The 57,671-nt window shown below is 54.1% G+C and carries 54 protein-coding genes and 1 riboswitch (1 of these 55 running past the window's edge); of the genes, 21 read left to right on the top strand and 33 right to left on the bottom strand.

Annotation, left to right across the window (positions count from 1 at the left end):
* Positions 1 to 337 precede the first annotated feature (337 nt).
* Both murI and btuB read right to left on the bottom strand, forming a co-directional pair.
* The gene (gene murI / locus CWM66_RS24410) at positions 338 to 1,189 is read right to left on the bottom strand and encodes a glutamate racemase (RefSeq protein WP_071921772.1); all 852 of its coding nucleotides are present in this window, start codon (positions 1,187 to 1,189) and stop codon (positions 338 to 340) included.
* A complete protein-coding gene (btuB, locus tag CWM66_RS24415; protein WP_007369202.1) occupies positions 1,134 to 2,984 on the bottom strand; it encodes a TonB-dependent vitamin B12 receptor BtuB in 1,851 nt (616 codons plus the stop codon). The genes murI and btuB overlap by 56 nt, the downstream gene beginning before the upstream one ends.
* Positions 2,985 to 3,048: 64 nt before the next feature.
* Positions 3,049 to 3,218, bottom strand: a riboswitch (cobalamin riboswitch).
* Positions 3,219 to 3,335: 117 nt separating this feature from the next.
* On the opposite strand from btuB, the gene trmA reads away from it, so the two are divergent.
* Positions 3,336 to 4,436 (top strand): tRNA (uridine(54)-C5)-methyltransferase TrmA, encoded by a 1,101-nt coding sequence (gene trmA / locus CWM66_RS24420; RefSeq protein ID WP_035889192.1) that lies wholly within the window; start codon positions 3,336 to 3,338, stop codon positions 4,434 to 4,436.
* Positions 4,437 to 4,473: 37 nt separating this feature from the next.
* Here the strand turns inward: trmA and CWM66_RS24425 are convergent, their stop codons facing one another.
* Complete coding sequence (locus CWM66_RS24425; RefSeq protein ID WP_007369204.1) at positions 4,474 to 4,839, bottom strand: YijD family membrane protein; 366 nt, start codon at positions 4,837 to 4,839, stop codon at positions 4,474 to 4,476.
* Complete coding sequence (gene fabR / locus CWM66_RS24430) at positions 4,839 to 5,492, bottom strand: HTH-type transcriptional repressor FabR (RefSeq protein WP_035889190.1); 654 nt, start codon at positions 5,490 to 5,492, stop codon at positions 4,839 to 4,841. Before fabR ends, CWM66_RS24425 begins: the two co-directional genes overlap by 1 nt.
* A gap of 195 nt (positions 5,493 to 5,687) precedes the next feature.
* On the opposite strand from fabR, the gene sthA reads away from it, so the two are divergent.
* Positions 5,688 to 7,088 (top strand): Si-specific NAD(P)(+) transhydrogenase, encoded by a 1,401-nt coding sequence (gene sthA, locus CWM66_RS24435; RefSeq protein ID WP_035889188.1) that lies wholly within the window; start codon positions 5,688 to 5,690, stop codon positions 7,086 to 7,088.
* Here the strand turns inward: sthA and oxyR are convergent.
* The 4 genes from oxyR to argC form a co-directional block, all read right to left on the bottom strand.
* Positions 7,071 to 7,988, bottom strand: coding sequence for a DNA-binding transcriptional regulator OxyR (gene oxyR, locus CWM66_RS24440; RefSeq protein WP_007369207.1), 918 nt, complete (start codon positions 7,986 to 7,988; stop codon positions 7,071 to 7,073). The two genes, sthA and oxyR, sit on opposite strands and share 18 nt — an antisense overlap.
* A 260-nt stretch (positions 7,989 to 8,248) precedes the next feature.
* On the bottom strand, positions 8,249 to 9,622 hold the full coding sequence (gene argH, locus CWM66_RS24445) for an argininosuccinate lyase (RefSeq protein WP_007369208.1): 1,374 nt from the start codon (positions 9,620 to 9,622) through the stop codon (positions 8,249 to 8,251).
* A gap of 117 nt (positions 9,623 to 9,739) precedes the next feature.
* Positions 9,740 to 10,516, bottom strand: coding sequence for an acetylglutamate kinase (argB, locus tag CWM66_RS24450; RefSeq protein ID WP_090398622.1), 777 nt, complete (start codon positions 10,514 to 10,516; stop codon positions 9,740 to 9,742).
* 10 nt (positions 10,517 to 10,526) lie between these two features.
* The gene (argC, locus tag CWM66_RS24455; RefSeq protein WP_107147434.1) at positions 10,527 to 11,531 is read right to left on the bottom strand and encodes an N-acetyl-gamma-glutamyl-phosphate reductase; all 1,005 of its coding nucleotides are present in this window, start codon (positions 11,529 to 11,531) and stop codon (positions 10,527 to 10,529) included.
* Positions 11,532 to 11,699: 168 nt separating this feature from the next.
* Here argC and argE point away from each other — a divergent pair, with 168 nt between their 5' ends.
* The 5 genes from argE to CWM66_RS24480 all read left to right on the top strand — a co-directional run bounded on the left by argE (position 11,700) and on the right by CWM66_RS24480 (position 18,708).
* Positions 11,700 to 12,851 carry an acetylornithine deacetylase gene (argE, locus tag CWM66_RS24460; protein WP_007369211.1) on the top strand — a complete coding sequence of 384 codons (1,152 nt, stop codon included), beginning with the start codon at positions 11,700 to 11,702 and terminating at the stop codon, positions 12,849 to 12,851.
* Between the two features lie 264 nt (positions 12,852 to 13,115).
* Positions 13,116 to 15,767 (top strand): phosphoenolpyruvate carboxylase, encoded by a 2,652-nt coding sequence (gene ppc / locus CWM66_RS24465; RefSeq protein WP_007369212.1) that lies wholly within the window; start codon positions 13,116 to 13,118, stop codon positions 15,765 to 15,767.
* Between the two features lie 94 nt (positions 15,768 to 15,861).
* The gene (locus tag CWM66_RS24470; RefSeq protein ID WP_007369213.1) at positions 15,862 to 16,713 is read left to right on the top strand and encodes a helix-turn-helix domain-containing protein; all 852 of its coding nucleotides are present in this window, start codon (positions 15,862 to 15,864) and stop codon (positions 16,711 to 16,713) included.
* Between the two features lie 217 nt (positions 16,714 to 16,930).
* On the top strand, positions 16,931 to 17,593 hold the full coding sequence (gene fsa / locus CWM66_RS24475) for a fructose-6-phosphate aldolase (RefSeq protein ID WP_071921769.1): 663 nt from the start codon (positions 16,931 to 16,933) through the stop codon (positions 17,591 to 17,593).
* 11 nt (positions 17,594 to 17,604) lie between these two features.
* Positions 17,605 to 18,708, top strand: a complete 1,104-nt coding sequence (locus tag CWM66_RS24480) for a glycerol dehydrogenase (RefSeq protein WP_007369215.1) — start codon at positions 17,605 to 17,607, stop codon at positions 18,706 to 18,708.
* 85 nt (positions 18,709 to 18,793) lie between these two features.
* On the opposite strand, the gene metF is transcribed toward CWM66_RS24480, so the two are convergent.
* The 3 genes from metF to metB all read right to left on the bottom strand — a co-directional run bounded on the left by metF (position 18,794) and on the right by metB (position 23,485).
* Complete coding sequence (metF, locus tag CWM66_RS24485; protein ID WP_071921768.1) at positions 18,794 to 19,684, bottom strand: methylenetetrahydrofolate reductase; 891 nt, start codon at positions 19,682 to 19,684, stop codon at positions 18,794 to 18,796.
* 205 nt (positions 19,685 to 19,889) lie between these two features.
* Positions 19,890 to 22,322, bottom strand: coding sequence for a bifunctional aspartate kinase/homoserine dehydrogenase II (locus tag CWM66_RS24490; protein ID WP_107147435.1), 2,433 nt, complete (start codon positions 22,320 to 22,322; stop codon positions 19,890 to 19,892).
* Between the two features lie 2 nt (positions 22,323 to 22,324).
* Positions 22,325 to 23,485, bottom strand: coding sequence for a cystathionine gamma-synthase (gene metB / locus CWM66_RS24495; RefSeq protein WP_007369219.1), 1,161 nt, complete (start codon positions 23,483 to 23,485; stop codon positions 22,325 to 22,327).
* Positions 23,486 to 23,748: 263 nt separating this feature from the next.
* Between metB and metJ the strand changes: the two genes are divergently transcribed.
* Complete coding sequence (gene metJ / locus CWM66_RS24500) at positions 23,749 to 24,066, top strand: met regulon transcriptional regulator MetJ (RefSeq protein ID WP_007369220.1); 318 nt, start codon at positions 23,749 to 23,751, stop codon at positions 24,064 to 24,066.
* Positions 24,067 to 24,124: 58 nt separating this feature from the next.
* Here the strand turns inward: metJ and CWM66_RS28820 are convergent, their stop codons facing one another.
* A complete protein-coding gene (locus tag CWM66_RS28820) occupies positions 24,125 to 24,334 on the bottom strand; it encodes a hypothetical protein (RefSeq protein WP_143091392.1) in 210 nt (69 codons plus the stop codon).
* A gap of 35 nt (positions 24,335 to 24,369) precedes the next feature.
* Positions 24,370 to 24,582, bottom strand: a complete 213-nt coding sequence (gene rpmE, locus CWM66_RS24505) for a 50S ribosomal protein L31 (RefSeq protein WP_007369223.1) — start codon at positions 24,580 to 24,582, stop codon at positions 24,370 to 24,372.
* A gap of 207 nt (positions 24,583 to 24,789) precedes the next feature.
* Between rpmE and priA the strand changes: the two genes are divergently transcribed.
* The 7 genes from priA to rraA all read left to right on the top strand — a co-directional run bounded on the left by priA (position 24,790) and on the right by rraA (position 32,765).
* Positions 24,790 to 26,982 (top strand): primosomal protein N', encoded by a 2,193-nt coding sequence (priA, locus tag CWM66_RS24510; protein WP_071921767.1) that lies wholly within the window; start codon positions 24,790 to 24,792, stop codon positions 26,980 to 26,982.
* A 124-nt stretch (positions 26,983 to 27,106) separates the two neighbouring features.
* Positions 27,107 to 28,132: a DNA-binding transcriptional regulator CytR gene (cytR, locus tag CWM66_RS24515; protein ID WP_071921766.1), complete on the top strand. Its 1,026-nt coding sequence runs from the start codon at positions 27,107 to 27,109 to the stop codon at positions 28,130 to 28,132.
* A 93-nt stretch (positions 28,133 to 28,225) separates the two neighbouring features.
* Positions 28,226 to 29,227 (top strand): cell division protein FtsN, encoded by a 1,002-nt coding sequence (gene ftsN, locus CWM66_RS24520; RefSeq protein ID WP_035889181.1) that lies wholly within the window; start codon positions 28,226 to 28,228, stop codon positions 29,225 to 29,227.
* A 92-nt stretch (positions 29,228 to 29,319) separates the two neighbouring features.
* Positions 29,320 to 29,850: an ATP-dependent protease subunit HslV gene (gene hslV, locus CWM66_RS24525; RefSeq protein WP_007369227.1), complete on the top strand. Its 531-nt coding sequence runs from the start codon at positions 29,320 to 29,322 to the stop codon at positions 29,848 to 29,850.
* Between the two features lie 9 nt (positions 29,851 to 29,859).
* A complete protein-coding gene (gene hslU / locus CWM66_RS24530; protein WP_007369228.1) occupies positions 29,860 to 31,191 on the top strand; it encodes an HslU--HslV peptidase ATPase subunit in 1,332 nt (443 codons plus the stop codon).
* Between the two features lie 66 nt (positions 31,192 to 31,257).
* Entirely contained in the window at positions 31,258 to 32,187 is a 930-nt protein-coding gene (gene menA, locus CWM66_RS24535; protein ID WP_107147437.1) for a 1,4-dihydroxy-2-naphthoate polyprenyltransferase, read from the top strand.
* Positions 32,188 to 32,279: 92 nt separating this feature from the next.
* On the top strand, positions 32,280 to 32,765 hold the full coding sequence (gene rraA, locus CWM66_RS24540) for a ribonuclease E activity regulator RraA (RefSeq protein ID WP_007369230.1): 486 nt from the start codon (positions 32,280 to 32,282) through the stop codon (positions 32,763 to 32,765).
* A gap of 172 nt (positions 32,766 to 32,937) precedes the next feature.
* Here rraA and zapB read toward each other — a convergent pair whose 3' ends face one another.
* A complete protein-coding gene (gene zapB / locus CWM66_RS24545) occupies positions 32,938 to 33,183 on the bottom strand; it encodes a septal ring assembly protein ZapB (RefSeq protein ID WP_007369231.1) in 246 nt (81 codons plus the stop codon).
* Positions 33,184 to 33,609: 426 nt separating this feature from the next.
* Here zapB and CWM66_RS24550 point away from each other — a divergent pair, with 426 nt between their 5' ends.
* The 4 genes from CWM66_RS24550 (at position 33,610) to fpr (ending at position 37,943) form a co-directional block, all read left to right on the top strand.
* Entirely contained in the window at positions 33,610 to 34,458 is an 849-nt protein-coding gene (locus tag CWM66_RS24550; RefSeq protein ID WP_079517136.1) for an MIP/aquaporin family protein, read from the top strand.
* 21 nt (positions 34,459 to 34,479) lie between these two features.
* Complete coding sequence (gene glpK / locus CWM66_RS24555; protein WP_007369233.1) at positions 34,480 to 35,988, top strand: glycerol kinase GlpK; 1,509 nt, start codon at positions 34,480 to 34,482, stop codon at positions 35,986 to 35,988.
* Positions 35,989 to 36,089: 101 nt separating this feature from the next.
* Positions 36,090 to 37,100 (top strand): class II fructose-bisphosphatase, encoded by a 1,011-nt coding sequence (glpX, locus tag CWM66_RS24560; RefSeq protein WP_007369234.1) that lies wholly within the window; start codon positions 36,090 to 36,092, stop codon positions 37,098 to 37,100.
* Positions 37,101 to 37,196: 96 nt separating this feature from the next.
* Positions 37,197 to 37,943: a ferredoxin--NADP(+) reductase gene (fpr, locus tag CWM66_RS24565; RefSeq protein ID WP_007369235.1), complete on the top strand. Its 747-nt coding sequence runs from the start codon at positions 37,197 to 37,199 to the stop codon at positions 37,941 to 37,943.
* Here the strand turns inward: fpr and CWM66_RS24570 are convergent, their stop codons facing one another.
* Positions 37,944 to 38,363 carry a DUF805 domain-containing protein gene (locus CWM66_RS24570; RefSeq protein ID WP_007369236.1) on the bottom strand — a complete coding sequence of 140 codons (420 nt, stop codon included), beginning with the start codon at positions 38,361 to 38,363 and terminating at the stop codon, positions 37,944 to 37,946. It abuts the gene before it with no gap.
* Between the two features lie 112 nt (positions 38,364 to 38,475).
* On the opposite strand from CWM66_RS24570, the gene CWM66_RS24575 reads away from it, so the two are divergent.
* Positions 38,476 to 39,075 (top strand): YiiQ family protein, encoded by a 600-nt coding sequence (locus CWM66_RS24575; protein WP_007369237.1) that lies wholly within the window; start codon positions 38,476 to 38,478, stop codon positions 39,073 to 39,075.
* A 107-nt stretch (positions 39,076 to 39,182) separates the two neighbouring features.
* On the top strand, positions 39,183 to 39,950 hold the full coding sequence (gene tpiA, locus CWM66_RS24580; protein WP_007369238.1) for a triose-phosphate isomerase: 768 nt from the start codon (positions 39,183 to 39,185) through the stop codon (positions 39,948 to 39,950).
* A 140-nt stretch (positions 39,951 to 40,090) separates the two neighbouring features.
* On the opposite strand, the gene CWM66_RS24585 is transcribed toward tpiA, so the two are convergent.
* The 18 genes from CWM66_RS24585 to CWM66_RS24665 all read right to left on the bottom strand — a co-directional run.
* Positions 40,091 to 41,395 carry an SLC13 family permease gene (locus CWM66_RS24585; RefSeq protein ID WP_007369239.1) on the bottom strand — a complete coding sequence of 435 codons (1,305 nt, stop codon included), beginning with the start codon at positions 41,393 to 41,395 and terminating at the stop codon, positions 40,091 to 40,093.
* A gap of 73 nt (positions 41,396 to 41,468) precedes the next feature.
* On the bottom strand, positions 41,469 to 42,227 hold the full coding sequence (locus tag CWM66_RS24590) for a CDP-diacylglycerol diphosphatase (RefSeq protein ID WP_107147439.1): 759 nt from the start codon (positions 42,225 to 42,227) through the stop codon (positions 41,469 to 41,471).
* 124 nt (positions 42,228 to 42,351) lie between these two features.
* A complete protein-coding gene (locus tag CWM66_RS24595) occupies positions 42,352 to 43,341 on the bottom strand; it encodes a sulfate ABC transporter substrate-binding protein (protein WP_007369241.1) in 990 nt (329 codons plus the stop codon).
* Between the two features lie 148 nt (positions 43,342 to 43,489).
* Positions 43,490 to 44,452, bottom strand: a complete 963-nt coding sequence (pfkA, locus tag CWM66_RS24600) for a 6-phosphofructokinase (RefSeq protein WP_007369242.1) — start codon at positions 44,450 to 44,452, stop codon at positions 43,490 to 43,492.
* 199 nt (positions 44,453 to 44,651) lie between these two features.
* Positions 44,652 to 45,536, bottom strand: a complete 885-nt coding sequence (fieF, locus tag CWM66_RS24605) for a CDF family cation-efflux transporter FieF (protein ID WP_007369243.1) — start codon at positions 45,534 to 45,536, stop codon at positions 44,652 to 44,654.
* A gap of 164 nt (positions 45,537 to 45,700) precedes the next feature.
* Positions 45,701 to 47,500, bottom strand: a complete 1,800-nt coding sequence (locus tag CWM66_RS24610) for an LTA synthase family protein (protein WP_107147441.1) — start codon at positions 47,498 to 47,500, stop codon at positions 45,701 to 45,703.
* Positions 47,501 to 47,859: 359 nt separating this feature from the next.
* Positions 47,860 to 48,078, bottom strand: a complete 219-nt coding sequence (locus tag CWM66_RS24615) for a DNA-binding transcriptional regulator (RefSeq protein ID WP_072000406.1) — start codon at positions 48,076 to 48,078, stop codon at positions 47,860 to 47,862.
* A 79-nt stretch (positions 48,079 to 48,157) separates the two neighbouring features.
* Positions 48,158 to 49,309 (bottom strand): phage late control D family protein, encoded by a 1,152-nt coding sequence (locus CWM66_RS24620; RefSeq protein WP_107147442.1) that lies wholly within the window; start codon positions 49,307 to 49,309, stop codon positions 48,158 to 48,160.
* On the bottom strand, positions 49,309 to 49,785 hold the full coding sequence (locus CWM66_RS24625; RefSeq protein WP_107147444.1) for a phage tail protein: 477 nt from the start codon (positions 49,783 to 49,785) through the stop codon (positions 49,309 to 49,311). The genes CWM66_RS24620 and CWM66_RS24625 overlap by 1 nt, the downstream gene beginning before the upstream one ends.
* 15 nt (positions 49,786 to 49,800) lie before the next feature.
* On the bottom strand, positions 49,801 to 52,242 hold the full coding sequence (locus CWM66_RS24630) for a phage tail tape measure protein (RefSeq protein ID WP_107147445.1): 2,442 nt from the start codon (positions 52,240 to 52,242) through the stop codon (positions 49,801 to 49,803).
* Positions 52,235 to 52,354: a GpE family phage tail protein gene (locus CWM66_RS24635; RefSeq protein WP_071531957.1), complete on the bottom strand. Its 120-nt coding sequence runs from the start codon at positions 52,352 to 52,354 to the stop codon at positions 52,235 to 52,237. The genes CWM66_RS24630 and CWM66_RS24635 overlap by 8 nt, the downstream gene beginning before the upstream one ends.
* A 32-nt stretch (positions 52,355 to 52,386) precedes the next feature.
* The gene (locus CWM66_RS24640) at positions 52,387 to 52,662 is read right to left on the bottom strand and encodes a phage tail assembly protein (RefSeq protein WP_007370054.1); all 276 of its coding nucleotides are present in this window, start codon (positions 52,660 to 52,662) and stop codon (positions 52,387 to 52,389) included.
* 60 nt (positions 52,663 to 52,722) lie between these two features.
* Positions 52,723 to 53,241 carry a phage major tail tube protein gene (locus CWM66_RS24645; RefSeq protein ID WP_007370053.1) on the bottom strand — a complete coding sequence of 173 codons (519 nt, stop codon included), beginning with the start codon at positions 53,239 to 53,241 and terminating at the stop codon, positions 52,723 to 52,725.
* Positions 53,242 to 53,253: 12 nt separating this feature from the next.
* The gene (locus tag CWM66_RS24650) at positions 53,254 to 54,444 is read right to left on the bottom strand and encodes a phage tail sheath protein (RefSeq protein WP_107147447.1); all 1,191 of its coding nucleotides are present in this window, start codon (positions 54,442 to 54,444) and stop codon (positions 53,254 to 53,256) included.
* 439 nt (positions 54,445 to 54,883) lie between these two features.
* Entirely contained in the window at positions 54,884 to 55,882 is a 999-nt protein-coding gene (locus CWM66_RS24655) for a hypothetical protein (protein ID WP_107147449.1), read from the bottom strand.
* Positions 55,883 to 56,242: 360 nt separating this feature from the next.
* Positions 56,243 to 56,347 carry a tail fiber assembly protein gene (locus CWM66_RS29590; protein WP_158262967.1) on the bottom strand — a complete coding sequence of 35 codons (105 nt, stop codon included), beginning with the start codon at positions 56,345 to 56,347 and terminating at the stop codon, positions 56,243 to 56,245.
* Positions 56,348 to 56,373: 26 nt separating this feature from the next.
* On the bottom strand, positions 56,374 to 56,811 hold the full coding sequence (locus CWM66_RS24660; RefSeq protein WP_107147451.1) for a tail fiber assembly protein: 438 nt from the start codon (positions 56,809 to 56,811) through the stop codon (positions 56,374 to 56,376).
* A gap of 2 nt (positions 56,812 to 56,813) precedes the next feature.
* On the bottom strand, positions 56,814 to 57,671 hold the 3' portion of the coding sequence (locus CWM66_RS24665; RefSeq protein WP_007369259.1) for a phage tail protein. It continues 528 nt past the right edge of the window; the window shows 858 of its 1,386 coding nt (coding positions 529–1,386); its start codon lies beyond the right edge, outside the window — the gene reads right to left on this strand; its stop codon occupies positions 56,814 to 56,816.

Raw genomic sequence — 57,671 nt, forward strand, 5'->3', positions numbered from 1 at the left:
AATTAAACTTCGTAATGAATTACGTGTTCACCCGTGAGACTTGGTATTCATTTTTTGTCCGAAGACATCAAGAATCCAGTCACCTGAGTGCCCACACAGATTGTCTGATAAATTGTTAAAGAGCAGTGCCGCTGTGTTTTCGCTGCGGCGCGGGGTGTGCATATTACGCTTTCCCGCTGTGAAGTCAACTGATTATTTTCAGATTTCTTCACCTGACAGGCCAGTGTGTATGCCGTTGTGCCGTGTCAGTGGAGGCGCATTATAGGGAGATAATTCCGGCTGACAACCCCTAATTTAAAAAAAGTTTTCAACCGTCTCTTTTTTGTTCAAAGACGCCCTAAAGTGCCAGTTTTTCGAGCGTTTTAAAGCCATAGCGCTGCAAAACGGGCAATAACTGCGCAGTTTCAGGCGTTAGCGCCATACAGTACGCAATATTATCGCCAGCGGATTTTGCATCCGGCGCTTCATGCTCCAGCAACCAGGCGGTACGGCGCGCAATAGCTGCACCGGAATCCACCAGCCGGGTGCCCTCTGGCAGCACCTGCAACAGTTCATCCTGCAGCAGCGGAAAGTGCGTACAACCCAGGACTACGGTATCCGGAGGCTCTTTCATGCGTAACCAGGGACGCAAGATCTGACGTAGCTCTTCAAGCGGCACTTCCTTACCGTGCAGTTTCGCCTCAGCCAGAACGACCAGCTCCGCCGACCCCAGCATCTCAATACGACACTCATTCGCAAAACGCGAAATCAGTTCATGCGTATAAGGACGTTTCACTGTACCGCGCGTTGCCAGTAGACCCACAATCCCGTTTGCCGTTAAGCGTGCAGCCGGTTTGATGGCGGGGACAACGCCAACAACAGGAAAGGTGAATTTGTCACGTAACGCGGGAAGAGAGACGGTGCTTGCGGTATTACAGGCGATAACAGCCAGTGAGAGGGGGTATTGCGCCTGAACAGCGGTAACAATCTCGACAACACGTTCAACGATAAACTCTTCGCTTTTCTCACCGTAGGGGAAAGCGACATTGTCGAAAGCGTAGATGTAATGGAGATCCGGCAGGAGATGCCGAATCTCATCATAGACGGATAACCCACCGACGCCGGAGTCAAACACCAGGACGGTGGGACGCGCGTCAGAAGGTGTAGCTGCCAGACAAGGTGTATTCCCGTCCTGCAGTTTGGTAGCCATAAGCTGTCTCGTACTCTTTATCGAACAAGTTAGCTATTTTACCACGAACTGTAAGGTGAGATGTCACTGGATATGAGGCAGATAGATCAACCGTACTATAACTCGGCAAAACACGTTGCTCAGGGTTATAAGTTGACGTGCGATTGTCATAGCGTTTACCGAAGTATTCCCACGCCAGATCCATATCTACATTGAAAATGGACCAGTCGAGCTGGTACTTGGCCTGGCGTTTTGAGCGGCGCGGCAGCACTTCGTTCGTTTCGTCATCACGCGGATCGATGTACTGCAAGGTTACACGATGCGAGAAGATGCCGGTATCGACGCTTCCTGTCCACTCAACGCCTTTAATGGTTGCAGCGTTAATGTTGTAGTAAGCCGTATCGCTATAGGTGATCAGATTATCGATCTCATAACGGTACGCGGACAAACGCCAGTCAACCGGGCCGGTTAATCCTTCCACACCCGCTTCCCACTGTTTTGACTCTTCCGGTTTCAGATCTGGATTGGAAGCAATGCCAAAGCGCTTCGCGCCGTACTGCTGGCCAAGTGAAGGTGCCAGGAAACTCGTGCCGTAGGAGAGCGTCAGGCGGTAGTTTTCCACAAACTCCCAGCCAGCAGCCGTTTGCCAGGTACCGTGCCAGCCGAACGCATCATCTTTATCTTCGCGCCCGGAAGCCTCCAGCGTAACATCGCCAAACTGCTGCATCCCGTTCAGGTAGAGGCCGGTATTATCGCGATCGTAGCTGTCGCTTGTGCTTTGATTAGATGAAACCAGACGTTCCTGCTTCCAGTCGACACCTGCGCCCAGCGAGCCTTTACCCACCGCAATATTGTTACCCCACTGAATGTAACGCTGCTCCATATCATCCAGCGTAGTGCCATCGTTATAACGGCCATAGATGCTGCTGTAGTTGTAGTCTTTGCTTTTTTGATAGCTGGCCAGCAGCTGCGATGAGTAGATCCCCTGGTTGAAATTCAGCCCGGTATCCCAGCCCTGAACATACAACTGGCGCTCATCGGCGCTGTAATCTGGCGAATACGGCTCGCTGCCCAGATCGTAATCCACATTATTACTGAAGTTGTAGCCACGGAAGAAACCATCAAAATGGTCATCGAACTTATGCTGTAAGCTGCCCCAGAACGTTTTATTGCGGTAGCCATCGCGATCTTCATCATGATCCCATGTCGAATCCGGCTGCACGTTGAATCCGCGCGTACTGGTATAAGAACCTGCCGCGGTCACCATCGTATCGCCAAAACGCTGGCGCCAAGTGCCGTCATAGGTTTGATAACCTTTCGAGCCCATGCTGGCGTTGACCTGGGATTTCTCGCTATCCGTCATCGTAATGACGTTGACCACGCCGCCAATCGCGCCGGAGCCATAAACTGCAGAGCGCGGCCCGCGAATATACTCAACGCGCTGCACCAACGAGAGCGGGATTTGATTGAGTTCGGGATCGTTCGAAATCCCTGAACGCGCCACCGGTACGCCATCAATCAGCAGTAGCAGATGTTTTGCTTCCGTACCGCGAACATAAACGGACGCCGTTTGCCCCAGCCCACCGTTTTGCGCGATATCCACGCCCGGTAAACGGCGTAGCACATCAATGAGTGAACGGGATTGCCAGCGATCGATATCCTCGCGCGTGACCACCTCGGTCGGCGCCAGCACGGTTTTAGCCGATTGTTGAAAACGATTTGCTGTCACCACCAAATTGTCTGAGCTGCTATCCTGCGCCCAGCCGGAAAATGCCGTGACGGAGAGCGCCGTCAGCAGCGAAGCTTTTTTAATCATTGTGAGAGCATCCACAAAATAAAAAGGATGCCGCAGGTTCCATCAATAGCACGCGATGATGTTACCAGATGCGACGTATTCCGGCAGGTCTTCGGGCTTGGAGGTACAACAAGACAGGACTTCCCACCACTGGCAGTGTCTGCTGTCTCACCTTAATCCTTACCGCTGCGCGTCAGCCCCAGATTTACACTGGGTTCCCTTTTAACTCACAGGACCGGAACACGGATGCTACATTCGGTTACATATGGATGTCCAGACTGCTAAGTGAGTATTTCAAAAACATCCAGCACTGGACATCCGGTGAGCAATCCCTACAATCGCCGCGTTATTCTTAATCTCTCAGGAAGCATCATGACCCCCGAACACCTGCCGACAGAACAATACGAAGCTCAACTGGCCGAAAAAGTCGTGCGTCTGCAATCGCTGATGACGCCATTTTCCGCGCCGCTTCCGGAGGTGTTCCGCTCGCCGGTCAGCCATTACCGCATGCGCGCCGAGTTCCGGATTTGGCATGATGGGGACGATCTCTACCACATCATCTTCGATCAGCAGACAAAATCGCGTATCCGCGTCGACAGCTTCCCGGCGGCCAGCGAACTGATTAACGTGTTAATGAAGGTGATGATTGATGCCGTGCGCGGCAACCACACGCTGCGCCATAAGCTGTTTCAGATTGACTACCTGAGCACCATGAGCAATCAGGCGATTGTGACGCTGCTGTATCACAAAAAGCTGGATAACGAGTGGCATGAAGCCGCCACCCAGTTGCGTGATGCGCTGCGGGCGCAAAACCTGAATGTGCAACTGATTGGCCGCGCCACAAAAACCAAAATCGAGCTCGATCAGGATTATGTCGATGAACGCCTGCCGGTCGGTGGCAGAGAAATGATCTACCGCCAGGTGGAAAACAGTTTTACCCAGCCTAACGCGGCAATGAATATTCAGATGCTGGAATGGGCGCAGGATGTCACCCGCGACGCCAGCGGCGATTTGCTTGAACTGTATTGCGGTAACGGCAACTTCTCACTGGCGCTGGCGCGCAATTTCAACCGCGTGCTGGCCACAGAAATCGCCAAGCCTTCTGTCGCCGCCGCGCAATACAACATCGCCGCCAACCATATTGATAATGTACAAATCATTCGTATGTCTGCAGAGGAGTTCACTCAGGCGATGAACGGCGTACGCGCCTTTAACCGTTTGCAGGGGATCGATCTGAAAAGCTACCAGTGCGAAACGATCTTCGTCGATCCGCCCCGCAGCGGGCTGGATGCGGAAACCGAAAAAATGGTGCAGGCCTATCCGCGCATTCTGTACATCTCCTGCAACCCGGAAACGTTGTGCAAAAACCTCGGAACATTAAGCCAGACGCATGACGTTTCGCGTCTGGCATTGTTTGATCAGTTCCCTTACACGCACCACATGGAGTGCGGCGTTCTGTTGACCAGAAAGTAAAATCTCTCATCCCTCTCCCATAAAGGAGAGGGAAAAATCACTCCGATGCTTCGTGTTTGCGGCTACGACTGCGCAGGCGGAAACCAATCCAGAAGACCAGCACCACCGACAGCACGGCCGGCAGGAAGTTGGAGCCGATCACCGGGTATTCAGCGCGAACGACCGTACTGTACAGCAGCACACCGAGAATAAAGCAGGCGGCGGCAAGGCCCGGAAGGCCAACTGGCATGGTGCGATTCTGGTAACGCTGATGCAGGCAATAGACCGTCAGCACCAGCGAGATAACCGGAAACAGAGAAAAGGGAACCACGGAACTGAACACAGCGGAAAATGCGCCGTTAATCGATAAGCCAGCAACCAGCGCCAGCAGCAACGTACCTTTATCTTGACCTGACTGTTTCATTACTCATCCTTTGCTTCACTCGTCGGTTGATGCGCCAGTTTTTCCTGCTCGCGGCGATACCAGTAATAGGCGCCTTTTGAAATCATCCGCAATTGCAGTACCAGTCGCTCTTCTAACTGCCGGCGTTGTTCAGCGCTCACATCCAGCGCCTCTGCGCCAGCGTTGAAAACGATCGTCACCATCGCCTCGGCTTGCGCCTCGGTAAAGGCGCGCGGCATATGGTTTTCGAGTTCGAGATAGTCAGCAAGTTCCGCGATAAAGTGCTGAATTTCGCGCGCGACCGCCGCGCGGAAAGCGGCTGACGTCCCGGAACGCTCACGCAGCAGTAGCTGAAATGCGTTGGGATTGTTGCCAATAAATTCCATAAAGGTGGAAACCGAGGTGCGGATTACGCTGCCGCCTTTGGCAATACGCTGGCGCGCCTGGCGCATCAACTGGCGCAGCATCAACCCGCTTTCGTCCACCATGGTCAGACCGAGCTCATCAACATCACGAAAATGCCGGTAAAAAGACGTCGGTGCGATACCCGCCTCGCGGGCAACTTCCCGCAGGCTCAGGCTGGCAAAACTTCGCTCGGCGCTCAGTTGGCTAAATGCCGCTTCCACCAGCGAACGCCGGGTTCTCTCTTTTTGTTGCGCTCTTACACCCATCACTATGTTTGAATCCTTCCTGGGGCTTTCTGGCAATATACCAGAGAAAAATCCGATCTGATCGTACTGGATTGTGACCGATTATTTACACGGCGTTTCTTCTTTTTTGCATGAAAAAAGCACAACGATAATTGGGATATCGTGGCTTTAATGTTAGTATTCTGTTGTTTTTATGTATAAGAACAGGTAAGCCTTACCATGCCACATTCCTACGATTATGATGCAATTGTAATAGGCTCCGGCCCAGGCGGCGAAGGCGCAGCTATGGGTCTGGTTAAACAAGGAGCACGGGTCGCGGTTGTTGAGCGTTACCATAACGTCGGCGGCGGCTGTACGCACTGGGGAACCATCCCCTCGAAAGCGTTGCGCCATGCCGTTAGCCGCATTATCGAATTCAACCAAAACCCTCTCTACAGCGACCATAGCCGCCTCCTCCGCTCCTCTTTTGCTGATATTCTGAACCACGCAGAGAGCGTGATTAATCAGCAAACCCGCATGCGTCAGGGCTTTTATGAGCGTAACCGTTGCGAAATTCTTGAAGGCAACGCCCACTTTATTGATGACCACACGCTGGCGCTGGAGTGCCACGACGGCACGGTAGAAACGATCACCGCAGAGAAGTTTGTTATCGCCTGCGGCTCGCGCCCCTACCATCCGGCCGATGTGGATTTTACCCATCCGCGTGTCTACGACAGCGATTCAATCCTCGATATGCACCATGAACCCCGCCATGTCATTATCTATGGCGCCGGGGTGATCGGCTGCGAATATGCATCGATCTTCCGGGGAATGAACGTCAAAGTCGACCTGATTAACACTCGCGATCGTCTGCTGGCGTTTCTCGATCAGGAGATGTCGGATTCGCTCTCGTACCACTTCTGGAACAGCGGTGTCGTTATCCGTCACAACGAAGAGTATGAGCGTATCGAACCGCTGGAAGACGGCGTTATCATGCACCTCAAATCGGGCAAGAAACTGAAAGCCGATTGTCTGCTCTATGCTAACGGCCGTACCGGTAATACCGACAGCCTGCAGCTGAGTAACATTGGTCTGGAAGCCGATGGTCGCGGGCAGCTGAAGGTCAACAGCATGTACCAGACCGCGCTGCCGCACGTTTATGCGGTGGGCGATGTGATTGGCTACCCAAGCCTGGCGTCAGCGGCTTACGATCAAGGGCGTATCGCCGCGCAGGCGATGATTAAAGGCGAAGCGACAGCGCACCTGATTGAAGATATCCCGACCGGCATCTACACCATTCCGGAAATCAGTTCTGTCGGCAAAACCGAGCAACAGCTGACCGCAATGAAAGTGCCGTACGAAGTGGGTCGCGCGCAGTTTAAACACCTGGCGCGGGCGCAAATTGTCGGCATGAATGTCGGAACCCTGAAGATCTTGTTCCACCGCGAAACGAAAGAAATTTTGGGGATCCACTGCTTTGGCGAGCGCGCGGCCGAAATTATTCATATCGGCCAGGCGATTATGGAGCAGAAAGGTGGCGGTAACACGATCGAGTACTTCGTTAACACCACCTTCAACTACCCGACAATGGCGGAAGCCTATCGGGTTGCCGCGCTAAACGGTTTAAACCGCCTGTTTTAACGTGTTATCGAAATGGCCATCCATTGCACCGCGGATGGCCTCTGCCAGCTGCTCATAGCGGCTGCGCAGCGGTGACCCCGGGCGATAAACCAGGCCGACAGTACGTTTCGGTTCCGGCTTAATGCACGGCAGGTAAACCACGCCATCACGTTTACGCTCACGCGGCACAGCCAGCGCGGGCAGCAATGTGATGCCACTCCCTGCCGCCACCATATTGCGCAGCGTTTCCAGGCTGGTAGCGCGGAAGTGCGTATCTTCGTCTGCCCCGGCTTCAAAGCAGAAACCCATCGCCTGATCGCGCAGGCAGTGGCCATCTTCCAGCATCAGTAGCTTTTCACCCGCCAAATCGGCCATCGGCACGCAGTCGCGATTCGCCCACGGATGATCTTCATAAATCGCCAGCAGCATCGGTTCGTCAAACAGCGGCACTTCAATAAAGGCTTCGCTCTCTTTCACCAGCGCCAGAATCGCGCAGTCGAGCTTGCCGCTGTCCAGTTGCGCCAGCAACTGATGCGTCTGCGCTTCATGCAGATACATTTCCAGTTTCGGGAACGTTTGATGCAACAGTGGAATAATATGCGGCAACAGATAAGGCCCAACGGTTGGGATCAAGCCGATATGCAGCGGGCCGGACATGGTTTCCCCCTGCTGGCTTGCCATTTCCTTCAGCACTTTGACCTCGCGCAACACCGTGCGCGCCTGATCCACCAGCAACAAACCCGCCTGGGTGAACAGCACTTTGCGGCTGGTACGTTCCAGCAGCATCACGCCCAGTTCATCTTCCAGCTTACGAATCTGCCCGCTCAGCGTTGGCTGGCTGACGTGGCAGGAGTCGGCTGCCCGGCGAAAATGGCGGTGTTCGGCTAACGCCACCAGGTATTCAAGATCACGAATATTCATTATTCATCCTCCGTCGCCACGATAGTTCATGGCGATAGATAGCATAGCAACGAACGATTATCCCTATCAAGCATTCTGTTGAATAATACGCAACAGAAGCGAAGCGGAGTCTCACTTACCCTGTGATGAGACGATTAACCCTTTGTTTCTCTCTGAACAACTAAAGCCAACGTGAACGTTTAGCGGACCTGAGTGTCCGCTTTTTTTTGCGTAAAAAAGCCCGGCGAAGAGCCAGGCCCGGTATTGCGTTTTCTTGCCGGTTACACCAGACGCGCTTTCGCATCGGCGATAGCCTGCGCCACCTGAACCGGCGATACGCCGCCTTTCGCCGCACGTTTATCCAGGCAGGATTGCAGCGACAGCACAGGATAAACATCGTCGCCAATCACCGTACTGAATTTTTGCAGATCGGCAAGCGTCAGCGCTTCCAGCGGCTTCGCCTGGCGAATCGCTTCCACCACGGCTTCACCAACAATATGGTGCGCTTCACGGAACGGCACGCCTTTAGCGACAAGGTAATCGGCCAGTTCGGTGGCGTTTGCATAACCCTGCTGCGCCGCTTCCTGGCAGCGCGGACGTTTCACCTGAATACCGTCCAGCACCAGCGCCGCCATATGCAGGCAGTCGAGCCAAGTATCAAGCGCATCGAACAGCCCTTCTTTATCTTCCTGCATATCTTTGTTGTAGGCCAGCGGCAGCCCTTTCAGCGTCATCATCATGCCGGTCAGCGCGCCCTGCACGCGGCCGCATTTACCACGGATCAGCTCCAGCGCATCCGGGTTTTTCTTTTGCGGCATCAGTGAAGAACCGGATGTCACCCGATCAGACAGCTCAACAAAACCCGCTTCGCCAGAGTTGAAGAAGATCAGATCTTCGGCAAAACGCGATAAATGCACCATGCCGATAGAAGCATCAGAGAGCAGTTCCAGCACGTGATCGCGATCGGAGACGCTATCCAGGCTGTTGCGGGTTGCCGAGGCAAAACCCAGCCAGCCAGCCAGTTGCTCGCGATCGATTTCATAAGCTGTACCCGCCAGTGCGCCGCAACCAAGCGGGCTGACATCGAGGCGTTTCAGCGAATCCTGCAGACGGCTCTCATCACGCGCCAGCATCTCAACGTAGGCCAACGCCCAGTGGGCAAATGTCACCGGCTGCGCACGTTGCAGGTGCGTATAACCTGGCATTACAGCATCCTGATTATTCTCTGCAGTTACCACCAACACGCTCTGCAACTGACGGTTCGCCAGTAGCAATTCGCTGATGGTGTCTTTACACCACAATTTCAGATCGGTGGCGACCTGGTCATTACGGCTACGCCCGGTATGCAGTTTTTTACCCAGTTGGCCGACTTTATCGATCAGCTTGCCTTCTACCCAACTGTGAATATCTTCCGCATCGCTTTGCAGGATCTGCTGCGGATCGGCCTGCACTTCCTGCAACAGATTGTTCAGCGCCTCTTCCAGTTGCTGTTGCTCTGCCTGCGTCAGTACGCCAACCGTCACCAGCGCTTTAGACCAGGCCACAGAGCCAACGATATCCTGCTCTGCCAGGCGATAGTCAAAGCGCAAAGAGTCGTTGAACTGTTTGAACCGTTGATCCGCTGCCTGAGTAAAACGCCCGCCCCAAAGTGCCATAATATGCTTCCTTAATTTCTTGAATTTCATTACCGGATAGCGCTGCGCTTATCCGGCCTGGAGGTTCAGTTCACGCAGGCCCGATAAGGCGTAGCCGCCATCGGGCACATACATTGGTTACGCCAGAATACGCGTGCCGATCGGCGTACCGTTAAACAGTGCCGGTAACTGCTCAGCATGACGCCAGGAGGCGATATCAACCGGGCGACCCAGCGTGCGCGCCGCATCCAGCGCAGCATTCACTTTAACGATCATGCCATCGGTAATAATGCCCTGAGCGATCAATTGCTCGGCTTTGGCTGCTGTCATTTCCGCAATACGCTGACCTTTACCGTCGAGAATACCGCTCACGTCAGAGAGCAGGATCAGATCCGCGCCGAGCGTTGCCGCCAGCGCAGTCGCCGCCTGATCCGCGTTGACATTCATCAGCGCGCCTTCGTCGGTCACGCCAATAGAGCTAATCACCGGCAGAAAACCACCTTCCAGCAGTGCGTTAATCAGTTTCGGCGAGCCGGGCTGCGCCAGACCAACATGGCCCAGTTCCTCATCCAACTGGGTTACCTTGACGCTGTCGCCATCGCCGAGGAACAGGCCAACGGAAGCGATATGGTGTTTCTTCGCCCACGCCAGCAACGTTTTGTTGGCGGTACCCGCCAGCGCGCCGGTGATGATGTCGATTTGATCGGCAGGCGTCACGCGCAGGCCGTTTTTCTTCTTCACCGGCAGGTTAAGTTGTTTCATTAACTCATCCACTACGCAACCGCCGCCGTGGACAATGACTAACGGGCGCTGATGAGATTCGCGATATTGCACCAGCGCCGTAAACAGACGCTCCAGCGCTTCTTCACTGTCCAGCAGTACACCACCGAGCTTAATAATTAATGGATTCATCATCACGCCTGTCTTAAATAAGTGACTGGGTTTCAGCATAGCCGAAACGAATATTTGCACACTGCATCGCCTGTGCCGCCGCGCCTTTCAGCAGGTTATCTTCCGTGGCGACCACAATCAGATGCTCGCCCTGAACGGCGAAACCAATATCGCAGAACGGCAGACCGACCACGTTTTTCAGCGCCGGAACGCCTTTGTCATACAGACGTACCAGCGGCTTGTTACCGTAAACCTGTTTGAACAGATCGGCGATCTGTGCCTGCGTAACGCCAGGCTTCAGGCGGCAGGTGATAGTTTCCAGAATGCCGCGCGGGAAGCTCGCCAGATGCGGCGTGAAAATCACGTCCGTGCCAAGATGTGTGGCAATTTCCGGCTGATGGCGGTGGTTAAAAATGCCGTAAGGTTGCAGGCTCACTTCGCAGAAGCTATTGGAGAGCGCCGCTTTACGCCCGGCGCCGCTCACGCCGCTGGTCGCGTTGATCACCGGCCACTGGTTCAGATCGAGCAGACCGGCATCGATCAACGGTTTCAGCGAGAGCTGCGCTGCCGTCGGGTAGCAACCCGGCACGGCAATTAATTTCGCTTCTTTCAGTTTATCGTGGTTCCACTCCGCCAGCCCGTAAACCGCCTGCGCGAGTAAATCGGCGTGCTGATGGGTGAAGCCATAGAATTTTTCGTAGAACGCGGGATCGTTAACGCGGAACGCGCCAGAGAGATCGAACACCACACAGCCTGCAGCCAGGCAAACCGGTGCCAGGTCGTGGCTCACTTCATGTGCCGTCGCCAGGAAAACGACGTCCACGCCATCAAGAAACTCAGTGATGTCGGACATCGGCTGCAACGGGAGATCGACAATGCCTTTCAACTGCGGATGTAAATCGGAGATACACTTTCCTGCATCATTACTTTGCGCAGAAACCGTCAAAGCGGTTATGTTCATATGAGGATGGCGATTTACATAGGTCACTAGCTCTGCGCCGGCGTAACCGCTGGCGCCCACAATTAATGTGTTCAACATTGGGGCGGTTTACCTTCTTACGTCATGTGTGCCAGGGAAAGACTCAGCATCCCTCCCACGTTGCTGAGCAAGTCGCCTTTTGGGTTCCCTTACGCTCAGCATTAATGTATTTTTATTCACATTTAGTGCATGAATATTGATACTATCACGAACTCAGGTATGTCAACAATGAAAATGAATTTGCCGCCATTTATCGAGATTTACCGCGCCCTGATTGCCACTCCATCAATCAGCGCAACGGAAGAAGCGCTGGATCAGAGCAATGCGTCTTTAATCAATCTGCTGGCAGGATGGTTTGGCGATCTCGGTTTCACTGTTGAAGTGCAGCCGGTGCCAGGCACGCGCAATAAATTCAATATGCTCGCCAGTGCCGGAACGGGCGCGGGCGGCCTGCTGCTGACCGGCCACACCGATACCGTGCCGTTTGATGACGGGCGCTGGACGCGCGATCCCTTCACGCTGACCGAACATGACAACAAACTCTACGGCCTCGGCACCGCCGACATGAAAGGCTTTTTTGCCTTCATTCTTGATGCGCTGCGTGACGTCGATGTGACAAAGCTGAGCAAACCGCTCTACATTCTCGCCACCGCCGATGAAGAGACCAGCATGGCGGGCGCGCGTTATTTTTCCGAAAATACGCAGCTGCGTCCGGATTGCGCCATCATCGGCGAGCCAACCTCCCTGCAACCGGTGCGCGCGCATAAAGGCCATATCTCCAACGCGATTCGTATCCTCGGACAGTCCGGCCACTCCAGCGATCCGGCGCGCGGCGTCAACGCTATCGAACTGATGCACGATGCCATTGGCCATATTCTGCAACTGCGTGACAACCTGAAAGAGCGTTATCACTATGCGGCGTTCACCGTACCGTACCCGACGCTGAACCTGGGGCATATTCATGGTGGTGATGCGGCGAACCGTATTTGCGCCTGTTGCGAACTGCATATGGATATTCGCCCGCTTCCGGGCATGACGCTGAACGATCTGAATGGGTTGCTGAATGAGGCGCTGGAGCCGGTCAGTTCCCGCTGGCCGGGCCGTCTGACCATTTCTGAACTGCATCCGCCCATTCCGGGCTACGAGTGCCCGCCGGATCACCAACTGGTGAGCGTGGTGGAAAAACTGCTCGGCGTTGAAACCGAAGTGGTGAATTACTGTACCGAAGCGCCCTTTATTCAGACGCTGTGTCCAACGCTGGTGCTCGGTCCGGGCTCAATTAATCAGGCTCATCAGCCGGATGAATATCTGGAAACTCGCTTTATTAAGCCAACGCGCGAACTTATTACCCAGGTTGTCCATCATTTCTGCTGGCACTGATCGTCCTTTCCCCCGCCAATAACCCCTCTACGGAAGGGGTTTTTAGGCGCGCGAAAGGGTGACAAATGTCACAATCTCATAAGCATTTCTTATTTGGCAGAAAGCGAATTAAATTTCGTAAATTGACGCCATTTATTCGTTTGCTGAAGCGATTTCGCAGCAATTGACGTAGTGGGTTTTACGTGGCTTTATAAAAGGCGGTGTCTTATATCTGCGCGACGGCAGATATAACAAAATAAAATGAGATGGGGTGTCTGGGGTAACATGAACGAACAATATTCCGCTTTGCGTAGTAATGTCAGTATGCTCGGCAAACTGCTGGGAGATACCATCAAGGATGCTCTCGGCGAGAATATTCTCGACCGGGTAGAAACAATCCGTAAGCTGTCCAAATCTTCTCGCGCCGGTAATGAAGCCAGCCGTCAGGAACTGCTCACCACCTTGCAGAATCTGTCTAATGACGAACTGCTGCCAGTGGCGCGCGCTTTCAGCCAGTTCCTGAATCTTGCGAACACCGCTGAGCAGTACCACAGCATTTCTGCCAAAGGCGAAGCGGCCAGCAACCCGGAAGTGATTGCCCGCACTATCAAAAAGCTGAAAGACCAACCCAATCTCAACGAAGCCACCATCATTAAAGCTGTTGAATCGCTGTCGCTGGAACTGGTGCTGACCGCCCACCCAACCGAGATCACCCGCCGTACGCTGATCCACAAAATGGTGGAAGTGAACAACTGCCTGAAACAACTGGATAACAGCGATATCGCCGACTACGAACGCCACCAGTTAATGCGCCGTCTGCGCCAGTTGATTGCTCAGTCCTGGCATACCGACGAAATCCGCCGCAATCGCCCAAGCCCGGTTGATGAGGCCAAATGGGGTTTCGCGGTCGTGGAAAACAGCCTGTGGGAAGGCGTGCCGAATTACCTGCGCGAACTGAACGAACAGCTGGAAGAGCACCTCAATTACAAGCTGCCGGTTGATTTTGTACCGGTGCGCTTTACCTCGTGGATGGGCGGCGACCGCGATGGCAACCCGAACGTCACCGCCGACATCACTCGCCATGTGCTGCTGCTCAGCCGCTGGAAAGCGACCGATCTGTTCCTGAAAGATATTCAGTTGCTGATCTCCGAGCTGTCGATGGTCGAATGCACCGATGAACTGCGTGGGCTGGCAGGCGCAGAAGGCGCACGCGAGCCGTACCGTTATCTGATGAAAAAATTGCGTTCCGACCTGATGGCGACTCAGGCCTGGCTGGAAGCGCGTCTGAAGGGACAAAAACTGCCGAAGCCTGCCGGTTTGCTGACGCAAAATGAGCAACTGTGGGAGCCGCTATACGCCTGTTATAAATCGCTGCAAGCCTGCGGTATGAGCATTATCGCCAATGGTGAGCTGCTCGATACATTACGCCGCGTGAAGAGTTTCGGCGTGCCGCTGGTGCGCATCGATATTCGTCAGGAGAGTACCCGACATACCGAAGCGCTGGGCGAACTGACCCGCTATCTCGGCATCGGCGATTACGAAAGCTGGTCGGAAGCGGACAAACAGGCATTCCTGATCCGCGAACTGAATTCCAAACGTCCGCTGCTGCCGCGCCAGTGGGAGCCAAGCGACGAGACCCGCGAAGTGCTGGACACCTGCCGGGTGATCGCCGAAGCGCCGCGCGGTTCCATCGCCGCCTATGTGATCTCCATGGCCAAAACGCCGTCCGATGTGCTGGCCGTTCATCTGCTGCTGAAAGAAGCCGGTATCGGCTTTGCCCTGCCAGTTGCGCCGCTGTTTGAAACGCTGGATGACCTCAACAATGCCGACGACGTAATGACCCAGTTGCTGAATATCGACTGGTATCGCGGCTTTATCCAGGGCAAACAGATGGTGATGATTGGCTATTCCGACTCGGCGAAAGACGCGGGCGTAATGGCCGCAAGCTGGGCGCAATACCAGGCTCAGGATGCGCTGATCAAAACCTGTGAGAAAGCCGGCATCGAACTGACGCTGTTCCACGGCCGCGGCGGCTCTATCGGTCGCGGTGGCGCGCCAGCGCATGCGGCGCTGCTCTCTCAACCGCCAGGTAGCCTGAAAGGCGGTCTGCGCGTGACCGAACAGGGCGAAATGATCCGCTTTAAATACGGTCTGCCGGAAGTCACTATCAGCAGCCTGTCGCTTTATACCAGCGCCATTATGGAAGCGAACCTGCTGCCGCCGCCGGAACCTAAACCACAGTGGCGCCACATTATGGACGCACTGTCAGAGAGCTCCTGTGAGATGTACCGTGGCTACGTGCGCGAAAACAAAGATTTCGTTCCCTATTTCCGTTCGGCAACACCGGAGCAGGAACTGGGTAAACTGCCGCTCGGCTCACGTCCGGCGAAACGCCGTCCGACCGGCGGCGTCGAGTCGCTGCGTGCTATTCCGTGGATCTTCGCCTGGACGCAGAACCGCCTGATGCTTCCGGCCTGGCTGGGCGCAGGCGCGGCGTTACAGAAAGTAGTGGAAGATGGTAAACAGAGCGAACTGGAAGCAATGTGCCGCGACTGGCCATTCTTCTCAACCCGCCTTGGCATGCTGGAGATGGTCTTCTCCAAAGCCGACCTGTGGCTGGCGGAATACTACGATCAGCGTCTGGTAAAACCGGAACTGTGGGGGCTGGGCAGCGAGTTGCGTAAACTGCTGCAGGCGGATATCAATGTGGTACTGGCAATTGCCAACGACTCCCACCTGATGGCCGATCTGCCGTGGATCGCCGAATCCATCCAGTTACGTAACATCTACACCGACCCGCTGAACGTCTTGCAGGCCGAGCTGCTGCACCGTTCGCGTCTGGCCGAAGAAGCCGGTGAAACGCCGGACGAGCGTGTAGAACAAGCGTTGATGGTGACCATTGCGGGTGTTGCAGCAGGCATGCGTAACACGGGCTAATTTTCTCCCCGCATCGCAAAAGGCCACACTTGCTGTGGCCTTTTTTTATGTCGCCAGCTAAGGTTGTTCCTTCGCCTGTCACGGAAGGGAAAGCATGAGCCACGACGTCAGCCATCTCATCTCCCGCCTGATCAACGGCCCGCTGCCGCTGCGTCAGGTCTGTTTTGCCGGAGTCACCGGTAGTGCGCCTGCGCTGGCCTGTCAGGTCGATTTTCCACGTCTGGAAATTGTGCTGGAAGGGTCGCTCATGGATGTCGGGATCGCCGGGGAAGCACCGTTGATGACGCAACATGACGTTCTGTATATTCCGGCTGGCGGCTGGAACTGGCAGCAATGGCAGGCGCCGGCCAGCACCTTAAGCGTACTGTTCGGCAAGCAGCAACTGAGCTTTACCGTGAATCAGTGGAATGGCGAAACCCTGCAAAACCTGGCGAAACAACATGTCGCACGCCGCGGTCCGCGCGTGGGTTCGTTCCTGCTGCAGACACTGCATGAAATGCAAATGCAGCCGCGCGAACAGCAAACCGCACGGCTGATTGTCACCAGCCTGCTCAGCCACTGCCACGATCTGCTCGGTAGCCATATCCAGACCGCTTCCCGCAGCGAAGCACTGTTCGAAGCCATTCGCAGCTATATCGACGAACATTACGCCAAGCCGCTCACGCGCGAATCAGTGGCGCAGGCGTTTTACATCTCGCCCAATTATCTTTCGCACCTGTTCCAGAAAACCGGCAGTCTCGGTTTTAACGAATACCTCAATCACACCCGGCTGGAGCATGCCAAAACGCTGCTCAAGGGCTACGACTTAAAAATCAAAGAAGTCGCGCACACCTGCGGTTTTGTAGACAGTAACTACTTCTGCCGCCTGTTCCGTAAAAATACCGAACGTTCCCCCTCCGAATACCGTCAGCAGTACCACAGCCATCTCAGCGAAAAACAGGATTGAGCCTGCGACACTGGATTTTTATACGTTAAAAATCGCATCACGCTGCGCAGAAAAGGCCTGACACCCCGCGTTTCATCGTGATACAGCGCAACTTGTGAGCCAAATCTCAATTCGCCGTGGAGCTTACATTTGTCCAGTGTTTGGCAGATTTGTTATATGGCGACCGCGTGGCAAGCGCTCGTATGCTGAGGTCAGAAACGTTATACGAGGAAGCACGATGGAACTCTATCTGGACACCGCCAACGTGGCGGAAGTTGAACGCCTGGCGCGAATTTATCCGCTCGCGGGTGTCACCACCAACCCCAGCATTATTGCCGCCGGGAAAACGCCGATATGGGATGTGTTGCCGCGTCTGCAAAACGCCATCGGCCCGGACGGAACGCTGTTTGCGCAGGTGATGAGCCGCGACGCGGAGGGCATGGTGTCTGAAGCCAGACGCTTCAACAGCGCCTTTCCCGGCATCGTGGTAAAAATCCCGGTCACAGCGGAAGGCCTTGCCGCCATCAAACAGTTGAAAAAAGAGAATATCGTCACCCTCGGCACCGCTGTCTACAGCGCCGCGCAGGGCTTACTCGCTGCCCTTGCCGGAGCAAAATATGTTGCGCCTTATGTCAACCGTGTTGATGCCCAGGGCGGCGATGGCATTCGCATGGTGCAGGAATTGCAAACGCTGCTGAAACTCCACGCGCCGCAAAGCAAAGTGCTGGCCGCCAGCTTCAAAACGCCGCGTCAGGCACTCGACTGCCTGCTCGCCGGATGTGAAGCAATCACGCTGCCATTAGATGTAGCGCAACAAATGCTCAATACGCCCGCAGTAGAGTCAGCAATAGAGAAGTTTGAGCAGGACTGGAAAACGGCTTTTGGCAACCTCAACCTGTAAGGAGGCAATATATGGATCGCATCATCCAGTCGCCAGGTAAGTACATCCAGGGTGCAGACGTCATCACCCGTCTCGGCGACTATCTCAAACCGCTGGCCGATCGCTGGCTGGTCGTGGGCGATAAATTTGTGCTTGGTTTTGCCCAGGAAACGCTGCAAAAAAGTCTGGCGGATGCCGGGCTGGCCTGTGAAGTTGTGCCATTCGGCGGCGAGTGTTCACAAAATGAAATTGACCGGCTGCGCGGCGTTGCGGAAAACGCTCACTGTGGCGCAGTGCTCGGTATTGGCGGCGGGAAAACACTGGATACCGCCAAAGCACTGGCGCACTTCATGCACGTTCCGGTGGCAATTGCGCCGACAATCGCTTCCACCGACGCGCCGTGCAGCGCGCTTTCGGTTATCTACACTGACAACGGTGAATTCGATCGCTATCTGTTACTTCCCAACAACCCGAACCGCGTGATTGTCGATACCAAAATCGTTGCCGGCGCACCGGCGCGGCTGCTGGCTGCGGGGATCGGCGATGCGCTCTCCACCTGGTTTGAAGCCCGCGCCTGCTCACGCAGCGGCGCAAAAACCATGGCCGGCGGGCAAAGCACACAATCTGCGCTGGCGCTGGCCGAGCTGTGCTACAACACGCTGCTGGAAGAGGGTGAAAAAGCCATGCTCGCGGCTGAACAGCATGTGGTAACGCCTGCGCTGGAGCGCGTGGTGGAAGCGAATACCTATCTGAGCGGCGTTGGCTTCGAGAGCGGCGGTCTGGCGGCTGCGCATGCCATCCACAACGGTTTAACCGCCCTTGCCGACGCGCACCACTACTATCATGGTGAGAAAGTGGCGTTCGGTACGTTGACGCAACTGGTGCTGGAAAACGCGCCGCTGGATGAGATCGAAACGGTTGCAGCGCTGTGCCACAACGTTGGTCTGCCGATCACGCTGGCGCAACTGGATATCAAAACGGATATTCCGGCGAAGATGCGCATCGTTGCCGAAGCAGCCTGTGCGGAAGGTGAAACCATCCACAACATGCCAGGCGGCGCAACGCCGGATCAGGTCTATGCCGCACTGCTGGTCGCTGACCAGTACGGACAGCGTTTCCTGGAAGAGTGGGAATAAGCGTTAACATACCCGGTAGAGCGAATATCCACCGGGCCTGTAAAGCAAAAGCCCGGAACGGTTGTTCCGGGCTTTTTATTTCAGGTTAGACGCCGGGGCGAACGCCCAGCGTGTGGCAAATCGCGTAGCTCATTTCCGCGCGGTTCAGCGTGTAGAAGTGGAAATCCTTCACCCCTTCGCGGCTCAAAATCTTCACCATATCCATCGCGATATTTGCTCCCACCAGCTTGCGGGTCTCGGCGTCATCATCCAGACCGTCGAACATTTGCGACATCCACGCCGGAATACGTACGTTGGTCATATCAGCGAATTTTTTCGCCTGCTTGAAGTTGGAAACCGGCAGAATACCCGGAACGATCTCCACATCAATGCCGGTCGCCGCGCAGCGATCGCGAAAGCGCAGGTAGCTTTCCACATCAAAAAAGAACTGGGTGATTGCACGGCTGGCGCCGGCATCCACCTTGCGCTTAAGGTTGAGCAGATCCGCCTGCGCGCTCTTCGCTTCCGGGTGTACTTCCGGGTAGGCGGCAACAGAGATATCGAAATCGGCAACCTCTTTTAACAGCGTCACCAGATCGGCGGCATACATATCCGGCTTACCGCCGCCCGGCGGTAAATCCCCGCGCAGCGCCACGATATGGCGGATGCCGTTATTCCAGTAATCCCGCGCGATCGCGCGCAGTTCATCGCGGGTGGCGTCAATGCAGGTCAGATGCGGTACGGCTTCCAGGCCGGTGCGCTCTTTGATGCCTTTGATTATGCTGTGAGTACGGTCGCGCTCGCCGGAGTTCGCGCCGTAAGTCACTGAAACGAATTTTGGCTTCAGGCTGCTCAGGCGATCGATGGAGTTCCATAAGGTTTGTTCCATTTCACTGGTGCGCGGCGGGAAAAATTCAAAGGAAACATTAATCTGGCCATGTACTTCCGCCAGGCTTTGATTCAGGGCTTCCCGCTGGTTGGCGTGAAAAAAGCTCATACCTTACCTCATCAATCGCATGTCATTGTCTGTTGTTTGTGAACTTCTATACGTTTAGACGTCCAGATGTAAAAATGACGGAATTTGCACAGGCCGTCAACCGGAAAATCATTATTCTGAGTGAGGAATGTTCAGCGAAGATGAAAAAAGTTCATGATGCGGGATGTAATGCCCTCTCCCCGCCGGGGAGAGGGTGAAGAGAAGATTACAGCAATTGCGCCAGACGGTTGATATCTGACTGGATAGCGCCAGCGGTGACATCACGCCCTGCGCCCGGCCCGCGAATGACCAGCGGATTATCGCGATACCAGCGGCTTTCAATGGCGAAGACGTTATCACCCGGCAGAACCGCCGCCAGCGGATGCTCCGGACGGACCGCTTCCACGCCTACACGTGCTTTGCCGTTCGCATCGAAACGCGCAACATAACGCAGCACAAGGCCCATTTCACTGGCGGCTTCCAGCCGCTGTACCATCTGTTCATTCAGTTCGTCGCCGTTTTCGAAGAAGTGATCCACCGAACCTTCTTCACAATGCGGTGGCACCAGCGATTCCACGCGAACCTGCTCAGGTTCGATGTCATAACCGGCTTCACGGGCGAGGATCACCAGCTTGCGCATCACATCTTTACCGGCGAGATCGACACGCGGATCCGGCTCAGTCAGCCCCTGCTGCCACGCCTGATCGACCAGGTCGGTAAACGGCACAGTACCGTCGAATTGCAGGAACAACCAGGAGAGGGTGCCGGAGAAGATACCGCTGATCGCCAGAATCGCATCGCCGCTATCGCGCAGATCGCGCACCGTATGGTTAACCGGCAATCCGGCGCCGACGGTAGCGTTGTACAGCCAGTGACGACCCGTCTTTTCAAACGCATCGTGGATCTGGCGATAATTATTGGTCGTGCTCGCCCCGGCCAGTTTGTTGGCGCTGATCACATGAAAACCGTGGCTGGCGAAATCCAGATACTGCCCGGCCAGTTGCTCGCTGGCGGTCACATCCAGTACGACCAGGTCGTCATACGGGTGAGCGCGCATCCACAGGAACAGCGACTCTTCATCCTGCTCGACGGCTTCATCATTGAAGAAAGCCAGCGCACGGCTGGCATCCAGCCCATCGTAATTCAGCAGGCTACGGCGGCTATCCACCACGCCGGCCAGCACAAATTCAAACCCGGTACGCGCCGAAAGCGCGCTCTGCTCGCGGGAGAACAACTCCAGCCAGCGGGAGCCGATATTTCCCTTGCCGAACAGCATCAGACCGATTCGTTTTTCCGCGCGGAACAGCGACTGGTGCAGCCCCTGAATCAGGCTCTCGGTCGGGCCAACGCGCAGTACAGCGACCAGGCTGATACCTTCGTCGGACTGCCAGATAAACTCAACCGGCTGGCCTTTCAGTTGCTGCCAGAAACGGTGGCTGTGCAACGGGTTACGGCATACGCCAGCACCGACCATCGCCACCAGCGCCAGCCCCTGACGCAGGCGTAATTCACCCGGCAGACCGGCTTCATCCAGCAGTTTAAAGACGCTGTCGACCACTTCCGAGGTGTAGCAGAGTTGCAGCAGATTACGGTCGGCATGAGCGCCCACCGCCAGCGGACGCGCCTGCGCGCGTTTGAGGAGCAGATCGATCTCTTTTTGCGCCAGTTTAAAATCCTGCCCGGCCGGAACGATAAACTCAATCAAACAGACATCATCGTGACTGGTCACGATGCGCGCGCCAGTGCCGGATGCCAGTACGCGTTCAATCCGCGTAGAGCCTTGATCCGGGTTATAGCTACAGCGCAATTGCAGATCGATATTGCTGCCGGAGACCGGTTGCAGCGTGCGGGCATGCAGTACCGGAGCGGCAAGACGCGCCAGTTCGCTGGCTTCATCGAGACGCAGCAGCGGCAGCAGACAGGCATCTTTCACTTTGCGCGGGTCGGCGCTATAGACACCGGCCACGTCGCTCCAGATGGTGACGCGGGAAACATCGCCCAGCGCGCCAATCTGCGTTGCTGAATAGTCAGAGCCGTTACGCCCCAGCAGCACCGTTTCACCCGCCTCATTACGGCTGATAAAACCGGTGACAACAATGCGTTTGCCTGGATGTTGCGCCAGCTTTTGCTGCAAAAGGGGATAAGACGCCCCTTCGTTCACCTGCGGCTGCGCCGAACGCTCGGCACGCAGAAAATCGCGGGCATCCAGCCAGGCCGCATCAAGGCCTTGCTGATTAAGTACGGCGGCCATCAAGCGCGCCGACCAGATTTCACCGTGGCCGACCACTTCCGCGTAAACCGCGTCGGTAATGCCGCCGTCGAGTAGCGCCGCCAGATATTCCAGATCGTGGATAAATTCGCTGGTCAGGCCATCGGCCACATCGGCGGGCAACAGCCCGCCAATCAAGTCACTTTGATAACGACGCAGGGATTGCTGAACCTGATGCGCAGAGAGCCTGTCAGTCTGGCTTAATTTCAGCCAGTTGATCAGCTGGTTGGTGGTGCTGCCTGCGGCGGAGACAACCATCATGTCGCCCGGTTGTGAATACTCCGCCATGATCCCTGCAACGCGGAGGTAACACTTCACATCCGCCAGACTACTGCCACCAAATTTGTGCAGCTGACGAGCCTTCGTCCCTGCCTGCGCAATCACACTCATGTTTACCCCTCAGCTGCGACCCGGAAGCCATTTTCCAGATCGGCAATTAAATCTTCACTATCTTCAATACCGGTCGAGATACGCAACAACGTTTCCGAGATCCCGGCAGCGGCGCGCGCTTCCGGTGCCATACCTGCGTGCGTCATGGTGGCGGCGTGGGAGATTAAACTTTCTACCCCACCTAATGATTCCGCCAGAGTAAACAGTGACAAACCGCTCAGGAAACGACGCAACGTTTGCTCGCCGCCATCCAGTTCAAAACTTAACATCGCGCCAAAGCCTTTTTGTTGACGCGCAGCAATCTCATGCCCCTGATTATCCGGCAGAGACGGGTGGTAAAGCTTTTTCACCAGCGGCTGAGTTTGCAGGAAATCGACAATCGCCTGTGCGTTACGCTGCGCCACTTCCATACGCGGCGACAACGTGCGCAGCCCGCGCAACAGCAAATAGCTGTCGAAGGCGCTACCGGTGACGCCAATATTATTCGCCCACCATGCCAGTTCGGTGACAGTCTCCGCGTCTTTTGCAATCACCACACCCGCCACCACATCGGAATGACCGTTGAGGTATTTTGTGCAGGAGTGCAGTACCAAATCGGCACCCAGCGCCAGCGGATTTTGCAACGCCGGGCTTAAGAAGGTGTTATCAACGACGCTAACTGCGCCCGCTTCACGCGCCAGTTGGCAGATTTTCGCAATATCCACGACGCGCAACAATGGGTTGCTTGGACTTTCTACCAGCACCAGTTTCGGTTTTTCCGCCAGCGCCGCTTTCAGTGCCTGTTCATCGCCCTGATCGACGAATTTCACCCGATAGCAACCGCGTTTCGCCAGACTGTCGAACAGGCGATAGCTGCCGCCGTAGCAATCATGCGGTGCAACCAGCAGATCGCCAGGCTTGAGGAAAACCGTGGTCACCAGATGAATCGCCGACATGCCGGTATTGGTCAACACCGCGCCAGCGCCCCCTTCCAGCTCCGCCAGCGCGCGCTGTACCACATCGCGCGTGGGGTTACCGCGACGCGAGTAGTCATGCGCGCGGGGTTCATTAAAACCGGTGAAATTATAGGTACTGGAGAGGTGAATTGGCGGGACAACGCAGCCATACTGCTCGTCATCGTTCAATCCGCTACGCACTGCAATGGTGGCCTGTTTACGCGTCATGGTGAAGGCTTCCTGGCTTAATGGATGAAAAATCTGACCACAGAGTAAACATTGAATAGATAGACGTCAATACATCTGGACATCTAAACTTCTTTGCGTATAGATTGAGCAAACGCGCAATAGCCGTTAAAATTATATGCTTTAGTGTGGGCGCGCAGAGCGATACACCGTGTCACTGTGATGACTCTACGGTAAACTACGCGGGATTACGGCCTGGGCTCGCCCGGGTTTAGACTAATGACTGAGAGGATTAAAGGTATCTCATGGCTGAATGGAGCGGCGAATATATCAGCCCATACGCTGAGCACGGCAAGAAGAGTGAGCAAGTAAAGAAAATTACGGTTTCCATTCCTCTTAAGGTGTTAAAAATCCTCACCGATGAACGTACCCGTCGTCAGGTGAACAACCTGCGTCACGCCACCAACAGCGAGCTGCTGTGCGAGGCATTCCTGCACGCGTTCACCGGTCAGCCTCTGCCGAACGATGAAGATCTGCGCAAAGAGCGCAGTGATGAAATCCCGGAAGAGGCAAAAGTGATTATGCGTGAACTGGGCATCGACCCGGATACATGGGAATACTGATTCAAAACAAAAGGGCGGAAGATATCTTCCGCCCTTTTTGCTTATGTCAGCTGCCCAATCAGAAGCGCGTCACTTCCGGGTGCACTTCTGCGAGAGAAAGCAGGTAAGACATAAATACATTTTTCATTGCCGTCAGCATCTCACGCCTCTTTTTTGCTCTGTTCACAGGACTGGAATGGCGAAAAGAATAGGTGCGTTTTTTAATCAGAACAATATTTTCGTGATTCATTTCACAAAAATATCCCCCTCCGGCAAACGGCAGAGACAAAAAAAGCGCCTCGCGGCGCTTTTTTCTTTGGCAACTTATTTGCTGCCCGGGATGCTGAAGCGTTTGTTGAAACGCTCAACACGACCACCGGTATCAACAACACGTTGTTTACCAGTAAAGAACGGGTGGCATTTGCCGCACACGTCCAGGTTCAGGTCGTGGCCCACGGTGGAGTGGGTTTTGATCACATTACCGCAAGAACAGGTTGCAGTAATCGCAACGTAATTCGGGTGAATACCTTTTTTCATGGGAAACCTCAGTTTAAGGCCGCGTCGCTCTTCCAGCCCTAACGCCAGACACCACGCGAGTTAAATAATAAGTGTATCTTTGGCGCGCTAAATCCGCACTAAAGGCGGCGAATCATACAGAAATTAACCAGCACATGCAAACTGATCCGCTCGTCCGTAGCAACAATGTGTATACTAACCCGCCAGTTTTCAAGTCAGGAAGATGAGATGCCCGTCGCCCACGTTGCGCTGTCTGTACCCTTGCCCCGCACCTTTGATTATCTGTTGCCGGACGACATGATCGCCCGCGCAGGTTGTCGCGTGCGCGTGCCGTTCGGTACTCAGCAACGCGTTGGCATTGTGGTGGCGGTCAGCGATAAAAGCGAGCTGCCGCTTACCGAGCTGAAGCAGGTAGAAGAAGTGCTCGACAGCGAGCCCGCGTTTTCACCCGCCGTCTGGCGTCTGTTGTTATGGGCAGTTGACTATTACCATCATCCGATTGGCGATGTGCTGTTCAACGCCCTTCCCGTTCTGTTACGCCAGACAAAAACTGCCAGCGCAGAGTTTCAGGGCTACTGGTTCGCCACTGAGCAGGGCCAGGCGACGGACATTAATCGCGTAAAGTCGGCAAAGCAGCAGCAGGCGCTTTCGGCTCTGCGTAAAGGTAAAATCTGGCAGCACCAGTTGGCAGCGCTGGATCTGAAAAGCGTCACTCTGCAGGCGCTGCGCGCCAAAGGGCTGGCGGAGATGAGCAGCGAAACGCCGACGTTCAGCGACTGGCGCAGCCAGTTCTCCGTCAGCGGCGACAGGCTGCGGCTGAACACAGAGCAGGCCACTGCCGTCGGCGCGATTCACAGCGCGGCCGATCAATTCTCTGCCTGGCTGCTGGCAGGCGTCACGGGTTCCGGTAAGACCGAAGTCTATTTAAGCGTACTGGAAAATGTGCTGGCGCAGGGGAAACAGGCACTGGTGATGGTGCCGGAGATTGGCCTGACGCCGCAAACCATCGCCCGTTTTCGCGAGCGCTTTAACGCGCCGGTCGAAGTGCTGCATTCAGGCCTGAACGACAGTGAACGTCTTACCACATGGCAAAAAGCGAAAAACGGCGAGGCGGCAATTGTTATCGGCACGCGCTCATCGCTGTTCACACCGTTTAAAAACCTCGGCGTGATCGTTATCGATGAAGAGCACGACAGCTCCTATAAACAGCAGGAAGGCTGGCGCTATCACGCGCGGGATCTGGCGGTCTATCGCGCCCATAGCGAACAGATCCCCATCATTCTCGGCTCAGCGACTCCCGCGCTGGAGACCTTATATAATGTGCGGGCGCGAAAATACCGACTGCTGCGCCTGACGCGCCGCGCCGGTAGCGCGCGCCCGGCAACACAACATGTTCTGGATATGAAAGGCCAGCAGTTGCAGGCCGGATTAGCGCCCGCGCTCATCAACCGCATGCGCCAGCATTTGCAGGCAGGCAACCAGGTAATTCTGTTTCTTAACCGCCGGGGGTTCGCTCCGGCACTGCTGTGCCATGACTGCGGCTGGATAGCAGAGTGCCCGCGTTGCGATCACTACTACACCTTTCACCAGGCGCAGCAGCATTTGCGCTGCCACCATTGCGATAGCCAGCGCCCGGTACCGCGCCAGTGCCCCTCCTGCGGTTCCACGCACCTGCTGCCCGTCGGTTTAGGAACTGAGCAACTGGAACAGGCGCTTGCGCCGCTGTTCCCTGGCGTGCCGGTGTCGCGCATTGACCGCGATACCACCAGCCGCAAAGGCGCGTTGGAGCAGCACCTGGCGGAAGTTCATCGCGGCGGCGCGCGGCTCCTGATTGGCACGCAGATGCTGGCGAAAGGCCATCACTTTCCGGATGTGACGTTGGTTGCCTTGCTGGATGTCGATGGCGCACTCTTTTCTGCGGATTTCCGTGCGGCGGAACGGTTCGCTCAGCTCTATACCCAGGTGTCGGGCCGCGCCGGGCGCGCCGGAAAGCAGGGCGAAGTGGTGCTGCAAACCCACCATCCTGAGCATCCTTTGCTGCAAACTTTGCTGCATAAAGGTTATGACACCTTTGCAGAACAGGCGCTGGCCGAACGGCAAACGCTGCAACTGCCGCCGTGGACCAGCCACGTGTTGATCCGCGCAGAAGATCAGAACAATCAGTTCGCTCCGCTGTTCCTGCAACAGTTGAAAAACTTACTGCAAGCCAGCCCGCTGGCGGATAATCAATTGTGGATCCTCGGCCCGGTTCCGGCGCTGGCAGCGAAGCGCGCCGGACGCTATCGCTGGCAGATCCTGCTGCAACACCCTTCCCGCATTCGCTTACAACATATTGTCAGCGGCGCGCTGGCATTGATTAACACGCTGCCCGATGCACGGCGGGTTAAATGGGTGCTGGATGTCGATCCCATTGAGAGTTGAGGTTGCGATCGGCGGCATAAAATTCAACTTTCATCACACTTTTCATGAAAATTCTGTAACCGCTGCGCCTAACTATCTGATAAAAATGTGACTACGCTTGCGCCGTGCATGCGAGGAGAACAAGTTGAAACCCAAAAATCAGGTTGCAGCAGCGACCATGAAAGATGTTGCCATGAAAGCAAAGGTTTCTACGGCAACCGTATCCCGTGCATTAATGAATCCGGAAAAAGTGTCGCAGACGACCCGTAATCGGGTTGAGCAAGCCGCCATGGAAGTGGGTTATTTACCCCAGTCGATGGGACGTAACGTCAAGCGAAACGAATCCCGCACTTTGTTGGTGATTGTGCCGGATATCTGCGATCCCTTTTTCAGCGAAATCATTCGCGGTATCGAAGTTACCGCAGCCGAACACGGCTATCTGGTACTGATTGGCGACTGCGCCCACCAGAATCAGCAAGAAAAAACCTTTATCGATCTGATCATTACCAAGCAAATCGACGGCATGCTGCTGTTAGGTTCACGCCTGCCGTTCGACGCCAGTATTGAAGAGCAGCGCAATTTGCCGCCGATGGTCATGGCGAATGAATTTGCTCCTGAGCTGGAGCTGCCTACCGTACACATTGATAACCTGACCGCCGCTTTTAACGCCGTCAATTATCTACAGGAACAGGGGCACCATCTGATTGGCTGTATTGCCGGGCCGGAAGAGATGCCATTGTGCCACTACCGCTTGCAGGGTTATGTGCAGGCGCTGCGCCGCTCAGGAACGACTGTCGATCCGCACTATATTGCGCGCGGTAATTTTACCTTTGAAGCCGGAGCGCACGCGCTGGAACAGCTTCTGGCGCTGCCCAAGCCGCCAACGGCGGTGTTCTGCCATAGCGACGTTATGGCGCTGGGTGCACTGTCGCTCGCCAAACGTCGGGGGTTGAAAGTACCGGACGACTTATCGATTATCGGTTTTGATAACATTTCACTGGCAGAGTACTCTGACCCGCCGCTAACCACCGTTGCGCAGCCGCGCTATGAAATTGGCCGGGAATCGATGCTGCTCCTGCTGGAACAACTGCAAGGTCATAACGTCAATAGCGGATCGCGCCTGCTGGATTGCGAATTGATCCTGCGCGGCAGTACCCGGGCGATTACGTAAATACCTGGCTTTAAGACACCCCCTTCTGGTCAAAAGCCCGTCGCTTAAGTAACATGGCGGGCTGATAAACGATATAAATACAGCGAAACGATAGTGGCACAACGAGATTATGTACGCCGCGGCCAGCCGGCTCCTGCGCGGCGAAAAGCGAGCAACTCAAGGAAAAAGCAACGCAGCAGGTCTGCGGTCTCTCCAGCCATGGTCGCCATCGCGGCCGCCGTGCTGGTCGCCTTTATCGGTGGTCTGTACTTTATTACGCACCACAAAAAAGAAGAATCCGAATCGCTACAAAATCAAAAGGTCACCGGTAACGGCCTGCCGCCGAAGCCGGAAGAGCGCTGGCGCTACATTAAAGAGCTGGAAAGCCGTCAGCCAGGCGTGCTTGCGCCTACTGAACCTTCTGCAGGCGGCGAAGTGAAAAACCCGGATCAACTGACAGATGAACAGCGCCAGCTGTTAGCGCAGATGCAGGCGGATATGCGCCAGCAGCCGACGCAGCTTAATGAAGTGCCGTGGAACGAACAGACGCCGGAACAACGTCAGCAAACGTTGCAGCGCCAGCGCCAGGCTCAGCAGCAGCAACAACCGCAGTGGACGCAAACGCAGCCGGTACAGCAGCCGCGTACGCAGACGCGTGTGGTGGAACAACCGGTGCAGCAACAACCGGCGCGGACAACGGCCACTGCGCCGCGTCAAACACAGACGCAAACGCAGCAGCAGCCGAAAGCCGCCGCAACATCGCAGCCGTATCAGGATCTGTTGCAAACGCCGCCGCATACCACCGCAGCACAGCCGAAAGCGCAGCAAGCTGCGCCGATAACACGTGAGGCGGAAGCGCCGAAAACGCAAACGGCGGAGAAAAAAGATGACCGCCGCTGGATGATCCAGTGCGGTTCGTTTAAAGGCCAGGAGCAGGCAGAAACCGTTCGCGCCCAGCTGGCGTTCGAAGGGTTTGATTCACGTATCACCAGCAACAACGGCTGGAACCGCGTGGTACTTGGCCCGGTGAAAGGCAAAGAGAATGCTGATTCCACCATTAGCCGTCTGAAAATGGCGGGTCATACAAACTGTATCCGTCTCGCCTCCGGGGGTTGAAACCCCCGAAATCCCCCCCATCTATAATTGCATTCTGCCCCGTACGCTGTGCGGGGCGCTGTATTCTGCATTTGTAACCAAGGGGTCTGCTCGTGACAACAATCGTAAGCGTACGCCGTAACGGCCATGTCGTTATTGCCGGTGATGGCCAGGCCACACTGGGTAATACCGTAATGAAGGGCAACGTGAAAAAAGTCCGCCGCCTGTATAACGACAAAGTTATCGCAGGTTTTGCCGGTGGTACGGCCGATGCCTTCACTTTGTTCGAACTCTTCGAACGCAAACTGGAAATGCACCAGGGCCATCTGGTGAAAGCGGCTGTCGAGCTGGCAAAGGACTGGCGCACCGATCGCATGCTGCGCAAGCTGGAAGCGCTGCTGGCGGTGGCAGATGAGAACGCGTCGCTGATCATCACCGGTAATGGTGATGTGGTTCAGCCGGAAAATGACCTGATCGCTATCGGTTCCGGTGGGCCATACGCCCAGGCCGCAGCCCGTGCGTTACTGGAAAATACCGAGCTTGGCGCGCGTGAAATCGCTGAGAAGGCGTTGGATATTGCAGGCGATATCTGCATTTACACCAACCACTTCCATACCATCGAAGAATTACCCTCTAAAGCGTAAGGATCTCCCATGTCTGAAATGACCCCACGCGAAATTGTCAGCGAACTGGACAAACATATTATCGGCCAGGACGCGGCTAAGCGTTCTGTGGCAATCGCCTTGCGTAACCGCTGGCGCCGTATGCAGCTTGATGAAGAGCTGCGTCACGAAGTGACACCAAAAAATATTCTGATGATCGGCCCGACCGGCGTCGGTAAAACCGAAATTGCGCGTCGTCTGGCGAAACTGGCTAACGCGCCGTTTATCAAAGTTGAAGCGACCAAGTTCACCGAAGTGGGCTATGTCGGGAAAGAAGTGGATTCTATCATCCGCGATCTGACCGATTCCGCAGTGAAAATGGTACGTATCCAGTCGATCGAGAAAAACCGCTACCGCGCCGAAGAGTTGGCCGAAGAGCGTATTCTCGACGTACTGATCCCACCGGCGAAAAACAACTGGGGACAACCGGAGCAATCCGCTGAACCTTCAGCTGCGCGCCAATCCTTCCGCAAAAAACTGCGCGAAGGCCAGCTCGACGATAAAGAGATTGAAATCGATCTCGCTGCTGCACCGATGGGCGTAGAGATCATGGCGCCTCCGGGCATGGAAGAGATGACCAATCAGTTGCAGTCCATGTTCCAGAACCTGGGCGGGCAGAAGCAGAAACCGCGTAAGCTGAAAATTAAAGACGCGATGAAGCTGCTGATTGAAGAAGAAGCCGCGAAGCTGGTCAACCCGGAAGAGTTGAAACAGGACGCTATCGAAGCCGTTGAGCAGCACGGGATCGTGTTTATCGACGAAATCGACAAAATCTGTAAGCGCGGCAATACCTCCGGGCCGGACGTTTCCCGCGAAGGTGTACAGCGCGACCTGCTGCCGCTGGTGGAAGGCTGCACCGTCTCAACCAAGCACGGCATGGTGAAAACCGATCACATTCTGTTTATCGCCTCCGGCGCGTTCCAGGTTGCCAGCCCGTCGGATCTGATCCCGGAATTGCAGGGCCGTCTGCCGATTCGCGTTGAATTGAAGGCGTTAACGACGGAAGATTTCGAGCGCATTCTGACCGAGCCAAACGCGTCTGTGACGGTACAGTACAAAGCACTGATGGCGACCGAAGGCGTGAATATCGAATTTACTGACGACGGCATCAAACGCATTGCGCAGGCAGCCTGGCAGGTGAACGAAACCACGGAAAACATCGGCGCCCGCCGTTTGCATACCGTGCTGGAACGCCTGATGGAAGACATCTCCTACGACGCCAGCGATCTGGGCGGTAAGACCATTATCATCGATGCCGACTATGTAAGTAAGCACCTTGATGCTTTAGTGGCAGATGAAGATCTGAGCCGTTTTATCCTATAATCCCGTTCACAACGTTTTCATCACATTCGATGGGGGCTTATGCCCCCATTTTTGTTGGCGTAATTTATGAACGAAACGCAATCTCTGAGCCTTACTCAGGCCTGGCTGGAAAGCCTGCGACCTAAAACATTACCGCTGGCATTCGCGGCCATTGTCGTGGGCACCGTGCTGGCGTGGTGGCAGGGTTATTTTGATCCGCTGGTCGCCGTGCTCGCATTGATCACCGCTGGCCTGCTACAAATCCTCTCCAACCTTGCCAATGATTACGGCGATGCAGTGAAGGGCAGCGATAAACCGGATCGCATTGGGCCGCTGCGCGGTATGCAGAAAGGTGCTATCTCACTCGCGCAAATGAAACGAGCGCTGATTATCGTGATTGTGCTGAGCTGCATTTCCGGGCTGTTGCTGGTGACAGCAGCAACCCAGACGCTGGCGGATTTTATCGGTTTCCTCGTGCTCGGCGGCCTGTCGATCATTGCGGCGATTACCTACACCATTGGTAAGCGCCCGTATGGCTATCTCGGCCTTGGCGATATCTCAGTGCTGATTTTCTTTGGCTGGCTGAGCGTGATGGGAAGCTGGTATCTACAAACGCATATGCTGATCCCGGCGGTTATCCTGCCCGCCACGGCCTGCGGCCTGCTGGCGACTGCTGTATTGAATATCAATAACTTGCGTGATATCAACAGCGACCGCGAGAACGGCAAAAACACGCTGGTGGTGCGTTTAGGGCCAATCAACGCCCGCCGTTATCACGCCAGCTTGCTGATCGGCGCGCTGCTGTGCCTGGCGCTGTTCAACCTGCTGTCATTGCATAGTCTGTGGGGATGGTTATTTCTCCTTGCAGCACCGCTACTTATCAAACAAGCGCGCTTTGTGTTGCGCGAACGCGATCCGCGCGCTATGCCGCCAATGCTTGAACGTACGGTAAAAGGCGCATTGCTTACTAACTTATTGTTTGTTATTGGAATAATTCTCAGCCAGACACACCTTTAACTGATTAATGTCAATTAACAATTGATGATTTTGCCAACAGTGCGGGATGCGCGATATACTAACGTTTCTCGCATCAACTGAACGTTAATCCTATGAAATACGATACTTCTGAGCTTTGTGACATCTACCAGGAAGAGATCAACGTTGTAGAGCCGCTATTCTCTAATTTTGGCGGTCGGTCGTCTTTTGGCGGACAAATCATCACGGTGAAATGTTTCGAGGATAACGGGTTGCTGTACGATCTGCTCGAACAAAATGGCCGTGGTCGCGTCCTGCTGGTCGACGGCGGCGGTTCTATGCGTCGCGCGTTAATCGACGCCGATCTCGCACGCACTGCGGTGCAAAACGAGTGGGAAGGCATTGTGGTTTATGGTGCTGTGCGCCAGGTTGACGATCTGGAAGAGCTGGATATCGGCATCCAGGCTATTGCCGCTATTCCGGTTGGCGCAGCAGGTGAAGGCATTGGTGAAAGCGACGTGCGCGTCAATTTCGGCGGCGTCACCTTCTTCTCTGGCGACCATCTGTATGCTGACAATACCGGCATTATCCTTTCCGAAGATCCCCTCGATATCGAGTAAAAAAAAGGGCGCCATCAGGCGCCCTTCTTCTTTTGCGTCAGACAACGCTTCGCTTATCCGATCCGAACGATTTCATGTTGTAGCAAGGCGGCAAGCAAATGAATTCCCGGCAGCACAGATAGCCTGACCGGAGTGAATGCGCGCAGCCAACACCGTGAAAGATAAAGCGTAATCAGACTTCTTCCATGCGGCCCAGCAGCGCCTGCAAACGCTCCTGCCAGCCATGCTGCTGCTCTTTCAGCTGGTTGTTTTCGCGCTCCAGCTCTTCGCGGCTATGCTGTGCAGCCTGAACGTCCTGCGCCAGACTATTGTTCTTTTCTTTCAGCTCTTCGATTTCCATCTGCAACAGCGTGATGGTATCAATCGCCTGCTGCACTTTCGCTTCCAGTTTCTCGAATACTTCTAATGACATTGTCATACCTCTCCTGAGTTGCAAGGCGTTGATAGGTAAATCTTCGTCCCTAATACCGGCGACGCCTTAATAAAAATGAGCGCATTTCGCTTGCCTCCGATTGTATGAATCACGCCAGCCCCTGTCCAGCGCGGAGCCGCGCTGTTTGCGCTTTGCAACACTTTTCGTCCTCATCCTGGTGCAACAGCGGTGCCCGTCTCTAAATTGTTAAGAGTGAAGTTACAAAAATGATTCAGCTCACATTTCGATATGGTACAAAAACACCCCAATTCGCGCGAAAACGCTCATTTTATTGACGCAGTACACACATTTTAATTTCGATATTTCTCGTTTTTGCTCGTTAACGATAAATTAACACTATGTCTACACGACATCATGGGAGACGTTGGCCCCATGCTAACAATAACCATTACTCTTTAGCAGGATCCGATTATGAGTCAGACATCAACCTTAAAAGGCCAGTGCATCGCCGAGTTTCTCGGAACCGGGTTGTTGATTTTTTTCGGTGTCGGGTGTGTCGCAGCGCTGAAAGTGGCAGGTGCCACCTTCGGCCAGTGGGAAATCAGCATCATCTGGGGTCTTGGCGTGGCTATGGCCATCTACCTGACTGCAGGGGTTTCCGGCGCGCATCTTAACCCCGCGGTAACGATCGCACTATGGCTCTTCGCCAGTTTTGACGGGCGCAAAGTAGCTCCCTTCATCATTTCGCAGTTTGCCGGCGCGTTTTGCGCAGCGGCGCTTGTTTACGGGCTTTACTACAATCTTTTCCTCGACTTCGAACATACGCACAATATGGTGCGCGGCAGCGTCGAAAGTCTTGATTTAGCAGGTATCTTTTCAACCTACCCTAACCCGCACATCAACTTTGTGCAGGCTTTCGCAGTTGAAATGGTCATTACCGCTGTTCTGATGGGCGTCATCATGGCGCTGGGTGATGATGGCAATGGCATTCCACGCGGGCCGCTGGCCCCCCTGCTGATTGGTCTGCTGATTGCGGTTATCGGCGCGTCAATGGGGCCACTGACCGGCTTTGCCATGAACCCGGCGCGTGATATTGGCCCGAAAACCTTCGCCTGGCTGGCAGGCTGGGGCGACGTCGCCTTTACCGGCGGCAAAGATATTCCCTACTTCCTCGTCCCGCTGTTCGGGCCGATCGTAGGCGCGGCGCTCGGTGCGTTCGGTTATCGTAAACTGATTGGCCGCCATCTGCCGTCAGGAACCAGTGAGGCGGCGGAAGAAAAAGGCACTGCCTCAACGACTCAACAAAAAGCTTCGCTGTAATGTGACTACGGGACTCTAACCATGACTGACAAAAAATATATCGTTGCGCTCGACCAGGGTACTACCAGTTCCCGCGCGGTTGTGATGGATCACGACGCCAACATCATCAGCGTTTCACAGCGCGAATTTGAACAAATTTACCCGAAGCCAGGCTGGGTTGAGCATGATCCGATGGAAATCTGGGCATCGCAAAGCTCCACGCTGGTCGAAGTGTTAGCGAAGGCAGACATCAACTCCGACGAAATCGCCGCCATCGGTATTACCAACCAGCGTGAAACAGCCATCGTCTGGGAACGCGAAACCGGCAAACCGATCTACAACGCGATTGTCTGGCAGTGCCGTCGTACCGCCGAGATTTGCGAGCAGCTCAAACGCGATGGCATGGAAGAATACGTGCGCAACACCACCGGCCTTGTGATTGACCCGTACTTCTCCGGCACCAAAGTGAAGTGGATCCTCGATCACGTTGAAGGCTCCCGTGAACGTGCGAAGCGCGGCGAACTGCTGTTCGGCACCGTAGATACCTGGCTTATCTGGAAAATGACGCAGGGCCGCGTTCACGTGACCGATTACACTAACGCCTCGCGTACCATGCTGTTCAACATCCACGCGCTGGACTGGGACGACAAAATGCTGGATGCGCTGGATATCCCGCGCGCCATGCTGCCGGAAGTGCGCAAATCCTCCGAAGTGTACGGTCAGACCAACATTGGTGGTAAAGGCGGTACGCGTATTCCTATCGCCGGGATCGCCGGTGACCAGCAGGCCGCGCTGTTTGGTCAGCTGTGCGTGAAAGAAGGGATGGCGAAAAATACCTACGGCACCGGCTGTTTTATGCTGATGAACACCGGCGAGAAAGCGGTGAAATCCGAGCACGGTCTGCTGACCACCATCGGCTGCGGCCCGAAAGGCGAAGTGAACTACGCGCTGGAAGGCGCAGTGTTCATGGCGGGGGCTTCCATCCAGTGGCTGCGTGATGAAATGAAGCTGATCAGCGATGCATTCGACTCTGAATATTTCGCTACCAAAGTGAAGGACACCAACGGCGTGTACGTGGTTCCTGCCTTTACCGGCCTCGGCGCGCCATACTGGGACCCGTACGCACGCGGCGCAATCTTCGGCCTGACACGTGGTGTGAACGCTAACCACATCATTCGCGCCACGCTGGAATCGATCGCCTACCAGACGCGCGACGTTCTGGAAGCGATGCAGGCAGACTCCGGTATTCGTTTACACGCGCTGCGTGTGGATGGCGGCGCGGTGGCCAACAACTTCCTGATGCAGTTCCAGTCCGACATTCTGGGCACCCGCGTAGAACGCCCGGAAGTGCGCGAAGTGACGGCGCTGGGCGCGGCCTACCTTGCTGGTCTGGCGGTCGGTTTCTGGCAGAATCTCGATGAATTGCAGGAAAAAGCGGTCATCGAACGCGAATTCCGCCCTGGCATCGAAACCACCGAGCGCAACTACCGTTACAGCGGCTGGAAAAAAGCCGTTAAACGCGCGCTGGCGTGGGAAGAACACGACGAGTAATCCTGCCGCCTCTCCCCTCCCCCGTTTGGGGGAGGGGATCAATCCTCTCCCCCTCTCCCTGTGGTAAACTTTGTGCAATTTCTTTCACTACAGAGTGTGTTATGAGACGAGAACTTGCCATCGAATTCTCCCGCGTTACCGAGGCTGCGGCGCTGGCTGGCTACAAGTGGCTGGGACGTGGCGATAAAAACACGGCGGACGGCGCAGCGGTAAACGCTATGCGCATCATGCTCAACAATGTCGACATTGACGGTACCATCGTCATTGGCGAAGGGGAGATCGATGAAGCGCCGATGCTGTTTATCGGTGAGAAAGTCGGCACAGGAAAAGGCGACGCCGTGGATATCGCGGTCGATCCTATTGAAGGCACCCGCATGACAGCGATGGGCCAGGCAAATGCGCTGGCGGTACTGGCTGTCGGCGATAAGGGTTGCTTCCTGAATGCGCCGGATATGTACATGGAAAAACTGATTGTCGGCCCAGGCGCTAAAGGCGCTATCGACCTCAATCTGCCGCTGGCGGATAACCTGCGCAATGTCGCTGACGCGCTGAACAAACCCCTGACTGAATTGACGGTCACCATCCTTGCCAAACCGCGCCATGACGCAACGATTGCAGAGATGCAAAAGCTCGGCGTGCGCGTTTTTGCCATTCCCGACGGCGATGTCGCGGCGTCCATTCTTACCTGTATGCCGGATAGCGAAGTCGATGTGCTGTACGGTATCGGCGGCGCGCCGGAAGGTGTGGTTTCCGCAGCGGTGATACGCGCGCTTGATGGTGACATGCAGGGACGTCTGCTGGCGCGCCATCAGGTGAAAGGCGACAGCGAAGAGAACCGCCGCATCGGCGAACAGGAGCTGAAACGCTGCCGTGGCATGGGCATTCAGGCGGGCAACGTGCTGCGTCTGGACGATATGGCGCGTAGCGATAATGTGATTTTTGCGGCAACCGGCATCACCAAAGGCGATCTGCTGGATGGCATTACCCGCAAAGGTAATATCGCCACCACGGAAACGCTGTTGATCCGCGGGAAATCGCGCACGATTCGCCGCATTCAGTCCATCCACTACCTCGATCGTAAAGATCCGGATGTGCAACGCCACATCCTGTAAGGCTATTTGTTCAATTGAGCTTTCCGGCCCGCACGGGCTGGAAATCTCCCTCCACAGGCACGAAGATAAGGCAACGCAACTGAACAGGAGATAACCATGGCGGAATGGGTAACAGGAAAAGTCACTAAGGTGCAGTTCTGGACCGATGCGCTATTTAGCCTCACCGTGCATGCCCCCGTTAACCCCTTCACTGCCGGGCAGTTCGCCAAACTTGGTCTGGAAATTGACGGCGAGCGCGTTCAGCGCGCTTACTCTTACGTCAATGCGCCAGGTAACCCCGACCTCGAGTTCTATCTTGTCACCGTACCGGAAGGCAAACTCAGCCCGCGCCTGGCAGCCCTGCAACCGGGAGACGAAGTGCAAATTGTCAGCGAAGCCGCCGGTTTCTTTGTGCTTGAGGAAGTACCGGATTGCGAAACGCTATGGATGCTGGCCACCGGCACCGCTATTGGGCCATATCTGTCGATTTTGCAGGAAGGCAAGGATCTGCAACGCTTTAAAAATCTGGTGCTGGTGCACGCCGTGCGCTATGCCGCAGATCTCAGCTACTTGCCGCTGATGCTGGAACTGCAACAGCGTTATGAAGGGAAACTGCGTATTCAGACGGTAGTCAGCCGGGAGACGATTTCCGGCTCACTGACCGGACGCGTACCGGCGTTGATTGAAAGTGGTGCGCTGGAAGAAGCCGTCGGGCTGCCGATGAACACCGAAACCAGCCATGTGATGCTGTGTGGCAACCCGCAAATGGTACGCGATACCACACAACTCCTTAAAGATTCCCGGCAAATGACCAAGCACCTGCGCCGCCGACCGGGGCATATCACCGCAGAACACTACTGGTAATCAGCGATACTTCACTTCCAGCGTCTCTTTGCCATATTTGTTTTCTCCCTGGGTGCCGACAAACGCGCCCAGGTCGATCAGCATCATGACAATAATCACCACCGGAATCAGACGTCCCACCGCCCATTCCAGCGTGCCGTTCAGCACTTCCCAGTGGCCGGAAAGCAGCATCCACGCCAGCACCATCAGCAATCCCCACGCGCCATGACGGCCGCGATCGTGCAAACGTTTCACCATTACGCAGGCAGTCGGCCAGATGAGGCACACCAGAATAAACGCGGCCATCTGGAAATCGAGCATTCCACTGTTTGCCAGCGCAAACAGCACTGTCATGCTCACTACCCAGAGGATGATCCAGACCCAAAAGTCGCGTCGACCAATGCGCCCTTTAAACGAAAACAACCACTGCTGTATGCCCATGTAAGGTTCCTTATTATCGTAATGCTGCGTAGTTTACCCTGGCAGCGGGAGTTTTTGACAAGCCAGCCCGATATCGTTTTAATCGTGAGCACACTTTAGAGAGGGCGATGTAATGAAAGCATGGCGTTACCCGATTTGGCTGCTCTTCTCAGCGCTGATCTTCGGCTCCCCGGTGTGGGCGGAAGAGACGCCTGCCACAGCAACCGCGCCCTACCTGCTGCCGGGCGCGCCGACATTCGACCAGTCGATCAGTCAGTTCCGGGAAAAATTTAATACCGACAACCCGACGCTTCCGCTGAACGAGTTTCGCGCTGTTGATGGCCGTAACGATCAGGCGAACCTGACGCGCGCCGCAACAAAAATTAACGACAATCTTTATGCATCGACAGCGCTGGAGCGCGGTACGCTGAAAATAAAGTCGATGCAAATCACCTGGCTGCCGGTACAGGGTCCAGAGCAAAAGGCGGCGAAAGCGAAAGCCCAGGAGTATATGGCAGCGATAATTCGCGCGTTTTCGCCGACGATGACTACCGCGCAAAGCGGGCAAAAGCTGCAAAAGTTGCTGAATAACGGCAAAAACAAACAGTACTACGCGGAAACAGAAGGCGCAGTACGTTATGTGGTGGCAGATAACGGCGAAAAGGGGCTGACCTTCGCTGTTGAACCGATTAAGCTGACGCTATCTGAATCGCTTGAAGATAACAATAAATGACAAAAAGCAAAGCCTTTCAGGGGATGAATCTCTATACTGTTTCACAGACCATGCTGCCCTGAAGGGCGGCCATATTCCTTAATTCGCCAAGCGCGTGGAGAGTAAAAATGCGACATCCTTTAGTGATGGGTAACTGGAAACTGAACGGCAGCCGCCACATGGTAAACGAACTGGTTGCAAACCTGCGTACCGAGCTGGCTGGCGTAACGGGCTGTGCGGTCGCGATTGCGCCGCCGGAAATGTACCTGGATCTGGCTAAACATGCTGCTGACGGTAGCCACATCATCCTGGGCGCGCAGAACGTCGACGTTAACCTGTCCGGCGCTTTCACCGGTGAAACCTCTGCCGAAATGCTGAAAGATATCGGCGCAAAATACATCATCATCGGCCACTCTGAGCGTCGTACTTACCACGCAGAATCCGATGAATTCATCGCCAAAAAATTCGCCGTACTGAAAGCGCAGGGCCTGATCCCGGTACTGTGCATCGGTGAAACCGAAGCAGAAAACGAAGCGGGTAAAACCGAAGAAGTCTGCGCACGCCAGATCGACGCTGTGTTGAAAACCCAGGGCGCGAGCGCGTTCGAAGGCGCAGTGATTGCCTACGAACCGGTTTGGGCGATCGGTACCGGCAAATCCGCAACTCCGGCGCAGGCGCAGGCTGTACACAAATTTATCCGTGACCACATTGCTAAAGCAGACGCGAAAGTGGCTGAGCAAGTGATCATTCAGTACGGCGGTTCCGTGAATGCAGGCAACGCCGCAGAGCTGTTCACCCAGCCGGACATCGACGGTGCGCTGGTTGGCGGCGCGTCCCTGAAAGCTGACGCTTTCGCCGTGATCGTCAAAGCAGCAGAAGCCGCAAAACAGGCGTAATGCTGTTGCATGGCGGGCGGCGCTTGCGCTTACCCGCCCTACGCAAAGCCAAGCCCGGTATGCGCTAACGCCACCGGGCTTTTTTACACCTATCCTCTCCTGCAGAAATAAGCGCATCGCTATCCGGCAATGTCAGACCGTTACAGTTTCCCCAGCACGCTAAACCACGCGTAATCCAGCGGTAACAATATCAGATACGTCACCACTGCCAGCGCCAGACAGAACAGCATTCCCGCGCGTGCCGGCACTTTCCCCAGCGCCATAGCTACCACAATCGGCGACGCCTGATACGGCAACAGCGGCGTGGAGTAGCCCAGCACCTGAATCATAATGACCGACAACAGCGGGAATCCGGTCGCGTCAGAAAAACTCTGCGCCAGCGTGGTAAACAGCGCCGGAACACCGTTGGCGGTCATAATGAAATTGAGTGCCGTGGTGATGCCCGTCAGCGCAAGAAAACTGGTGAACGGGTTAGCTGGATCGAGTGGCATTACCCTCAGCAACGCTTCCCCGACCGCACTGCCGATACCGGTTTGCGTCACCGTGATCGCTAAACCCAAAATCCCGGCAACGTAAATACAGGTGCGGATATTCACCCCGGTAGAAAATTCGTCGCCATTGATAAAGCCGATGCGCGGCAGCAAGGTGACACAGGCCGCCGCCAGCCCGGTCCACGCAGGACCAATACCGTGCCAGCTCTCCGTCACCCACATCGTCAGCACCACCGCCAGCAGCCACGCCAGCCGTTTCTCCTCCCGGCTCATCGGCGCAGAAATGGCCTCTTCACGCGGCGCCTGCGGCTGCCCCGGAAACAGCCAGCAGATCAGGCTAATCAGAATAACGCCTTTCAGAATGCCGAGTACCGGCGTGTGCAACAGCAAATAGGGAAGATAGTTGAGATGGATGCCATAAGAGCCTTCCGCCGCACCGCTCATCACCAGATTGGGAACGTTGGCGGGCAGTATAGTGGCCGAAAGCTGGAACGTGCCGAAACCGACGGCCAGCGCCAGCCCGTACCATGAACGTGTACCTTCCTGAATGCCCGATCGCGCCGCCATCGCTGCAACGATCGGCATCAGCAGCGCAATGCGTCCCATATTCGACGGCATAACAAAAGCCAGCGCATAGCTCAACAGCACGACGCTGGCGACCATTTGCAGCCATGATGTTGTCAGCCTCGATGACAACGCGCGGGCGGCTCTGTCCGCCAGACCGGTTTTACGGATCGCCACGCCCAGCACAAAGCCGCTGAACACCAGCCAGAATGCCGAAGAAGCAAACCCACCGAAGACCACCTCCGGCGGCGCGATTTTCGCCACCATCGCTGCGGTAAAGAACAGCAGTGCAGTAATAAACTCCGGTAACAGCGAGGTCGCCCACAGCACAATGGTGATGCCGACAATTAACGAGGGAAGGAACAGAGGGTGAGTAAGCCAGAGCGACATGCCTGTCTCCTGTAGATTTTTTCAGCAAGTCTACGGCGACAGGCAGGTTGAGTAAACGCGAATTATAGTGGGGTTATTTGAGGATATCGCATTGATGATCCTGAATTTCCTCCGCAGAAGCGCGATTAAGCGCCAGCAGATTACGCTCGGTTGCCAGCAGCACAAATGAGCCGTCCGCCTGTTGCACCATCGCCAGCGCAAAACGCCCCATATGCGCTTTTGCTTCCGGGATTTCTTCCGCCAGCATCAGGAACGGGCTACGCTGCACCAGTTCTGCTTCCGTCACGCGTCGGGCCAAATATTGATGGCCAAGCAAACCGCCCGGGAATTCCAGCCACTGGCTGCTAATACGCGCGGCATTATCATTTAACTGCCGACGTACATCGGGGCGCAGACAAGAGATGTGAATGTGAAAGTGGTTTTGTGTACGCCCCATGCGGGAGTTGATGGTCAGAGAGATGGCATTATCCGGCACTTCGCTGCCGCGCAGTTTGCTCATCACATCGCGGGATTGCCACGCCTGCCAGAAAAAGTTTGGCGTTGTCGCTTGCAGCAGCAGCGGGCTTTCCGTGCCGTTGATGCGATAAGTCGACATCAACAGAAATTGCAGCGGCCCATTGCGATCTTTCATCAGCACGTAACCACTTTTCAGGTTCACCTGCGTACAGGGAGCGGGCGAATTATGTTCGCGGGCATTTGGCAGGCATTGCCCGATAACGATCTGCCGCAACGCGTCCGGGTTGCCGCGACCTTTGAACCAGTGTGCAGTTCCCGCGCCCGCAAGAACAACCAGCACTAACAGGGCAATGATAAGACGACGTACGGTTTTCATATTTCCGCTTCCTTTGCTGAAAGAACCGGAATGATAGCGCAAAACAGCAGTGAAGTCGGAAATCCTGGATTTTACGCAGGTGCAAAAACAACATCGCCCTCAAAAGAGGGCGCTGTCCGGAGGATTAGCGTTTGCTGATTTGGTCGAACGTACCGCCGTTAGAGAAGTGCTCTTTTTGCGCTTTGGTCCAGCCGCCAAACTCATCATCAATGGTGAAGAGTTTCAGTTTCGGGAACTCACTCGCGTATTTCGCGGCAATTTGCGGATCGCGCGGACGGTAGAAGTTCTTCGCGACGATCTCCTGGCCTTCCGGCGAGTAGAGATATTTCAGGTAGGCTTCAGCCACTTTCTCGGTGCCTTTTTTCTCGGCAACTTTATCAACGACAGAAACCGTTGGCTCAGCGAGGATCGATTCGCTCGGCGTCACGATTTCAAACTTGTCTTTGCCCAGTTCGTTGGTTGCCAGCAGCGCTTCGTTTTCCCACGCAATCAGCACATCACCAATGCCGCGTTCAACAAAGGTACTGGTTGCGCCGCGCGCGCCGGAATCCAGCACTTCAACGTTTTTATACAGCGCCTTCACGAACTCCTGCGCTTTTGCCTGATCGCCATTGTTATGGTGCAGAGCGTAGCCCCAGGCTGCCAGATAGTTCCAGCGTGCGCCGCCGGAGCTTTTCGGGTTCGGCGTAATAACGGAAATGCCCGGTTTTACCAGATCGTTCCAGTCATGAATCTGTTTCGGGTTGCCTTTGCGTACCAGGAAGACGATGGTTGAGGTGTAAGGCGCGGAGTTGTCCGGCAGGCGTTTGATCCAGTTTTTATCAATACGACCACGTTCAGCTATAGCGTCAACGTCATAAGCCAGCGCCAGCGTCACAACATCGGCATCAATGCCGTTAATTACCGAGGTCGCCTGTTTGCCAGAGCCGCCGTGAGATTGACGGATCACAACATTATCGCCGGTCTCTTGTTTCCAGTGCGCGCTAAACGCTTTGTTGTACTGTTCGTACAGCTCACGCGTTGGATCGTAAGACACGTTTAATAACTGGATGTCCTTAGCCAGAACGCTGGTGGAAGCCAGCAGTAAAGTAATTCCCACGCCCCATTTATTCATCGCCCACTCTCTTTGGTTGTGTATTTTGATGAGACCAGCGTGCCAGAAAGATAATCAATGATTAAAGAATAAAAAAAGATTGGCTATAACTATGCGGAATAAACAGACATAAAAAAATGCCCTCATATTAGAGGGCATTTTCATGCGATCAGAAGAGTTTCTTCGCGCAGTCCAGCCAGTCGCCTTTGAACGGGCGCTTCATGTTCTCGATAGCGTCGATAATGTCGTGGTGAACCATTTTTTCGTTCTGGATACCGACGCAGCGACCGCCAAAGCCCTGCAGCAGCAGTTCAATAGCGTAAGAACCCATACGGGATGCCAGGATACGGTCGTAAGGCACCGGAGAGCCGCCACGCTGAATATGGCCGAGAACGGTCGCACGCGTTTCACGCTGTGTTTCGCTTTCGATATATTTTGCCAGCTCGTCAATGTCGCAGATGTGCTCAGTGATCGCCACAATCGCATGTTTTTTACCTTTGGCGATACCGGCTTTGATTTCTGCAACCAGATCTTCACGGTTGAATTCTACTTCCGGCAGAACGATAAACTCACAGCCGCCGGCAATTGCCGCAGCCAGAGTCAGGTCGCCGCAGTAACGGCCCATCACTTCAACGATGGAGATACGCTGGTGGGAAGAAGAGGTATCACGAAGGCGGTCAATCGCTTCAACGACGGTTTGCAGCGCGGTGAAATAACCGATGGTGTAGTCCGTTCCCGCAACGTCGTTATCGATGGTGCCCGGCAGACCAATGCACGGGAAACCCATTTCAGTCAGGCGCTTGGCGCCCATATAAGAACCGTCACCACCGATAACAACCAGGGCATCGATGCCGCGTTTTTTCATGTTCTCAATAGCCACGGCACGGATATGCTCTTCGCGGAATTCCGGGAAGCGGGCAGAGCCGAGGAATGTACCGCCGCGGTTGATCATATCCGATACGCTGTAGCGGTCGAGTTGGATCATGCGGTCTTCGTACAGGCCGAGGTAACCATCATAGATACCTGCAACTTCCAGACCTTCTGTTAATGCGGCACGGACGACCCCGCGGATCGCGGCATTCATGCCTGGCGCATCACCGCCACTTGTCAACACACCGATTTTTTTAATCATGACTACCTCTGAACTAGGAATGCAAAATAAATTCTGTGGCCCGAAGCGACTCCCCACGGGAGCGAACAACTATGCTGCAAATAGTATATCAATCACTGCTTGCTGAATTGATTCAGGTCAGCCCAAATGGCGGTAATTTATACACAAAAAACGGGTCTGGCTCACTTTTTTACAATGGAATACGAATGTACTGTTGTGCTTAACGTCCCTGAGGTACGACAGAGCAGGGATCCTGGTGAATAATTACATCCGATCCCGGAAAACGTTGCAGAATGGCCTGCTCTACCTGCTCAGCCACGAGATGCGCCTGAACCAACGGCAGGTTATCGTCCATTTCTAAATGTATTTGAATAAAGCGGGTCGGCCCTGACTGCCGCGTGCGAAGATCGTGCGCGCCGCTAACGCCTGGCCAGGCAGTGACGATATCCACAATCTCCCGGCGCTCTTCGTCGGGTAACGCTCTGTCCAGCAACGCCTGAACCGCTTCATAACCCATGCGTAACGCGCTATACAGAATATAGCTGCCAATCCCCAGTGCAAACAGCGCATCCGCCCGGTGCCAGCCGTACCAGGACAGACCAAGCGCGATGAGAATTGCACCGTTCATCATAACATCAGACTGATAATGAAGCATATCCGCCCGCACCGCCTGGCTGTGGGTTTTACGTACCACCCAACGCTGAAAAGTGACTAATATCACAGTACTGAATAACGCGATTAGCGTCACGATAATACCAATCCCGGCAGCACGAAGCGGCTCGGGGTTAGCCAGATGCTGAATACCGGTCAAAAACAGAAACAGCGCCGAACCGGAAATAAACATACTTTGCGCCAGCGCGGCCAACGACTCCGCTTTACCATGCCCGAAAGTATGTTCTTCATCAGCGGGCTGCAACGAGTAACGCACCACTAACAGGTTGGTCAGCGATGCCGCGATATCCACCAGAGAATCCACCAATGCCGCCAGAATACTTACCGACCCGGTGAACCACCATGCAAAAATTTTAATTAACAGTAGTGACGATGCCATGACGGTCGCCGCGACTGCTGCCCGGGTAATCAGCCGCCCATAGGATTGATTCATAAACGCTCCTGCTTTGTCCTGCGGGAATTATAACGGATGGCATCGGTGGGAATAGTACGATTAAGCGTAAGATTGTTTGATAGTGAAGTGCATTGCAGGACGAATAGTGTTGCTTATCAGGGATTGATTGCCTGGCCACTACAGACAATCAATCCCAGGTCGTTTTATTCTGTTACATTCTCAAACAATGAAACGGAATAAACCCATGAAGGTACACTGTTTATCAGGTTAACGTAACCACTATAGTCGCTATACAGTGGGTCCTGGCAACCGTGTTGCTGTGTATAATTAACGGAGAACATCCCTGAATTTATAAAATATTTATCCGCAAGAGCAGCAACGCAAAAATAGGGTTTTTTATTAGCATCCTGCACAAATTTTGCAACGGCATTCTGATCGCTGGATTTCACAAAAACAGGGACATCACCAAACTCTAATGGAGTAATATTAAGTTTAAAAGTAAAATCCGCATCCTTGTCACCAGTAGTAGAGAACAAATTATGTGGGATCACATTATGCTCATAAAAATATTTATTAAGTGCTGGCTTATGATCACCATAGACAACAATCACTGCATCCTTATCTATCGCCTGTACCTGTCGAGCAAAATCCGTTAAACGAGAGATAGATTCGGCCACTTCATATTTATAAACTGTTTCACCAGAATCATTGAGATATGGGAACGGACCGTGAGTACCCATGGTAATGAGATTCATAAAAATGGGTTGCCCCTGCTTCTCACGTAGCGCTTTTAATGCCGAGCGATAAAGTACGATATCATCTGTTTGCCACTGCCAGGGCTTCTTATTTTTTGCAATTTCGACTGGCACATCACCCATTTGTGTTATATCGACAAATTGATCAAAACCAAATTTACGATAGACATCACCTCTTCGCCAAAATGACCGATTATTATTATGAGCCGCAAAGGCATAGTAATTCTTGCGTTTTAAGGCGCTAGCAAAAGACTCGGCGTTATCCTTAAAAATATCAACATACTCCTGGTAGATGATACCAGAAAGATGCTGAGTTGTGCTTGGCAACCCGGTAAGCATTTCAAATTCTATGTTAGCCGTGCCTGCACCATAATGAGGAGATGTTGCCCGCATGGCCGTAAATCCATTATCCATAAGGGGCTGATAAAGCTCCTTAAAATTATTATCGTCATACCAACAAGATTCACACAAAACAAATATTACTGTCTTATTCCTGGGCTCACTTTTAGCATATGTAGCACGCAGGGAAAGGTACTCTTTTATTTCATCTTGTTTTAATTCAGGAACCGAACGACGAAGACTTGTCTGAATTAAATGCATGGGTAACCCGTGGCGCTTTACGTTACCAGGCCAATCCCACGAGAAATAATTAATATCATATTTTTCGGTGAGTCTGTTTGCATTTTCCTTTACCCAACCCGGCAGAGTATCTATTGCATTGGAATAAGGTGAAAAAGCCATAGGTGTGGTTAACGCCAAAAATAAAATAACAGCCAGCTTATTGGATTTATGAATCCTGAATTTCTTGTCCAAAAATAATAAGAGCAACCCGGCAAGAATTGCGCCGACACAAAGCATTATGTTGTCAGTGGAAAGATATTTTGAGGCCAGGGAAACATTGGATCCCGCAACAATATCATTAAAGGATAGAGGTTCATCAGTAAGAGATATTTTCGTCATGCTAATAAACGAAATAATTGCCGAAACCAAGGCTATTACATAAAGAGAAAAAAGAACCCTAAAATTAATCAATCGAAGGATAAGATAAACAAAAATAACTGGTGCAGACATCCAGTACATTCTAATTATCTCATGTCGATTTATGCCATATGGGCTATCGCCGATGATATCCAGGACCATTCTCAAAAAATAAATAACAACTGCAACGCATAACGTCTCTACTATCAACCCCTTAATAAAGCTGACGCTATATTTTTTTAAATTAATATTTCTCAATTTCTCGATCATTTACCCAAATCCACCAATAGAGTTTTATGTATCTCATCATCCACAAATCACCTTGATAATATATCAAAAAAATGTGGAGAAAAATGGAGTTATGAGATTTCACGCGTTTAATGAGGATAAAAAGGGAATTTTAGATAAAAAAGCTCCCGCCACTCATCATAAAAAGCTTTTCCTGGGCGCTATCCTCAGGACTTAGCAGATAAGCAAAGGGCAAAAAAACCCCCACGTCATGTGGGGGAAGACAGGGATGGTGATTTAAAGCTATCTCTATCAACATGAAATAAAAGGATTTATTTCATGCAGTGTCCACACTGCGACCACATTGACACAAAACGCGCCCTGCAATCGCAGGGCGTTTTTCACATCCACAAATTTTGTTGCCCTGAAATCGTCGGGTGTGGTCTGACTGGCTGCACTTCGCCGGGCTTCACGATATACCGCTGCACTGATTCCATCGTTACAAACGTCGCACTACAGTTAACGTTTTGGCATTGGTGATAACGTTCCTTGGTGGTATCTGTCATGTAACGACTGGTACGCGCATGAGCGGCATGTTGGCATAACGGGCAATGGAACATAATGAGCACCTCGACGGTTTGGGCAATGTCGAAATTTTACGATAAAAATCGTTAAATAACAAAATGTTAAATAAAAACATCACTCATCGTTTTCTGATTCGTACTCAACCTCAGAAAGCTTTATTTCGAGCTCTACGCCCGTCGTGAAGCCATTATTATTGAGGTTATGAGTTACCCTACTAATCAACCACGCCTGCTCATCTATGACGCTCTTAAACCCTGAGACTTTCACCGGCGTTTCCGGGTAGAGATCGGCACGCCCGACGGCCAGACTTATCGAGAACTCCGCAACACCGCGCTGTAGCTTGTCCCATTTCGCCTGCGCCGCCCGCATGGCCTGGGCTTTTGTGGCATACACCGTTGTAAGCGCAAATACGTTATCCGCCTCACCGGCCAGATATTCGCCCTCGCGGGCTTCCGGTACTCTGGTTTCCTTCTTTCTGGCTTTGGCTTTCGGATGCTGTAGCGCGCGTAAATGCTGCTCTCTGGGTTTGCGCTTCACCTTCACTTTCTTCGGTTTCGGGTCTTTGGTGTGAAGCCACTGAGCCGTAACGCCGGTGTAAGCGCCCCGGTCGGCAATCGCAAACTGGTGCCGGTCGCCGTCGCTGCGGGTGATCGTCACCTGCGGAATGTGCTTACCGCTCGCGGTCACCGCATTCCCGGCTTTGAGAAACAGCAATTTCCCCGCCTTGACCGACACCTCGCCGCCGTTCCGGTCAGCCAGCCGTGTCAGGAATTTAGCGTCAGATTCCTGCGTCTGGTCGATATGCGGGATATGAATCCCGGCCAGCGCCGGGGTGACACTCGCCGTCAGCCTGTTACGTGCGGCGATCGCCGCCACGATATCGCCGAGGGTTTTGTCGTGCCAGGACTCTTCACGCCGGGAATTCAGCGTCCCGCGAAAATCAGCGCTGCGGGCGCGGATGGTCACGGTATCAGGCGCGCCCCGGTGCTCAACCTCATCAACGGTAAAACTGCCCTTGCCAACCAGCGCGGAATCTTTCCAGCCGAGGAACAGGGTCAGCACCGCACCGCGCACCGGCAACTGCACAAGACCGTCGCTGTCATCGAGCTCAATATCGAGCTGGTCAGCCTCAAAGCCCCGGTTATCCGTCATCGTGAGGTTTATCAGCCGGTTGCTGATGTTGCCGGTGATATCCTTACTGTCCAGTTTCAGCATAAACGCGGGGGTGAGTGAGCTCCCCGCCTGGCTGTAGAGTATTTCTGACATCATAACCCCGGCATGGTGATTAATCTGGTGGCAGCCTCTTTTGCTTTCCCGGCCAGCATGTCAGCCTGCTGACTCAGGTCGCCATACACCGCCGCGAGCGACTCATCCACGCGCGTTAACGCCAGCGTAAAATCAATCTTGCGGGGTGAGCCGTCAGAAAAAAACTCCGCGCCGGTTTCGTTAATGCTGTTGATGACATACATGCCGTAAATCTGGCCGGTTCCGGCTATCAGCGGCCACGCCTTACCCTGTTCGGCCATCTGCCTGAGCGCGGTCAGCGTCAGCGTCCCGCCGGTGATTTCCGGGTAAAGTGTGCCGTTGAGCGTGATTTTTTCCTCCCCGACGCCGAGGAACTGGAAAGCATCGCGCCTGCCGACGCGGCTGTTTGACGGCCAGCGATATTCCGCGTCGCGTTGCATGCCCTGAAACGGCAGTGTCTGGCGCATAAAGACGAAGAAACCTAATGCGAGCATCATCTCTGAATGTCTCCCTTATCCGTCGTGGCGCATGCTGGAACGTTCGCGGGCGCGCTTGTCACGGTCGGCCTTTTCAACGGCATCCTGCAACTGCCGCCCGAGTTCGCCGCCCGGTGCGCCGCCGTTCTGCATCGTGATGTTGTAATGGCTTTGCCGGTTATCAACATAGGATTTACCGCCGGGGGCAACGGCGGGCTGATATCCCTGATAACCGCCATAGGTACTGGTTGCCGGGATATAGGTGCCGTTCTGCGCCGCCGCGCCAGCTTTTACGGCTTTCTGGTCAAGATCGCTGGATTCTTTATTGATGAGGCCGAGTTTATCGAGCACCCAGTCTATGCCCTGTTTCAGTTTGTTAAACGCGGTAAGCGGCATCAGCAGTGCATCCGCCAGCGCCTGTCCAAACAGGACGCCGGTATCCCTGCAGGCGTTAAGCGTGTCCTGCGTGGATTTGACCGGCGCAATCAGGTTTGTGAACCAGTCCCATACCGCCTTTAATTTCCCGCCGAGCCAGTCAAAAACGGGCTTAAGCGGCGAAAACAGCTCCCCGACCGGCGCAAATGCGGCGGTCAGCCCCTCAACAACCCCGCTGAAAAAGGCGCTGATGGGCTCCCAGTATTTACGGATGAGCAGCGCACCGGCGACAATCGCCACGCCGATCGCCACAATCGGCCATGTCAGCGCGCCGAGCACCGTCATAATTGCCCCGCCCACCACACTGAAGACCGTCCCCAGCACACCGGCAATCGCTATGATGGCATTTATCCCGGTGATGACCGGCCATGCCACCAGACCGATAGCGCCGACAAGCCCCACCACGCCGACAGCCACCGCTGCAATCACACCCAGCGTCTGCGCCAGCCCTTTATTTTTAGTGATCCAGTTATCCAGCTTCAGCACATACCCGGTGGCGGTCTGCACCAGTTTCCTGAGCGAGGATTCCTGCTGGTCAAACAGGTCAGTACCGACCGCCTCATAAGCCGACTGGAACTCTTTAAAGTCGCCGCCGAGGTTGTCCTGCATAACTTTGACCAGTTCCTCCGTTTTCCCGTCCGAGGCGTTAAACGCAGCGGTCAGCGCATCCAGTTTCCCGCCCGATGCGGCGGCCATTAACACCGCTGCGGATGAGCTGGCTTCTTCGCCGAATATCGTTTTCAGGTATTCGGCGCGCTGGCCGGTGCCGAGTTTGTTTTTCTCAAAACTGGCCTGCATTTCTTTCAGGATGGTGAAGATGGGCCGGGTGTTACCTTTTTTATCTGCCGTGGTGATGCCAAGCTCTTTAATCGCCCGGTACGCCTCGCCGGTCGGTGCCTGTAAGCGCGTTATCACCGCACGGCTCCCCGTACCGGCCATCGAGCCGGTGATTTTCGCATCATGTAACGCGCCCACCATGGCGGCGGCCTGCTCGATACTCACCCCGGCATTTTTTGCCACCGGCGCGGCATAGGTCAGTGCATCACTCAGCCCGTCAAAGTCAGCGGCGGTTTTGTTCATCGTCATGGAGAGAACATCACCGATGTGCGCGACCTTATCGTTTGAGAGCTGAAACGCGGATTTCATCCCCATCAACAGACCGGCGTTTTCCTCCATCGTGCGCCGGTTAGCCAGCGCCATATTGAGGGTCACCGGCGTGACGGCCTGAATCGCTGCCGCGTCGCCGCCCCCTTTGGCAATGATGATTTGCGCCCCGGCAGCATCATCCGCCGAGGCGGCTGTGTTGTCGCCGAGCTGGCGCGCCTGTTTGCGCAGCGCGGTCATCTCTGCCGAGTCTTTACCCACGCCGAGTACCGCCTGAAGCTCCGAGTTTTTTTGCGCGAAGTCATAGCCCGGTTTCAGCAGCGCCGCCCCGGCAAGCGTTGCCGTGGTTGCCATTCCCGCCCCTGCCGCGCCCACCGCTGCCGCGTTCCCGGCGAGCTCCTTCCCGGCCTGATAGCGCTGTTTTACCCGGTTCAGCTTCTCCTGTTGCGCACTGACGCGCGCCAGCGCTTCACGCTGCCGGTTGAGCTGTGACGTGGTTTCACTGATGGTGGCTTTGAGTTTTCGCTCATCGGCGGCCAGCGTGCGGGTGTTTATCCCGGCAAGGCTGAGCTCCTGCCGCTGACGCTGCACGGATTCACGCAGGCTGTTGTGTTTAAGCTGGAGCGCGGCGGCGCTTTTGCGTGCCGTCTCCATTGCCTGCGCCTGCGCGCGAGTCGGCTGTTCAGTGTTTTTAAACTGAATCGCCAGCGCAGCGGCTTCGTCTCTGGCTTTTTTCAGCGCCTGCTCAGTGACCGCCAGTTGTGCGCTGGTTTTGCGAAAGCCGTCAATCTTTGACGCCTGCCCGTTGAGCTCACGCAATGCGGTTTGTGTTGTGCGCATCCCTCCGGCCAGTTCCTTGCTGGCCTTGTCGATGGATTTTAACGGGCGGGTCGCCTGGTCAACAGCTTTGAGTAATACCTGTAATTTCACGCTACTCATTCGTGTTTCCGCTTCGCTGGATGGCTTTTTCTCGCCATGTAATGAGCTCTGTCAGGCTCAGGGGAAAGAGCTCTGAGGGCGGCCAGTGAAAGATCACTGCGATATCCGCCATCAGGTCATCAACAGAGAGTGTGTCGGGGAAATTTACTGCGCCGAATTCGGCGACAAAAAACCGATCACCTTACCCGCCAGGGCAACAAGGTCGGGCAGCTCAAGCGCGGCGACTTCCTGCTCGGTGAGCGAGGGGGCGCTCATGCGCGGCAGCACTTTAATCAGGGCGTCAACTTCGGAGTTTGCCACCGCCGCCAGGCTGACGCCGCGCAGCGTTCCGGCGTTCGGTTTAATCAGGGTGATGGCGTCAATAATCTGCTCGCCGCGTTTAACCGGATTTTCCAGGGTGATCACGTTGTCGTTATTCATGGGTTTCTCTTTTTAATCAGGCTTCGGGTTAACCGGCCAGCGCACCGGCCGGGGTGAACATTACAGGCCGATATTGCGGCGGTGCTGCTCCAGCCGGTCGGTGCCGTTGACCTTCTCCACCATGTTGAGGGTGTCGATTTCAACCAGCTCTTTGCCATCCATCGTCAGTTTGAAATAGGTACAGACGACCGAGATTTTCGCTTCGGTGTCTTCGCCGGGTTTGTTCTCGCCGGTGTCGATCTCTTTCTGGCGGCCACGCATCACCACTTCAACGGCGACCGTTTCGCCGGTGTCGTCGCGCTGGAAGGAACCGGCAAAACGCACCGGCACGGCATCGACGCCGGTCGCGCCGTACAGCTCCCAGATAACCGAATCCGGGAAACCGCCGAGCGACCATTCCATCGACAGGGCATCATCATCGAGGCCGAGGTCAACCGGCGCGACGCCGTTCATACCCGCCCCGCGATAGTTTTCGAGCTTGCGTGTCAGCTTCGGCAGGGTGATCGACTTCGCGATCCCCTGATAGCTGTAGCCATTCAGAAACACATTCATGTATTTCAGCTTGCGTGGCATTGCCATTTATCAGGCTCCTTAATTGCTGTTAACCGAGGAAACCAGCGTCGCGAGATATTTATCGGTGATGCGCTGGCGCAGGGTCAGATTTTCCAGAGGGGGAACCGGCGTATAGTCATAATCGATATACAGTTTTCCGGCTTTCAGGGTTTCCGCGTCGTTGGCGCCCTCGTCAAACCAGCAGGTCGCATCCACGATATAGCCGTTACTTTTCAGCTCACGGAATTTCGCGTTAATACCGTCCACGATGTCGCGAATAAGCGTCGCGGTAATCGGCTTATCAACCGCCCACATGTGCGCTTCGGCCATCGTGTCAGCGATAACCTGCGCCGTGCGGGTGTAGTTCTCAAACAGGAAAAGCGGGTCATCGGAACAGGTGCGGTTGCCCCAGAAGCGAAAGCCATCCTTGCGAATCAGCGTCGTTACGCCCGCTTCATTGAGTAAATCGGCATCGGTGCCCGGCTCCTGCAAATCCCAGAACACCGAGGCGCTGATGCCGGTCACGCCGTTGACACCGACGTTAGACAGGGTCTTATGCCAGCCGACAGACTGGTCGATGTACGCGCGCAGACCGAGGGCGCGGGCGGTGGCGTAGGCGGTTGTGGTCGCATTTTTCACGGTGTCCCAGGCGAGAAAATCCGGCCAGATCACCATTAATTCACGCTGGCTGAAATTGTCGCGGTATCTGATGGCATCAGAGAGGGTTTTACAGCCCCACGCGCTGACATAACCGAACGCGCGCAGCTTCTGGCAAACGGGCGCAAGCGCGGTCGCCACCTCCGGCGTGTCGAATCCCGGCACACCGAGGATGCGGGGTTTTACGCCGGTAACGGCTTCGGCGGTGAGCAGTGCTTTCAGGCCGGTGTATTTGCCGTTCTCGTCCGTGGTGCCGATGATGTTGGAAATGGTTTGCGCGAGCGCCTCTTCTTCACCGTCGCCGGTTCCCTCCGCCACGCGCACGACGACGGTCACCGGTTTTGACTGGTCGGCGATGGCCTGGAGGGATGCGGCCAGCGTGCCTTTTTTACCGGCCTTTGCGATGGCGCTTTGCACACTGGTGATCAGTACCGGCTCATTGAGGGGGAAAGTGGCCGCATCGGCATCGCTGGCGGTACAGACCATACCGACAATCGCCGTTGAGACCGTGGAAATGACGCGCGTGCCGTCGTTAATTTCGACGACCTGCACACCATGATGATAATCACTCATCCGTTTAACTCCGAAGGGTTGGGGTGAGTGTTATTTTCCAGGGTGTGCGGATGCGGGGCTATTTATCAGGGATGGTTGCGGTGTTGTACAACACTAAACAAAAAAAGCGGGCAAATGCCACAGGTTGATTGACCTGCGCCCAAAGAATTAATGCAGTGCGGACTTAGTAATTTCCGCTCCTAGCACGACGCTGCCGGTCACGCTGTGACTGTACATCAGACATCGACAGGCAGCTTTGAGCGAGGAGCGGAAGTCCGTAATTGCTATCATCTATCTTGAGAGTTTAACTTAAAATGTGGTCTACTAATCAACAGGGAGTAATTCAGAGTAAACAGATAACGGGAAAGATGAATAGTAATGCTGGTCATGAAATGGCCTATAATGAGAACGTTATATGCTGCTATAAATTAACTATCCTCATTATAGCTTAATTTATTTCTCACTGATAAAATTGATAGCCATATTTCTTATTTAAAAATGGAATATTGAAAGAAACACCATTGTCTTTGACTCCATCACGATAATCTCTAAATGAATCCTCATTAAATAAATTATATGGTAGTTCTTCAAGTGACATTAGTTTATTTGATTTATGTAGTTCAGGGAAGTGATCTATAATACATGTGTGATTACTATTCTCATTATTAAATCCTATTCCATATCTCGGAGTGCTTGTTACAGAAAAACTATCCATATTAAACATACTTATATCTTTTACTCCTCTACGAAGGAGGGCCTCTGCGAAAACGACTTGAAAAGTTGCCTTTGAGAGGGTGTCGTAATCAAATTTATCTTTATTTTTAGCTATATAGTTAAAAAGGCGATTCATTTCTAAAAGTAAGCAAGCTAGCTTTAGGTTTGAAAAGGCTATTTTGTTATTTTTAAGCATTACAAGAATGAATATCTCATCGAAAGAAGACGTCATAATCGAATCAAAAACACGCTCGTTGATAAACGAAGAGTGAAAATCGGCTGCATCAATTTTTTTGAAGGCATTTTCTTTATCAAAAGTAATTAAGCTGCATTGTTCAAGAGTTTCGTTATACTTTTTTTTACTTATCTCTTTATTGTCTATGGCAGATATAAAAGACTCTCGAAAATCGTTCATGTCATATACTGGATTGGGTAATATTTTTATTTTTGATGGTTTATAGTTATTTGATTTTCCGTAATAAATAACATTCCATGGAACTAATATATTTTTATCATCCTTATGGATTTTACCTTTTATAAGAATGTCTTCAATATAGTTTTTTTTATTATGGAGTCGCGCCATCGAATGGTTGAAATACAATTCAGTTATTTCAACGCCTGTCGTTGTTCCTTTGTAGTCAAGTATAAAGTCTGGTTGCTCTGACTTTATGACAGAGACAATTTTATCACTCAAATCGAAAACATTATCTAATACTTCCCATTCACGTTCATCTTTCGTTTTCATGCAACCTCTTAAAAACTTTGAGTTTAATTTTCAATAAATGAATTGGAGTTCTAATATTATTGTGAATTTTAATTATGTGCAAGATACAAATATAATATTTCAACTTGGTTCAAATTAATAAAATGGGTTTAAATTCAATGCGTTACAAAACATGCGCTCTTCTGCTGTTGCTTCCCTCACAATCTTAGACTTCAATCGACTCAGCGATCTCCAGACCTGCTCTCCGTTGCTCCACGCAGAATATTGTTAGCTACTTCCGCTCCTGGCCCAAAGCTGCCCATCTGGCACAGGCTAATCTCTGTGCTATGACAATACCGGATCAAGTCTAAACTAATACCAATCACCAGATGCCGGAAAGCCTTAAACATACCCGGAGATTTCCGGCCAGGTGATATCCGGGGTGCCACTCAGGTCAGCGGCTTCAGGCGCGTCAATGTAATCAAGCCAGCCGTTGAGGGTGGTCAGTAATTATACCGATATCTTCCGGCGTATTAGCTGACCGTCGCCTCAGACAGCGCAGGCCACTCAATATCGGGGGCTGAGGAGGTATCAATACGCATCAACATAACCCGGTATTTTTTCCATTCAGCGAGTGCAGCGGTCTCTTCGTCCGTGGCGATTCCGGCATCAACAGCATCCTGCAGCCAGGTTATCTCCGAGTCTGCCGCCGCGCGCAATTCCGCTTTTTTCATGTCTGCCTGGCTGACTAATTGCGCCGCTGATGGCAACGGTAAATCGTTCCAGGCGGGCATGTTATCCGCGCCCACGCCGCGCTCTTTTCCCTCCGGCGGCATTCCCATAAACACACTGGCGACACTGTCGTCAATGTCGGTGATATCGGAAGGTAATGAGCCGCTCGCTTCATATTGTTCCTGCAGGGCGACGGCATAGAAAGCGTTCGTTGATGCGCTCCAGTAATACTGATTCATTGTTAGTACCCCACCGCGATAACAAATGCACCGATACTCCCGGCAGGGGTTACCGACACATATGACTGGAAAGAAGTTTTCGAGAGATTGTTAATGCCAAAAATACCTGCGGCAGACGGAACCGGGCCATTATGCGTGGCCACTACGGAAATCGCGCCATTAGGAAAAGCAAAGGGAAAGTTGACCACTTTTGAGGCTGCGGAAGCATCAGCCATAGTGGCAACAAAAAACTGGACAATAAAGCCGCCCGGAAGCCTGAACCAGTTACTGCCGGAAGTGAAAGAACTCATATCGGGGATCTGGTTAGCACCCGCCCCAACATCACGAAATGCAGCCGTTTTCAGTGTATTGATGAAATTAGCAACAAACGCAGTAGTGGCAATCTGGGCCGAATTTGTACCAGCAGCGGCTGTCGGCGCGGTTGGCGTTCCGGTCAGTGCCGGGCTTGCCAGAGGTGCTGCGGTAAGCAAATCGAGCATCTGCGCCGGGGTGCTTTTTGACAGAAAGAGCAGAGATAAGTTTGTCAGCGCGCAGGCCTCCATGCTTTTCGGGCCATTGAACACCGGGAACTGCATATTTAAAGCTTTCAGGTTTGAAAATGCTGTCAGCATCGCATCCTGCGGTTGCTTTCCCGACAGGGCGTTTGTCATGGTAGTGACAAAGTTCGGATCGTTACCCAGCGCCGCGGCCAGCTCATTTAGCGTATCCAGTCCGGCCGGGGCAGATGCCACTAATGCGGCGATGGCCGCTTTAACAAATGCCGTGGTCGCCAGTTGCGTATCGTTAGACGCCTGCGCGGCGGTTGGCGCTTTCGGTGTGCCGGTGAAAACCGGGCTGGCGATCGGTGCATACTGCGTGTG

The organism is Kosakonia sp. H7A (assembly GCF_003028445.1).
GTDB classification, from domain to species: Bacteria; Pseudomonadota; Gammaproteobacteria; order Enterobacterales; family Enterobacteriaceae; genus Kosakonia; species Kosakonia radicincitans.

What these genes read in the sequence shown, in the direction of transcription:
- murI (WP_071921772.1), bottom strand. Translation starts at nt 1,189, where the DNA reads ATGGCTACCAAACTGCAGGACGGGAATACACCTTGTCTGGCAGCTACA.
- btuB (WP_007369202.1), bottom strand. Translation starts at nt 2,984, where the DNA reads ATGATTAAAAAAGCTTCGCTGCTGACGGCGCTCTCCGTCACGGCATTT.
- trmA (WP_035889192.1), top strand. Translation starts at nt 3,336, where the DNA reads ATGACCCCCGAACACCTGCCGACAGAACAATACGAAGCTCAACTGGCC.
- CWM66_RS24425 (WP_007369204.1), bottom strand. Translation starts at nt 4,839, where the DNA reads ATGAAACAGTCAGGTCAAGATAAAGGTACGTTGCTGCTGGCGCTGGTT.
- sthA (WP_035889188.1), top strand. Translation starts at nt 5,688, where the DNA reads ATGCCACATTCCTACGATTATGATGCAATTGTAATAGGCTCCGGCCCA.
- oxyR (WP_007369207.1), bottom strand. Translation starts at nt 7,988, where the DNA reads ATGAATATTCGTGATCTTGAATACCTGGTGGCGTTAGCCGAACACCGC.
- argH (WP_007369208.1), bottom strand. Translation starts at nt 9,622, where the DNA reads ATGGCACTTTGGGGCGGGCGTTTTACTCAGGCAGCGGATCAACGGTTC.
- argB (WP_090398622.1), bottom strand. Translation starts at nt 10,516, where the DNA reads ATGATGAATCCATTAATTATTAAGCTCGGTGGTGTACTGCTGGACAGT.
- argC (WP_107147434.1), bottom strand. Translation starts at nt 11,531, where the DNA reads ATGTTGAACACATTAATTGTGGGCGCCAGCGGTTACGCCGGCGCAGAG.
- argE (WP_007369211.1), top strand. Translation starts at nt 11,700, where the DNA reads ATGAAAATGAATTTGCCGCCATTTATCGAGATTTACCGCGCCCTGATT.
- ppc (WP_007369212.1), top strand. Translation starts at nt 13,116, where the DNA reads ATGAACGAACAATATTCCGCTTTGCGTAGTAATGTCAGTATGCTCGGC.
- CWM66_RS24470 (WP_007369213.1), top strand. Translation starts at nt 15,862, where the DNA reads ATGAGCCACGACGTCAGCCATCTCATCTCCCGCCTGATCAACGGCCCG.
- fsa (WP_071921769.1), top strand. Translation starts at nt 16,931, where the DNA reads ATGGAACTCTATCTGGACACCGCCAACGTGGCGGAAGTTGAACGCCTG.
- CWM66_RS24480 (WP_007369215.1), top strand. Translation starts at nt 17,605, where the DNA reads ATGGATCGCATCATCCAGTCGCCAGGTAAGTACATCCAGGGTGCAGAC.
- metF (WP_071921768.1), bottom strand. Translation starts at nt 19,684, where the DNA reads ATGAGCTTTTTTCACGCCAACCAGCGGGAAGCCCTGAATCAAAGCCTG.
- CWM66_RS24490 (WP_107147435.1), bottom strand. Translation starts at nt 22,322, where the DNA reads ATGAGTGTGATTGCGCAGGCAGGGACGAAGGCTCGTCAGCTGCACAAA.
- metB (WP_007369219.1), bottom strand. Translation starts at nt 23,485, where the DNA reads ATGACGCGTAAACAGGCCACCATTGCAGTGCGTAGCGGATTGAACGAT.
- metJ (WP_007369220.1), top strand. Translation starts at nt 23,749, where the DNA reads ATGGCTGAATGGAGCGGCGAATATATCAGCCCATACGCTGAGCACGGC.
- rpmE (WP_007369223.1), bottom strand. Translation starts at nt 24,582, where the DNA reads ATGAAAAAAGGTATTCACCCGAATTACGTTGCGATTACTGCAACCTGT.
- priA (WP_071921767.1), top strand. Translation starts at nt 24,790, where the DNA reads ATGCCCGTCGCCCACGTTGCGCTGTCTGTACCCTTGCCCCGCACCTTT.
- hslU (WP_007369228.1), top strand. Translation starts at nt 29,860, where the DNA reads ATGTCTGAAATGACCCCACGCGAAATTGTCAGCGAACTGGACAAACAT.
- menA (WP_107147437.1), top strand. Translation starts at nt 31,258, where the DNA reads ATGAACGAAACGCAATCTCTGAGCCTTACTCAGGCCTGGCTGGAAAGC.
- rraA (WP_007369230.1), top strand. Translation starts at nt 32,280, where the DNA reads ATGAAATACGATACTTCTGAGCTTTGTGACATCTACCAGGAAGAGATC.
- zapB (WP_007369231.1), bottom strand. Translation starts at nt 33,183, where the DNA reads ATGACAATGTCATTAGAAGTATTCGAGAAACTGGAAGCGAAAGTGCAG.
- CWM66_RS24550 (WP_079517136.1), top strand. Translation starts at nt 33,610, where the DNA reads ATGAGTCAGACATCAACCTTAAAAGGCCAGTGCATCGCCGAGTTTCTC.
- glpK (WP_007369233.1), top strand. Translation starts at nt 34,480, where the DNA reads ATGACTGACAAAAAATATATCGTTGCGCTCGACCAGGGTACTACCAGT.
- glpX (WP_007369234.1), top strand. Translation starts at nt 36,090, where the DNA reads ATGAGACGAGAACTTGCCATCGAATTCTCCCGCGTTACCGAGGCTGCG.
- fpr (WP_007369235.1), top strand. Translation starts at nt 37,197, where the DNA reads ATGGCGGAATGGGTAACAGGAAAAGTCACTAAGGTGCAGTTCTGGACC.
- CWM66_RS24570 (WP_007369236.1), bottom strand. Translation starts at nt 38,363, where the DNA reads ATGGGCATACAGCAGTGGTTGTTTTCGTTTAAAGGGCGCATTGGTCGA.
- CWM66_RS24575 (WP_007369237.1), top strand. Translation starts at nt 38,476, where the DNA reads ATGAAAGCATGGCGTTACCCGATTTGGCTGCTCTTCTCAGCGCTGATC.
- tpiA (WP_007369238.1), top strand. Translation starts at nt 39,183, where the DNA reads ATGCGACATCCTTTAGTGATGGGTAACTGGAAACTGAACGGCAGCCGC.
- CWM66_RS24585 (WP_007369239.1), bottom strand. Translation starts at nt 41,395, where the DNA reads ATGTCGCTCTGGCTTACTCACCCTCTGTTCCTTCCCTCGTTAATTGTC.
- CWM66_RS24590 (WP_107147439.1), bottom strand. Translation starts at nt 42,227, where the DNA reads ATGAAAACCGTACGTCGTCTTATCATTGCCCTGTTAGTGCTGGTTGTT.
- CWM66_RS24595 (WP_007369241.1), bottom strand. Translation starts at nt 43,341, where the DNA reads ATGAATAAATGGGGCGTGGGAATTACTTTACTGCTGGCTTCCACCAGC.
- pfkA (WP_007369242.1), bottom strand. Translation starts at nt 44,452, where the DNA reads ATGATTAAAAAAATCGGTGTGTTGACAAGTGGCGGTGATGCGCCAGGC.
- fieF (WP_007369243.1), bottom strand. Translation starts at nt 45,536, where the DNA reads ATGAATCAATCCTATGGGCGGCTGATTACCCGGGCAGCAGTCGCGGCG.
- CWM66_RS24610 (WP_107147441.1), bottom strand. Translation starts at nt 47,500, where the DNA reads ATGATCGAGAAATTGAGAAATATTAATTTAAAAAAATATAGCGTCAGC.
- CWM66_RS24615 (WP_072000406.1), bottom strand. Translation starts at nt 48,078, where the DNA reads ATGTTCCATTGCCCGTTATGCCAACATGCCGCTCATGCGCGTACCAGT.
- CWM66_RS24620 (WP_107147442.1), bottom strand. Translation starts at nt 49,309, where the DNA reads ATGTCAGAAATACTCTACAGCCAGGCGGGGAGCTCACTCACCCCCGCG.
- CWM66_RS24625 (WP_107147444.1), bottom strand. Translation starts at nt 49,785, where the DNA reads ATGATGCTCGCATTAGGTTTCTTCGTCTTTATGCGCCAGACACTGCCG.
- CWM66_RS24630 (WP_107147445.1), bottom strand. Translation starts at nt 52,242, where the DNA reads ATGAGTAGCGTGAAATTACAGGTATTACTCAAAGCTGTTGACCAGGCG.
- CWM66_RS24635 (WP_071531957.1), bottom strand. Translation starts at nt 52,354, where the DNA reads ATGGCGGATATCGCAGTGATCTTTCACTGGCCGCCCTCAGAGCTCTTT.
- CWM66_RS24640 (WP_007370054.1), bottom strand. Translation starts at nt 52,662, where the DNA reads ATGAATAACGACAACGTGATCACCCTGGAAAATCCGGTTAAACGCGGC.
- CWM66_RS24645 (WP_007370053.1), bottom strand. Translation starts at nt 53,241, where the DNA reads ATGGCAATGCCACGCAAGCTGAAATACATGAATGTGTTTCTGAATGGC.
- CWM66_RS24650 (WP_107147447.1), bottom strand. Translation starts at nt 54,444, where the DNA reads ATGAGTGATTATCATCATGGTGTGCAGGTCGTCGAAATTAACGACGGC.
- CWM66_RS24655 (WP_107147449.1), bottom strand. Translation starts at nt 55,882, where the DNA reads ATGAAAACGAAAGATGAACGTGAATGGGAAGTATTAGATAATGTTTTC.
- CWM66_RS24660 (WP_107147451.1), bottom strand. Translation starts at nt 56,811, where the DNA reads ATGAATCAGTATTACTGGAGCGCATCAACGAACGCTTTCTATGCCGTC.